General features: G+C 59.7%; 61 protein-coding genes (1 of these 61 running past the window's edge). 34 read left to right on the top strand and 27 right to left on the bottom strand.

What is annotated here, in order from left to right:
• On the bottom strand, window positions 1-108 hold the 5' end (the start) of the coding sequence (locus CYR52_RS15650; RefSeq protein ID WP_072928599.1) for an aspartate:alanine antiporter. 1,575 nt of this gene lie to the left of the window's left edge; only the first 108 of its 1,683 coding nucleotides appear in the window; it begins with the start codon at window positions 106-108; its stop codon lies off the left edge, out of view.
• A 331-nt stretch (window positions 109-439) separates the two neighbouring features.
• Here CYR52_RS15650 and ybjM point away from each other — a divergent pair, with 331 nt between their 5' ends.
• Complete coding sequence (gene ybjM / locus CYR52_RS15645; RefSeq protein WP_072928503.1) at window positions 440-817, top strand: inner membrane protein YbjM; 378 nt, start codon at window positions 440-442, stop codon at window positions 815-817.
• A gap of 61 nt (window positions 818-878) precedes the next feature.
• On the opposite strand, the gene CYR52_RS15640 is transcribed toward ybjM, so the two are convergent.
• Complete coding sequence (locus tag CYR52_RS15640) at window positions 879-1,142, bottom strand: GrxA family glutaredoxin (protein ID WP_072928504.1); 264 nt, start codon at window positions 1,140-1,142, stop codon at window positions 879-881.
• A gap of 249 nt (window positions 1,143-1,391) precedes the next feature.
• Between CYR52_RS15640 and rimK the strand changes: the two genes are divergently transcribed.
• From rimK to CYR52_RS15590, 10 genes are all read left to right on the top strand, one after another.
• Window positions 1,392-2,294 (top strand): 30S ribosomal protein S6--L-glutamate ligase, encoded by a 903-nt coding sequence (gene rimK, locus CYR52_RS15635; RefSeq protein ID WP_101828905.1) that lies wholly within the window; start codon window positions 1,392-1,394, stop codon window positions 2,292-2,294.
• Window positions 2,295-2,400: 106 nt separating this feature from the next.
• Window positions 2,401-2,880, top strand: a complete 480-nt coding sequence (locus CYR52_RS15630; protein ID WP_072928506.1) for a YbjN domain-containing protein — start codon at window positions 2,401-2,403, stop codon at window positions 2,878-2,880.
• Between the two features lie 403 nt (window positions 2,881-3,283).
• Window positions 3,284-4,393, top strand: a complete 1,110-nt coding sequence (gene potF / locus CYR52_RS15625) for a spermidine/putrescine ABC transporter substrate-binding protein PotF (protein WP_072928507.1) — start codon at window positions 3,284-3,286, stop codon at window positions 4,391-4,393.
• A 159-nt stretch (window positions 4,394-4,552) separates the two neighbouring features.
• Entirely contained in the window at window positions 4,553-5,686 is a 1,134-nt protein-coding gene (gene potG, locus CYR52_RS15620) for a putrescine ABC transporter ATP-binding subunit PotG (protein ID WP_072928508.1), read from the top strand.
• Between the two features lie 13 nt (window positions 5,687-5,699).
• Complete coding sequence (gene potH, locus CYR52_RS15615; protein ID WP_072928509.1) at window positions 5,700-6,653, top strand: putrescine ABC transporter permease PotH; 954 nt, start codon at window positions 5,700-5,702, stop codon at window positions 6,651-6,653.
• Entirely contained in the window at window positions 6,650-7,495 is an 846-nt protein-coding gene (gene potI, locus CYR52_RS15610) for a putrescine ABC transporter permease PotI (protein ID WP_072928510.1), read from the top strand. The genes potH and potI overlap by 4 nt, the downstream gene beginning before the upstream one ends.
• Window positions 7,496-7,591: 96 nt before the next feature.
• Window positions 7,592-8,041: a YbjO family protein gene (locus CYR52_RS15605; RefSeq protein ID WP_072928511.1), complete on the top strand. Its 450-nt coding sequence runs from the start codon at window positions 7,592-7,594 to the stop codon at window positions 8,039-8,041.
• Between the two features lie 97 nt (window positions 8,042-8,138).
• A complete protein-coding gene (rlmC, locus tag CYR52_RS15600) occupies window positions 8,139-9,266 on the top strand; it encodes a 23S rRNA (uracil(747)-C(5))-methyltransferase RlmC (RefSeq protein WP_101828904.1) in 1,128 nt (375 codons plus the stop codon).
• Between the two features lie 129 nt (window positions 9,267-9,395).
• Window positions 9,396-10,037: a hypothetical protein gene (locus tag CYR52_RS15595; RefSeq protein ID WP_101828903.1), complete on the top strand. Its 642-nt coding sequence runs from the start codon at window positions 9,396-9,398 to the stop codon at window positions 10,035-10,037.
• Window positions 10,028-10,579 (top strand): hypothetical protein, encoded by a 552-nt coding sequence (locus tag CYR52_RS15590; RefSeq protein WP_101828902.1) that lies wholly within the window; start codon window positions 10,028-10,030, stop codon window positions 10,577-10,579. The genes CYR52_RS15595 and CYR52_RS15590 overlap by 10 nt, the downstream gene beginning before the upstream one ends.
• A gap of 39 nt (window positions 10,580-10,618) precedes the next feature.
• Here CYR52_RS15590 and fliR read toward each other — a convergent pair whose 3' ends face one another.
• From fliR to fliF, 13 genes are all read right to left on the bottom strand, one after another.
• Complete coding sequence (gene fliR / locus CYR52_RS15585; RefSeq protein ID WP_072928515.1) at window positions 10,619-11,404, bottom strand: flagellar biosynthetic protein FliR; 786 nt, start codon at window positions 11,402-11,404, stop codon at window positions 10,619-10,621.
• 1 nt (window position 11,405) lies between these two features.
• Window positions 11,406-11,675, bottom strand: a complete 270-nt coding sequence (gene fliQ / locus CYR52_RS15580; protein ID WP_072928516.1) for a flagellar biosynthesis protein FliQ — start codon at window positions 11,673-11,675, stop codon at window positions 11,406-11,408.
• A 12-nt stretch (window positions 11,676-11,687) separates the two neighbouring features.
• Entirely contained in the window at window positions 11,688-12,446 is a 759-nt protein-coding gene (fliP, locus tag CYR52_RS15575) for a flagellar type III secretion system pore protein FliP (RefSeq protein ID WP_072928517.1), read from the bottom strand.
• Window positions 12,443-12,871 (bottom strand): flagellar biosynthetic protein FliO, encoded by a 429-nt coding sequence (gene fliO / locus CYR52_RS15570; RefSeq protein ID WP_072928600.1) that lies wholly within the window; start codon window positions 12,869-12,871, stop codon window positions 12,443-12,445. Before fliO ends, fliP begins: the two co-directional genes overlap by 4 nt.
• 200 nt (window positions 12,872-13,071) lie before the next feature.
• Entirely contained in the window at window positions 13,072-13,491 is a 420-nt protein-coding gene (gene fliN / locus CYR52_RS15565) for a flagellar motor switch protein FliN (RefSeq protein WP_072928518.1), read from the bottom strand.
• Window positions 13,484-14,488 carry a flagellar motor switch protein FliM gene (gene fliM, locus CYR52_RS15560; RefSeq protein WP_072928519.1) on the bottom strand — a complete coding sequence of 335 codons (1,005 nt, stop codon included), beginning with the start codon at window positions 14,486-14,488 and terminating at the stop codon, window positions 13,484-13,486. The genes fliN and fliM overlap by 8 nt, the downstream gene beginning before the upstream one ends.
• A 6-nt stretch (window positions 14,489-14,494) precedes the next feature.
• On the bottom strand, window positions 14,495-14,974 hold the full coding sequence (fliL, locus tag CYR52_RS15555) for a flagellar basal body-associated protein FliL (RefSeq protein ID WP_072928520.1): 480 nt from the start codon (window positions 14,972-14,974) through the stop codon (window positions 14,495-14,497).
• Between the two features lie 158 nt (window positions 14,975-15,132).
• Window positions 15,133-16,464, bottom strand: coding sequence for a flagellar hook-length control protein FliK (locus CYR52_RS15550; RefSeq protein WP_241522421.1), 1,332 nt, complete (start codon window positions 16,462-16,464; stop codon window positions 15,133-15,135).
• A complete protein-coding gene (fliJ, locus tag CYR52_RS15545; RefSeq protein WP_072928602.1) occupies window positions 16,461-16,907 on the bottom strand; it encodes a flagellar export protein FliJ in 447 nt (148 codons plus the stop codon). Before fliJ ends, CYR52_RS15550 begins: the two co-directional genes overlap by 4 nt.
• A gap of 31 nt (window positions 16,908-16,938) precedes the next feature.
• Window positions 16,939-18,306 (bottom strand): flagellar protein export ATPase FliI, encoded by a 1,368-nt coding sequence (fliI, locus tag CYR52_RS15540; protein WP_072928521.1) that lies wholly within the window; start codon window positions 18,304-18,306, stop codon window positions 16,939-16,941.
• Window positions 18,303-19,001 (bottom strand): flagellar assembly protein FliH, encoded by a 699-nt coding sequence (fliH, locus tag CYR52_RS15535; RefSeq protein ID WP_072928522.1) that lies wholly within the window; start codon window positions 18,999-19,001, stop codon window positions 18,303-18,305. Before fliH ends, fliI begins: the two co-directional genes overlap by 4 nt.
• Window positions 18,994-19,986 (bottom strand): flagellar motor switch protein FliG, encoded by a 993-nt coding sequence (gene fliG, locus CYR52_RS15530; protein WP_072928523.1) that lies wholly within the window; start codon window positions 19,984-19,986, stop codon window positions 18,994-18,996. Before fliG ends, fliH begins: the two co-directional genes overlap by 8 nt.
• The gene (gene fliF / locus CYR52_RS15525) at window positions 19,983-21,701 is read right to left on the bottom strand and encodes a flagellar basal-body MS-ring/collar protein FliF (RefSeq protein WP_101828901.1); all 1,719 of its coding nucleotides are present in this window, start codon (window positions 21,699-21,701) and stop codon (window positions 19,983-19,985) included. Before fliF ends, fliG begins: the two co-directional genes overlap by 4 nt.
• A 294-nt stretch (window positions 21,702-21,995) precedes the next feature.
• On the opposite strand from fliF, the gene fliE reads away from it, so the two are divergent.
• From fliE to CYR52_RS15500, 8 genes are all read left to right on the top strand, one after another.
• A complete protein-coding gene (gene fliE / locus CYR52_RS15520) occupies window positions 21,996-22,310 on the top strand; it encodes a flagellar hook-basal body complex protein FliE (protein WP_072928525.1) in 315 nt (104 codons plus the stop codon).
• A 172-nt stretch (window positions 22,311-22,482) separates the two neighbouring features.
• Window positions 22,483-22,617 (top strand): hypothetical protein, encoded by a 135-nt coding sequence (locus CYR52_RS23020; protein ID WP_277622368.1) that lies wholly within the window; start codon window positions 22,483-22,485, stop codon window positions 22,615-22,617.
• Window positions 22,617-22,769 carry a hypothetical protein gene (locus tag CYR52_RS22700; RefSeq protein ID WP_165698475.1) on the top strand — a complete coding sequence of 51 codons (153 nt, stop codon included), beginning with the start codon at window positions 22,617-22,619 and terminating at the stop codon, window positions 22,767-22,769. Before CYR52_RS23020 ends, CYR52_RS22700 begins: the two co-directional genes overlap by 1 nt.
• Entirely contained in the window at window positions 22,759-22,941 is a 183-nt protein-coding gene (locus CYR52_RS15515; RefSeq protein WP_072928526.1) for a hypothetical protein, read from the top strand. Before CYR52_RS22700 ends, CYR52_RS15515 begins: the two co-directional genes overlap by 11 nt.
• Before the next feature lie 175 nt (window positions 22,942-23,116).
• Window positions 23,117-23,317 (top strand): hypothetical protein, encoded by a 201-nt coding sequence (locus CYR52_RS15510; RefSeq protein WP_072928527.1) that lies wholly within the window; start codon window positions 23,117-23,119, stop codon window positions 23,315-23,317.
• An 82-nt stretch (window positions 23,318-23,399) separates the two neighbouring features.
• Entirely contained in the window at window positions 23,400-23,585 is a 186-nt protein-coding gene (locus tag CYR52_RS15505) for a hypothetical protein (protein WP_072928528.1), read from the top strand.
• 175 nt (window positions 23,586-23,760) lie between these two features.
• Window positions 23,761-23,910, top strand: a complete 150-nt coding sequence (locus CYR52_RS22695) for a hypothetical protein (protein ID WP_165698476.1) — start codon at window positions 23,761-23,763, stop codon at window positions 23,908-23,910.
• 185 nt (window positions 23,911-24,095) lie between these two features.
• A complete protein-coding gene (locus tag CYR52_RS15500) occupies window positions 24,096-24,299 on the top strand; it encodes a hypothetical protein (RefSeq protein ID WP_241506130.1) in 204 nt (67 codons plus the stop codon).
• Between the two features lie 49 nt (window positions 24,300-24,348).
• Here the strand turns inward: CYR52_RS15500 and CYR52_RS15495 are convergent, their stop codons facing one another.
• Together CYR52_RS15495 and CYR52_RS15490 are read right to left on the bottom strand one after the other, a co-directional pair.
• Complete coding sequence (locus CYR52_RS15495; protein WP_072928529.1) at window positions 24,349-24,609, bottom strand: biofilm/acid-resistance regulator YmgB/AriR; 261 nt, start codon at window positions 24,607-24,609, stop codon at window positions 24,349-24,351.
• A gap of 412 nt (window positions 24,610-25,021) precedes the next feature.
• Window positions 25,022-25,288, bottom strand: coding sequence for a sigma-S stabilization anti-adapter protein IraP (locus CYR52_RS15490; RefSeq protein ID WP_072928530.1), 267 nt, complete (start codon window positions 25,286-25,288; stop codon window positions 25,022-25,024).
• A 211-nt stretch (window positions 25,289-25,499) separates the two neighbouring features.
• Between CYR52_RS15490 and CYR52_RS15485 the strand changes: the two genes are divergently transcribed.
• Entirely contained in the window at window positions 25,500-25,724 is a 225-nt protein-coding gene (locus tag CYR52_RS15485) for a YgdI/YgdR family lipoprotein (RefSeq protein ID WP_072928531.1), read from the top strand.
• Between the two features lie 52 nt (window positions 25,725-25,776).
• On the opposite strand, the gene CYR52_RS15480 is transcribed toward CYR52_RS15485, so the two are convergent.
• The 6 genes from CYR52_RS15480 to fliD all read right to left on the bottom strand — a co-directional run bounded on the left by CYR52_RS15480 (window position 25,777) and on the right by fliD (window position 31,993).
• On the bottom strand, window positions 25,777-26,790 hold the full coding sequence (locus CYR52_RS15480; RefSeq protein WP_101828899.1) for an acyltransferase: 1,014 nt from the start codon (window positions 26,788-26,790) through the stop codon (window positions 25,777-25,779).
• Window positions 26,791-27,013: 223 nt separating this feature from the next.
• On the bottom strand, window positions 27,014-28,663 hold the full coding sequence (locus tag CYR52_RS15475) for a glycosyltransferase family protein (RefSeq protein WP_101828898.1): 1,650 nt from the start codon (window positions 28,661-28,663) through the stop codon (window positions 27,014-27,016).
• A gap of 160 nt (window positions 28,664-28,823) precedes the next feature.
• Window positions 28,824-29,666 carry a helix-turn-helix transcriptional regulator gene (locus CYR52_RS15470; RefSeq protein WP_072928534.1) on the bottom strand — a complete coding sequence of 281 codons (843 nt, stop codon included), beginning with the start codon at window positions 29,664-29,666 and terminating at the stop codon, window positions 28,824-28,826.
• Window positions 29,667-29,768: 102 nt separating this feature from the next.
• Window positions 29,769-30,134, bottom strand: a complete 366-nt coding sequence (gene fliT, locus CYR52_RS15465; RefSeq protein ID WP_072928535.1) for a flagella biosynthesis regulatory protein FliT — start codon at window positions 30,132-30,134, stop codon at window positions 29,769-29,771.
• Window positions 30,134-30,544 (bottom strand): flagellar export chaperone FliS, encoded by a 411-nt coding sequence (fliS, locus tag CYR52_RS15460; RefSeq protein ID WP_072928536.1) that lies wholly within the window; start codon window positions 30,542-30,544, stop codon window positions 30,134-30,136. The genes fliT and fliS overlap by 1 nt, the downstream gene beginning before the upstream one ends.
• A gap of 9 nt (window positions 30,545-30,553) precedes the next feature.
• On the bottom strand, window positions 30,554-31,993 hold the full coding sequence (gene fliD, locus CYR52_RS15455; RefSeq protein ID WP_101828897.1) for a flagellar filament capping protein FliD: 1,440 nt from the start codon (window positions 31,991-31,993) through the stop codon (window positions 30,554-30,556).
• Window positions 31,994-32,534: 541 nt separating this feature from the next.
• Between fliD and CYR52_RS15450 the strand changes: the two genes are divergently transcribed.
• From CYR52_RS15450 to tcyN, 7 genes are all read left to right on the top strand, one after another.
• Window positions 32,535-33,359 (top strand): flagellin N-terminal helical domain-containing protein, encoded by an 825-nt coding sequence (locus CYR52_RS15450; RefSeq protein WP_072928538.1) that lies wholly within the window; start codon window positions 32,535-32,537, stop codon window positions 33,357-33,359.
• A 282-nt stretch (window positions 33,360-33,641) separates the two neighbouring features.
• Window positions 33,642-34,364, top strand: a complete 723-nt coding sequence (locus CYR52_RS15445; RefSeq protein WP_072928539.1) for an RNA polymerase sigma factor FliA — start codon at window positions 33,642-33,644, stop codon at window positions 34,362-34,364.
• Between the two features lie 75 nt (window positions 34,365-34,439).
• Window positions 34,440-34,952: a flagella biosynthesis regulatory protein FliZ gene (gene fliZ / locus CYR52_RS15440; RefSeq protein ID WP_072928540.1), complete on the top strand. Its 513-nt coding sequence runs from the start codon at window positions 34,440-34,442 to the stop codon at window positions 34,950-34,952.
• A 217-nt stretch (window positions 34,953-35,169) separates the two neighbouring features.
• Window positions 35,170-36,171 carry a D-cysteine desulfhydrase gene (locus CYR52_RS15435; RefSeq protein WP_241522423.1) on the top strand — a complete coding sequence of 334 codons (1,002 nt, stop codon included), beginning with the start codon at window positions 35,170-35,172 and terminating at the stop codon, window positions 36,169-36,171.
• A 114-nt stretch (window positions 36,172-36,285) separates the two neighbouring features.
• Window positions 36,286-37,083, top strand: a complete 798-nt coding sequence (gene tcyJ / locus CYR52_RS15430) for a cystine ABC transporter substrate-binding protein (RefSeq protein WP_072928541.1) — start codon at window positions 36,286-36,288, stop codon at window positions 37,081-37,083.
• A 69-nt stretch (window positions 37,084-37,152) separates the two neighbouring features.
• Entirely contained in the window at window positions 37,153-37,815 is a 663-nt protein-coding gene (gene tcyL, locus CYR52_RS15425) for a cystine ABC transporter permease (protein ID WP_072928542.1), read from the top strand.
• 2 nt (window positions 37,816-37,817) lie between these two features.
• On the top strand, window positions 37,818-38,573 hold the full coding sequence (tcyN, locus tag CYR52_RS15420; protein WP_072928543.1) for an L-cystine ABC transporter ATP-binding protein TcyN: 756 nt from the start codon (window positions 37,818-37,820) through the stop codon (window positions 38,571-38,573).
• Window positions 38,574-39,414: 841 nt separating this feature from the next.
• Here the strand turns inward: tcyN and putA are convergent.
• Window positions 39,415-43,383 (bottom strand): trifunctional transcriptional regulator/proline dehydrogenase/L-glutamate gamma-semialdehyde dehydrogenase, encoded by a 3,969-nt coding sequence (gene putA, locus CYR52_RS15415; RefSeq protein ID WP_101828896.1) that lies wholly within the window; start codon window positions 43,381-43,383, stop codon window positions 39,415-39,417.
• 747 nt (window positions 43,384-44,130) lie between these two features.
• On the opposite strand from putA, the gene putP reads away from it, so the two are divergent.
• Complete coding sequence (gene putP, locus CYR52_RS15410) at window positions 44,131-45,615, top strand: sodium/proline symporter PutP (protein ID WP_072928545.1); 1,485 nt, start codon at window positions 44,131-44,133, stop codon at window positions 45,613-45,615.
• 87 nt (window positions 45,616-45,702) lie between these two features.
• Here putP and CYR52_RS15405 read toward each other — a convergent pair whose 3' ends face one another.
• Both CYR52_RS15405 and CYR52_RS22940 read right to left on the bottom strand, forming a co-directional pair.
• Window positions 45,703-46,248: a helix-turn-helix transcriptional regulator gene (locus CYR52_RS15405; RefSeq protein WP_101828895.1), complete on the bottom strand. Its 546-nt coding sequence runs from the start codon at window positions 46,246-46,248 to the stop codon at window positions 45,703-45,705.
• Window positions 46,249-46,306: 58 nt separating this feature from the next.
• Window positions 46,307-46,546 (bottom strand): hypothetical protein, encoded by a 240-nt coding sequence (locus CYR52_RS22940; protein WP_101828894.1) that lies wholly within the window; start codon window positions 46,544-46,546, stop codon window positions 46,307-46,309.
• 393 nt (window positions 46,547-46,939) lie between these two features.
• Here CYR52_RS22940 and efeU point away from each other — a divergent pair, with 393 nt between their 5' ends.
• From efeU to phoH, 4 genes are all read left to right on the top strand, one after another.
• On the top strand, window positions 46,940-47,788 hold the full coding sequence (gene efeU, locus CYR52_RS15395) for an iron uptake transporter permease EfeU (protein WP_072928548.1): 849 nt from the start codon (window positions 46,940-46,942) through the stop codon (window positions 47,786-47,788).
• 54 nt (window positions 47,789-47,842) lie between these two features.
• Window positions 47,843-48,976 carry an iron uptake system protein EfeO gene (gene efeO, locus CYR52_RS15390; RefSeq protein WP_101828893.1) on the top strand — a complete coding sequence of 378 codons (1,134 nt, stop codon included), beginning with the start codon at window positions 47,843-47,845 and terminating at the stop codon, window positions 48,974-48,976.
• Window positions 48,977-48,980: 4 nt separating this feature from the next.
• Window positions 48,981-50,288, top strand: coding sequence for an iron uptake transporter deferrochelatase/peroxidase subunit (gene efeB, locus CYR52_RS15385; RefSeq protein WP_277622367.1), 1,308 nt, complete (start codon window positions 48,981-48,983; stop codon window positions 50,286-50,288).
• A gap of 670 nt (window positions 50,289-50,958) precedes the next feature.
• The gene (phoH, locus tag CYR52_RS15380) at window positions 50,959-51,747 is read left to right on the top strand and encodes a phosphate starvation-inducible protein PhoH (RefSeq protein WP_072928550.1); all 789 of its coding nucleotides are present in this window, start codon (window positions 50,959-50,961) and stop codon (window positions 51,745-51,747) included.
• Window positions 51,748-51,822: 75 nt separating this feature from the next.
• Here the strand turns inward: phoH and chaA are convergent, their stop codons facing one another.
• A complete protein-coding gene (gene chaA, locus CYR52_RS15375; protein ID WP_072928551.1) occupies window positions 51,823-52,923 on the bottom strand; it encodes a sodium-potassium/proton antiporter ChaA in 1,101 nt (366 codons plus the stop codon).
• Between the two features lie 446 nt (window positions 52,924-53,369).
• Here chaA and chaB point away from each other — a divergent pair, with 446 nt between their 5' ends.
• Both chaB and CYR52_RS15365 read left to right on the top strand, forming a co-directional pair.
• Window positions 53,370-53,606: a putative cation transport regulator ChaB gene (chaB, locus tag CYR52_RS15370; protein WP_072928552.1), complete on the top strand. Its 237-nt coding sequence runs from the start codon at window positions 53,370-53,372 to the stop codon at window positions 53,604-53,606.
• A gap of 368 nt (window positions 53,607-53,974) precedes the next feature.
• The gene (locus CYR52_RS15365; protein ID WP_101828892.1) at window positions 53,975-54,685 is read left to right on the top strand and encodes a gamma-glutamylcyclotransferase; all 711 of its coding nucleotides are present in this window, start codon (window positions 53,975-53,977) and stop codon (window positions 54,683-54,685) included.
• Window positions 54,686-54,950: the final 265 nt, after the last annotated feature.

The raw sequence follows: 54,950 nt of genomic DNA, 5'->3' as shown, positions 1-54,950 counted from the left end.
CTGGACCGAACCAAGCCGCAGCTTGCCCAGACATAAACCGAGTGCCAGAACCACAAAGAGCAACAGGACATAATTCCCGTTTAACAAATTAGAGACGTTTATGTTCACGTGGGTTAACTTATTGTTTACCAACAAATTCTTGATATGGGTGGGTTATCGATATAAATTCAGCAGCATTATATTTGAAGCGGACAGCAAAAGCGTCAGGGGATCGTTTCCTTCCATGACAACGCGATGATGCGCGACATTTTAGCGTTAAGCCCGCCGTTCAGCCAGATAAAAGCCGGTAAAATCCGGCCCTTCAACGGTTTTATCTTGTGGCCCCGCCACGTCATTCATACAGGGAAAAGTAGTCACGCACTCCATACCGGGAGGATGCCGCCGCGTGCTCAGCACAGGCATCGCCGGAAGGGGTTCAGGGAGTTAATGGAGGATGCGTATGGCGCATGTTCGAGAAAAATATGGCGTGCCGGTCTGCTGCCTGCTGTTTCTGGCCATTTTTATTATGTTGAAAACCGAGCTGATTGTGATGCGCAACTTCACACCCGGCCCGGAGTATGGCCTGTTGCTGTTTATGCTGCCGGGCATGGTGACCACGTCGCTGGTGGGGCGTAACGGCCTGTCGGCCGCCTTTTTCGGGGCGGTGCTGGCCATTCCGTTGTGCTACCTGATCCGGATGCTGTTTTTTGTCAGGGTGCGCGCGTTGTGGCAGGAGATAGCCTACGCGGCCAGCGCGATTTTCTGGTGTGTGCTGGGCGCGTTGCTCTTTATGCTGCTCCAGGCGCTGTGGCAGCACTGGCGCCGCCGGGGGATCTGAAAAAAAACCATGAAAAAAGGCGCTCAGTGAGCGCCTTTTTGCTGCATAAGCCGGTAAAAGATTACTGGAACAGGGCCAGGTTTTCTTTTGCGTACGCTTCGAAATCAGTGCAACCGCCGATGTGTTTCTGATCCAGGAAGATCTGCGGCACGGTTTCAACCGGTTTGCCCACGGTCTTCTCCAGGTCGGCTTTGGTAATGCCTTCCGCGTGGATGTCAACGTAACGGAAGTTGAAATCATCACGTTCTTCGGTGAGTTTTTCAGCCAGCTCTTTAGCACGGACACAGTACGGACAGCCCGGACGCCCAAAAATAACTGCAAACATGGAAACTCCTTAGTTAACGTGCCTGTAAAGGACTTGAGAATAAACCATCACTCATGTGCCGGGCTGCGCAGCCTGAAAATGAAACAGCGTGGCGTTGCATAAAAAGTGTTACCCGGCGCATGACATTTTGTTGTTGGCGCTACTATGCCGGTCATGCGGCCGAAACAAAAGCAGGAATTACCTGTTAATCTGATTAATTCTGCCTATCGGATGCGGCCACGGCGTGCCGGTGCCCACAGGGAGCCTGTTGTGAAAATTGCCATTCTCTCGCGCGATGCCACGCTCTATTCCAGCCGCCGCCTGCATGAGGCGGCTGTCAGCCGCGGCCATGACGCCGAGGTTATCGATCCCCTGGCGTGCTCCATGAACATCAACCCGGCCGCGCCCGCCCTGTATTATCAGAAGCGGGCACTCACCGGCTACCAGGCGGTGATCCCGCGGGTGGGCCCGGCGACCACCCCCTATGGCCTGGCGGTGCTGCGCCAGTTCGAAATGCTGGGCAGTTTTCCGCTCAATCACGCGGCCGCGATTGCCCGTGCGCGGGACAAACTCTGCACGTTGCAGCTCCTGGCCCGGCAGGGCATCGGGCTGCCGGTTACCGGTTTTGCACATTCACCGGACGATACCGATGACTTGATCGCGTTAGTCGGCGGGGCGCCGCTGGTGGTTAAATTGATGGAAGGTTCCCAGGGCATCGGTGTGGTGCTGGCCGATACCCGCCAGGCGGCGCAAAGCGTGATTGAGGCCTTCCGCGGCCTGACTGTGCCTGTGCTGGTGCAGGCGTTCATCCGTGAGGCGCAAGGGTGCGACATCCGCTGCCTGGTGATTGGCCGCGACGTGGTAGCGGCCATGATGCGCCGGGCGCAGCCCGGTGAATTCCGCGCCAACCTGCACCGGGGCGGCATCGCCTGCCCGGTGACCCTCAGTGCCGATGAACGCGCCATCGCGGTAAAAGCCGCCGCCACGCTGGGGCTGGAGGTGGCCGGGGTTGACATCCTGCGTGCTGACAGCGGCCCGTTGGTGATTGAAGTCAACGCCTCGCCGGGGCTGGAGGGCATTGAGGCCACCACCGGCCTCGACATCGCCGGCATGATGATCGCCCGGATTGAGCAGCGCCTCTTAAGCGGCGACCGGCTGAAATCCGGCGGTTAAATCTGAAACCCATCGCCCGCGATGTGATTGTGCATGGCGTTGCGGCGGATTATTCCGTAAGCTATGCCACTTTTCCCATCTCCGTAACCCGTGAGGCAGACTAATTATGGATTCACTCACCATCCCCGATCTGGCGCAACTGCGCCGCTGGCTGGATCAATTGGGGATATCGTTCTTTGAGTGCGATTCCTGTCAGGCTCTCCATCTGCCGCATATGCAGAATTTTGATGGCGTTTTCGATGCCAAGATCGATTTGGTGGATAACGTGATTTTGTTCTCAGCGTTGGCAGAAGTGAAGCCGACCGCACTGATCCCGCTGTTCGCTGACCTGAGCCAGATTAACGCCAGCTCGCTGTCAGCCAAGGCGTTTATCGATATTCAGGATGACAACCTGCCGAAGCTGATTGTCTGCCAGTCACTGAGCGTGATGGTCGGCGTGACGCTTGCGCAATTCAGCAGCTTTATGCAGCAGAGCGAGGAGCAGGTCTCGATGATCATCCTGGAAGCCCGTGCCAATGACCTGCTGTTTTTAGGCGAAGAGGATGACAACGCGCCGCCGGTTGAGATCCTCCACCGCCTGCACTGATCCCGCCTCCCTTTTTTGCCGCTTCCCCGGCGGCAAATCTTCCCGCCCCTTGCTTTTTCACTGTTTTATTCTGCGTTTTCCCCTTTATTGCCGGATATTTCTCGCCGTTTATCGTGTACCCGGCGTATCACATAGACAAAAAGTGCATAAAAATTCGATAAAAGGCGTTTTTTACGCTGGGCTATGGTGTGACGCGGCAACAGGGGTTATGCTTCTGGTTCTGTGTAGGGCCTGCGATACCCCTGAAAAACCAAGCGGTTAATCCCGTGATGGGCAACCCCCTGCCGCATGCATGGCTATGCAACGGTGCGGGCAGCAACGGCGCTAGGTCAGGAAAGGTGTTGTATCTCCGTGAGATACACGTTTATTTCGATGATTTTCCCTGTTCTGGAAGGAGTTACGGATGGTTATCCCGCGTAAAAACTGGTTATCAGGCCTGGTTGCCGGCCTGCTGATGGCGGCCTCCGTTTCCGCTGTGGCGGAAGAAAAAACGCTGCATGTGTACAACTGGTCTGACTATATCGCGCCCGACACCTTAGCCAATTTCCAGAAAGAGACCGGCATCAAGGTGGTGTATGACGTCTTCGACTCCAATGAGGTGCTGGAAGGCAAACTCATGGCCGGCAGCACCGGCTTTGACCTGGTGGTACCGTCCGCCAGCTTCCTGGAGCGCCAGCTGGGCGCAGGCGTGTTCCAGCCGCTCGACAAGAGCAAGTTGCCGAACTACAAAAACCTCGACCCTGAGCTGCTGAAGCTGGTGGCGAAGCACGACCCGGACAACAAATACGCCATCCCGTACCTGTGGGCCACCACCGGCATTGGCTACAACGTGGAGAAAGTCAAAGCCGCGCTGGGCACCGATGCCCCGGTCAACAGCTGGGACCTGGTGCTGAAGCCGGAAAACCTCGAGAAGCTGAAAAGCTGCGGCGTGTCATTCCTGGATGCGCCGGAAGAGATCTTCGCCACGGTGCTGAACTACCTCGGCAAAGATCCGAACAGCAGCACCGCCACGGACTACAGCGGCGCGGCCACCGATCTGCTGCTGAAACTGCGGCCGAACATCCGTTACTTCCACTCGTCGCAATACATCAACGATCTGGCGAACGGCGACATCTGCGTGGCGGTCGGCTGGGCAGGGGATGTGATGCAGGCGGCCAACCGCGCCAAAGAGGCGAAAAACAACGTGAATGTGGCCTACAGCATCCCGAAAGAGGGCGCGCTGGCCTTCTTTGACGTCCTGGCCATGCCGGCAGATGCCAAAAACAAAGAGGAAGCCTACCAGTTCCTCAACTACCTGATGAAGCCGGACGTAATGGCGAACATCAGTAATACCGTGTATTACGCCAGCGGCAACCTGGCGGCTACCCCGCTGGTGAATGCCGACGTGCGTAACAACCCCGGCATCTACCCGCCGGAGGACGTGCGCGCCAAGATGTTTACCCTGAAGGTGCAGGAGCCGAAGATTGACCGCGTGCGTACCCGTGCCTGGACCAGGGTAAAGAGCGGTAAATAAGCCGCCCCCTGTTGCCCCGCACGCCGGGGCATTGACCTCCCTGACCCTGATCCGACAGGCGGTTTCACGACCGCCTGTTATTCTTATAGAAAGTGATAATTGACAGCGCTGCATACACAGCATGCAGCATTGACCCGCTTTTGCCGGAGAACACACTGAGTGAATGACGCGATTCCCCGCCCTCAGCCCAAGACCCAGAAAGTTGTGACGCCACTGCTTGAGATCCGTAACCTGACCAAATCCTTCGACGGCCAGGCTGCGGTAGATGACGTCAGCCTGACCATTTACAAAGGCGAGATTTTTGCCCTGCTGGGCGCTTCCGGCTGCGGCAAATCCACGCTGCTGCGGATGCTGGCCGGTTTTGAAACGCCGACCCACGGCCAGATCGTGCTGGACGGCCAGGACCTGTCACACGTGCCGCCTTACCAGCGGCCGATTAACATGATGTTCCAGTCCTACGCGCTGTTCCCGCACATGACGGTGGAGCAGAACATCGCGTTCGGCCTCAAGCAGGACAAGCTGCCCGGCGCTGACATCAAAGCGCGCGTCGCCGAAATGCTGACGCTGGTGCACATGGAAGAGTACGCCAAACGCAAGCCGCACCAGCTCTCCGGCGGCCAGCGCCAGCGTGTCGCGCTGGCCCGCAGCCTGGCGAAACGGCCGAAACTGCTGCTGCTCGATGAGCCGATGGGCGCGCTCGACAAAAAATTGCGTGACCGGATGCAGCTGGAAGTGGTGGACATCCTGGAGCGCGTCGGCGCCACCTGCGTGATGGTAACCCATGACCAGGAAGAGGCGATGACCATGGCCGGGCGCATTGCCATCATGAACCGCGGCAAATTCGTGCAGATTGGCGAGCCGGAGGAGATCTACGAGCACCCCAACACCCGTTTCAGCGCCGAATTCATCGGCTCCGTCAACGTGTTCGAGGGCGTGTTGCAGGAGCGGCGCGACGATGCGCTGGTGATCGCCAGCCCCGGCCTTATCCACCCGTTGCAGGTGGACCCGGATGCCTCGGTGGTAGACGGCGTGCCGGTGTTTGTGGCGCTGCGCCCGGAGAAAATCGGCCTGTGTGACGAGGTGCCGGCCAACGGCTGCAACTTCGCGGTGGGGGAGGTGGTGAATATCGCTTACCTCGGCGACCTGTCGATTTACCATGTGCGGCTGCACAGCGGCCAGATGATCACCGCCCAGCTGCAAAACGATCACCGCTACCGCAAAGGTATGCCTACCTGGGGCGATGAAGTGCGCCTCTGCTGGGACGCGGACAGCTGTGTTGTGCTGACGGCCTGATCAGGAGAACGCCATGACCCTGTTAACCGAACGCCCCCCGGCCGCCCCGGCGCGGCCGCTGAAAACCTGGTTTGCCCGCCAGAAAATGGCCCACGGCCGCAAGCTGGTGATCGCGCTGCCGTTTATCTGGCTGCTGCTGCTGTTCCTGTTGCCGTTCCTGATTGTGTTCAAAATCAGCCTGGCTGAGATGGCGCGCGCCATCCCGCCTTATACCGATCTGGTGAGCTGGGCGGACGGCACGCTGAATATCGTGCTGAACCTCAACAACTACCTGTCGCTGACGGACGATCCGCTCTACATCGACGCCTATCTCCAGTCGCTGCGCGTGGCGGCAGTCTCAACGCTCTGCTGCCTGGCGATCGGCTACCCGCTCGCCTGGGCGGTGGCGCACAGCAAACCGTCGACGCGCAACATTCTGCTGCTGCTGGTGATCCTGCCGTCGTGGACGTCGTTTTTGATCCGCGTCTACGCCTGGATGGGCATCCTGAAAAATAACGGCGTGCTGAACAACGTGCTGATGTGGGCCGGGGTGATCGACCAGCCGCTGGTGATCCTGCACACCAACCTCGCGGTCTATATCGGCGTGGTGTACTCCTACCTGCCGTTTATGGTGCTGCCTATCTACACTGCGCTGTCACGCATTGACTACTCGCTGGTGGAGGCGTCACTTGATCTTGGGGCACGGCCGCTGAAAACCTTTTTCCAGGTGATCGTGCCGCTGACCAAAGGCGGGATTATCGCCGGCTCCATGCTGGTGTTTATCCCGGCGGTGGGGGAGTACGTGATCCCGGAGCTGCTCGGCGGGCCGGACAGCATCATGATTGGCCGCGTGCTGTGGCAGGAGTTCTTCAATAACCGCGACTGGCCGGTGGCCTCGTCGGTGGCGATTGTGATGCTGCTGCTGCTGATTGTGCCGATCCTCTGGTTCCACAAACATCAGAACAAAAGCCTGGGAGACGGGGAATGAGTAATTTACCGGTAATACGTTCGCCGTGGCGCATCCTGATCCTGGTGCTGGCCTTCACCTTCCTCTACGCGCCGATGCTGATGCTGGTTATCTACTCGTTCAACAGCTCGAAGCTGGTGACGGTGTGGGCCGGCTGGTCAGTGCGCTGGTATGGGCAATTGTTCCACGACAGCGCGATGATGAGCGCCGTGGGCCTGAGCCTGACCATTGCCGCCTGCGCCGCCACCGCGGCGGTTGTCCTCGGCACGCTGGCGGCGGTGGTGATGGTACGTTTCGGCCGCTTCCGCGGTGCGACCGGCTTCGCCTTTATGCTCACCGCCCCACTGGTAATGCCGGATGTGATCACCGGGCTGTCGCTGCTGCTGCTGTTTGTGGCGCTCGGCCACGCCATCGGCTGGCCGCAGGAGCGCGGCATGTTCACCATCTTCCTGGCGCATGTCACCTTCTGTACCGCCTATGTGGCGGTGGTGATCGGCTCCCGGCTGCGTGAGCTGGACCGCTCCATTGAGGAGGCAGCGATGGATCTCGGCGCCGCGCCGCTCAAGGTCTTCTTCGTGATCACCGTGCCGATGATCGCCCCGGCGCTGGTGTCCGGCTGGTTGCTGGCCTTTACCCTGTCGCTGGATGACCTGGTGATCGCCAGCTTCGTTTCAGGGCCGGGGGCGACCACGCTGCCGATGCTGGTGTTCTCCAGTGTGCGTCTGGGGGTGAACCCGGAGATCAACGCGCTGGCGTCACTGATCCTGCTGGTGGTGGGGGTGATTGGCCTTATCGCCTGGTGGTTTATGGCCCGCGCAGAAAAGCAGCGGGTGCGCGATTTACAACGGGCCGCGCGTGGCTGATTTATCCTAAAGCTGTTACGCTTTTCTTGCCGACGCCGCCCCCTGGCGGCGTCTTCTTTTCACAATGATGTGGCAGGCAGGAGAGCATTCAGATCAATGAGTCGTCTGGCATTTATTCCCGTTCCCGTAATGATTGGTGCAAGCGCGATTATCGCGACCCGGCTGCTGGGGTTCCTGCTGCTGTTTGATGAGCTGGGCATGGCCGGTATCGGGGATTTTATTCGCGCAAGCACGGAAAACTGGCTCAATACGCTGCTGCTGCTCTGTAGCCTGATGATCATCCTGGTGGAGGCGCACTGCGCCTATGCGGTGATGCGCGCCCGCAACTGGGGGCGCTGGCTCTATTTCGGCTGCCAGCTGGTGGTGGTGGGCTATATGCTGCTGGCCTCGTTTGACTGGTTCGGGCCGAAGATTTTCCGCCTGGAGAGTGCTGACCCGGCCGAAGCGGCCAACGCGCTGGTGATGCAGAAACTGCCTGATGCGCTGGTGCTGTTGTTGCTGTTCCTCCCGCCTTCCAGCCGCCGCTTTTTCTCACGCCGCCGCTAAGCCCACTGGCATTGACCGGGCGCATACAGTACACTTTGCGCCCTTGATTTTCGCCCCTCTTGCGCCCGCTGCCGGGCGACACCCGACCAGGTAACTTATGCATTGCGCACAGTATGACGCCAACACCTGCCGATCCTGCCAGTGGCTGGCTTTGCCTTACGCCCAACAACTGGAACAGAAACAGCAGCAGTTACAGCAGTTGCTGGCCGCACGGCCGGTGGCGCAGTGGCTGCCGCCGGTGAACGGGCCGCAGCAGGCGTTTCGCAACAAAGCCAAAATGGTGGTCAGCGGCAGCGTGGAGCGGCCCTTGCTCGGGATGCTGCACCGCGACGGCACCCCGGTGGATCTCACCGCGTGCCCGCTGTACCCCGCCTCGTTTGAGCCGGTGTTTGCGGTGCTGAAAACCTTTATCGCCCGCGCAGGGCTGACGCCCTACAACGTCGCGCGCAAACGCGGCGAGCTGAAGTTTATCCTGCTGACACAGAGCACGCTGGACGGCGGGCTGATGCTGCGTTTTGTGCTGCGCTCAGAGAGCAAACTGGCGCAACTGCGTGCGGCGCTGCCGTGGCTGCAACAGCAGGTGCCGCAACTGCGGGTGATCTCGGTGAACCTCCAGCCGGTGCATATGGCGATTCTGGAAGGCGACACCGAAATCATGCTGACGGACGACCAGATGCTGGCGGAGCAGTTCAACCAGGTGCCGCTCTACCTGCGCCCGCGCAGCTTTTTCCAGACCAACCCGCAGGTGGCGGCCACGCTCTACGCCACGGCGCGCGACTGGGTACGGGCGCTGCCGGTCAAGGCGATGTGGGATCTGTTCTGCGGCGTGGGTGGGTTTGGCCTGCACTGCGCCACCCCGGAGATGGCGCTGACCGGCATTGAAATCAGCGCCGAGGCGATCGCCTGCGCCCGCCGTTCTGCCGATACGCTGGGGCTGACACAGGTCAATTTCCAGGCGCTGGACTCCACCGGTTTCGCCACCCACGAGGCGCAGGTACCGGATCTGGTGCTGGTCAACCCGCCGCGGCGCGGCATCGGCAATGCATTGTGCGACTACCTCAGCCGCATGGCGCCGCCCTATATTCTCTACTCCAGCTGTAACGCGGAGAGCATGGCGCGCGACCTGGCCAACCTGCCGGATTACGCCTGCGAAAAAGTGCAGCTGTTCGACATGTTCCCGCATACCGCGCACTACGAAGTGCTGACCCTGCTGGTCCGCCGCTGATCGGCCCCGCCGCTACTAAACCTCTGAAAATCCCCGCACCTTATAAAAAGGTGATCGCTCTCCCTGCAACGCCGGTTGACACCGGCGTATAACACCCACGGTTTTCAGGGTTAACGCAAGGAGAGAAGGATGCCGATTCTGGTATACCCAATAAGAAAAAAGAGTGGCGAAGCCCATTGGCGGCGATGTAGAGGGGGTCAGATGAAATGGGCTGTACTCTTTATTTTCTGCCCGGTGGTGACTTTCTGTCCGGGTAGGTCATGGGGAGCCGTCACGCCGGAAAATATCACCTATGCCGTCAGTGAATTTGGCGCGGATAAGATGATGGAGGTGCTCAGGAAAAATGATGCACAATGGCGAACCGTCACGGCGGGTATTGCCCGCGGCGAGGAGAGGTGGCTCAACCTTATTCCATTGATAGGGGCAGAGGCGGATGAAAAACAGGCCGGCGATGTAATGACAGCGTTAAGTCTTGCGTTGGTCGCTGATCCGCCGGCCACACTGCGGGTAGCCAAAAGCCTCGATATCAGGGCGCAACAGGGTGCCTACGCGCTGGGCCGTTTTGGTACGGATATCGTGTGTGGGGTGCCGATGACGCTGGAATATACCCGCCAGTCCACCCTGAATTATTATTCCAGCGTCAGCCAGTCCCTTGAAAAAACAGGCGATAAGGGGGCGGGCTGTCTGGCATTAATAAACGCCTCTATGGATGAAATCGAGGCAGAAGAGCAGCGCGGGAAGATGACCTGGGGCACCAAAACATGGCCATAAAAACCGCTCTTATAGCGCTCTCCCTGTTTCCCCTTATTTCCCAGGCCTCACTGACACCCGGCTCCCTTCGCCATGCGGTTAAAACAGGAGGCGCAGCCAACGCCTGGGTAACGCTTACACAGCCTGACGCGTGGCAGACGCTGCTCTCAGGTGTTGCCAAAGGGGAACCGGCATGGCTGAATACCCTGCCGCTCTTTGCCTCGACAGCCAATCAGCAGCAACGGGATGCACTACTGACCTCATTAGCTTTTTCCTTAACATCAAACCCGGCCGCTACGCTCGATATTTTGCCGGTCATCGGCAAAACGATCGATAAGTCAGAGAGTAACCTCTATGACTGGCAATATCTTTGCCCTGGTTTCATCAGTCTCAATTACACCAAAGCGTCAGCAGTGCGCTATTACGACAGCGCAACCGAGGCCTTGCGTAAAATTGGCGACAAAGGAAAGGAGTGTATGGCATTAATGTATGAGGGGCGTGAGGAGCTGAAAGAGGACGAATTCCGCGGGAAGATGACCTGGGGAACCAAAACCTGGCCGTAAGTATCGCTCTTGCGTCAGCGGCCCGTGTTCCGGGCCGCCTTAGCCGCCGACCATACCGCCGAGGATAACCACCAGCCGGTCGAAAATTTCCCCGAACAGGCGTTCGCAGAACGGGGCCAGCAGCGGCATCATCATGCTCAGGGTCAACATGCCGACGATCATGGTGATCGGGAAACCGATCACAAACACCGAGAGTTGCGGCGTCATCCGGTTCAGCAGGCCGAGCGCCATGTTCAGCGTCAGTAACAGGGTGATAATCGGCAACGCCAGCATCAGCCCACTGCTGAAAATCAGGCCGCCGGTCTGCGCCAGCGCCATAAACCCGTTGCCCTGTAAAGGATCGCTGCGCACCGGCAGGGTGTGGAAGCTGTCCGCGAGCATGGAAATCAGCCACAGGTGGCCGTCAAAGCTCAAAAACAGCAGCACCGCCAGCAGGTTCATGATGCGTGTCAGCACGGAGGTGTTCGGGCCGCTGGAGGGGTCGAAGAAGGTGGCGAACGACAGGCCCATCTGCAAGCCGATAATCTCACCGGCCATCCGCACCGCGCCGAACGCCATCTGCATCGTCAGCCCCAGCGCTACGCCAATCATGATTTGCTGGATCGCCAGCCAGGCGGCGGCCCCGGAAAAAATCGGCGTGTCGTTGGCCGGAAGGCTGGGGGCAATCAGCACGGTGATAAGCAGCCCCAGCCCCAGTTTCACCCGCGCCGGGATCTGCTTCTCACCAAACAGCGGGGCGCTGCTCAGCAATGCCAGGATGCGCAGCAGCGGCCAGAAATAGAGGCTCAGCCACTGGCCGAGCTGGGAGGTGTCCAGCGTCAGCATATCAGCCGATAATCGTCGGCAGGCTGCTGAACAGCGTGCGCATATAGTCCAGCAACAAATTCAGCATCCACGGCCCGGCCACCACCATAGTGCCGACCACCGCCAGGATCTTCGGGATAAAGGAGAGGGTCATTTCGTTTATCTGGGTGGCGGCCTGCAACAGGCTCACCACCAGGCCGGTCACCAGCGACACCAGCAACAGCGGGGCGGCCAGCAGCAAGGCGACTTTCATCGCCTCGCTGCCCATCGCCATAATCGATTCAGGGGTCATGGTGCCTCCGGGTCAACTGAAGAAACTTTGGGCCAGCGAGCCAAGCAGCAGCTGCCAGCCATCCACCAGCACAAACAGCATCAGCTTGAAGGGCAGGGAGATGGTGGCAGGCGGCACCATCATCATCCCCAGCGCCATCAGCACGCTGGCGACCACCAGGTCAATAATCAGGAACGGGATAAACACCGTAAACCCAATCTGGAACGCGGTTTTCAGCTCGCTGGTCACGTAGGCGGGCAGCAGGATGCGCATCGGTACCGCTTCCGGCCCCGGCAACGGCGGCAGGTTCGCCAGCCGGGCATAGAGCGCCAGGTCAGTTTCCCGCGTCTGGCGCAGCATAAATTCACGCAGCGGCACGGTGCCGCGTTCCATCGCCGTTTCCATACTGATCTTGTTTTCACTGAACGGCTGGTATGCGTCGGTATAGATCTTGTCGAACACCGGCGCCATCACGAAGAAGGTCAAAAACAGTGCCAGCCCCAGCATTACCTGGTTAGGCGGGGCAGACGGCGTACCGAGGGCGTTGCGCAGCAGGCCAAGCACGATGATGATGCGGGTAAAGCTGGTCATCATCAGCAGCCCGGCAGGCAGCAGCGTCAGCGTGGTGATAAACACCAGCGTCTGCACCGGCAGCGACCAGCTCTGGCCGCCATTGGCCAGGGGCTGGCTGACAAAGCCCGGCACCTGGGCAAAAGCCGCAGGGGCGGCGAGCAACAGCAGGGCCGGCAGCCCCAGGGTCAGGGTGCGGCGCAGGAGAGAGGTCGTGGTCATGCCGATTTATCCGGGCGGTGAAGCACATTGTTCAGTAACTGACGGAACTGGGCTGCGGCCGGGGTGGCCGCTGTCGCCGCAGGCGGTTGTGCCGGCGGCGCGCTCAGGGTATGCAGCGGGGTGATTTGGGTCGGCGTCACACCCAGCACCAGCCAGGTATTGTCCACCTCCACAATCACCACCCGCTCACGCTGGCCGACCTGGCAACTGGCCGTCACCTTCAGCAACGCGCTGTTACGGCGTTGCGGGGCGAAGCCCAGACGCTTGACCACCCAGCCCGCCAGCAGGATCAGCAGCAGAATGCCGCCCAGCCCGGAACCCACCTGCGTCACCAGCGACCCGGTAGAAATCGCCGGGGCGGGCGGCACCGCCACCACCGGGGCAGGGGCGGCAACCGGTTGCGAGGCGACCGGCTTTTCTGCCATCGGTTTTTCTGCAACTGGGTTTTCTGCAACCGCTTTTTCTGCAACCGAGGGTGCGGCGGGGTGTTCTGCAACCGGCTGTAGGGCGGCCGGTGGTGCCGGAACAGCCGCCGCAGGGGCGGCAGCGGCCGGTGCAGCCTCTGCCGCCGGCGCAACAGCCGGGGCAGCAGGGTGGTCAGCGTACAGGTTGGTCAGTGTCGTCATTAACGGCTCAGGCGGCGCATACGTTCAGAAGGGGTAATGATGTCAGTGATGCGCACGCCGAACTTGTCAGCGACCACCACCACTTCACCCTGGGCAATCAGGTAACCGTTGATCAGGATGTCCAGCGGCTCACCCGCCAGGCCGTCCAGCGCCACCACGGAACCCTGCGACAGGCGCAGCAGCTCTTTGATGGTCATCTTGGTGCGGCCCAGTTCCACCGTGAGCTTGACCGGGATATCGAGGATCATGTCGATATCCTGCAAATTGCCCAGCCCTTCGTGCGGCTCCAGGGATTTGAACACCCCTTCAGTGGTCGGGACCGGTTTTTCGGCAGCCTGCTGCTGTTCGTTGAACGCATCAGCCCATAAATCGTCCACGGATCCGGTTCCTGCGTCAGTCGGCTGGTTGGCGTCAGTCATTGGGCTGTTCCTCATTCAGCGAATTCAAAATAGGGTTAATCAGGTGTTCCACGCGCAGCGCGTACTGGCCGTTCAGCGTACCGTACTGACTGGTCAGTACCGGCACACCATCAACATGGGCAATCAGGCGGTCGGCTTTCTCAATCGGCAGCACGTCACCCGGTTGTAATTTCATAATTTGTGATAACCGCAGCGGGATTTCGGCGAAGTTCGCCACCAGCTCCAGCTCAGAGTGCTGCACCTGATGCACCAGCGTATCGCGCCAGTTGTTGTCCTCCTGGCGGGAGTTCTCCAGCGGCGGGTTGGTCAGCAGCTCGCGCAGCGGTTCAATCATGGCGAACGGGATACAGATGTTGAAATCCCCGCTCAGCGCACCGATCTCGACGTGGAACGGCGTGGTGACCACGATGTCGTTCGGTGAGGTCGTAATATTGGTGAACTTCACCTGCATCTCGGCACGCACATACTCGATATCAATCTTGTAAATCGCGCTCCAGGCATCACCGTAGGCATCCAGCGCCAGCCGCAGCATCCGCTTGATTACCCGTTGTTCCGTGTGGGTAAACTCACGCCCCTCGACTTTTGTCGGGAAGCGTCCGTCACCGCCGAACAGGTTGTCAACGGCGATAAACACCAGGCTCGGCTCAAACACGAACAGGGCGGTACCGCGCAACGGCTTCAGCTGTACCAGGTTCAGGTTGGTCGGCACCGGCAGGTTACGGGCAAACTCATGGTAAGGCTGGATCTTGATGCCGCCGACCGTGATGTCCGGGCTGCGTCGCAACAGGTTGAACAGCCCCATCCGGAAGTGGCGCGCAAACCGCTCGTTGATAATCTCCAGCGCCTGAAGGCGTTCACGCACCACGCGGCGCTGGGTCGTCGGGTCATAGGGCCGGACATCATTTTCACTGCCGGCGGCGGCAACAGGTTCATCACTGTTGCTGTCACCGTTCAGCAGTGCGTCAATCTCGGCCTGGGAAAGGATGCTATCGCCCATAACCGGTCACCGTAAGATAAAGGCGGTGAACAGGACATCCGTCACCTTTTGTTCCGGCTGGCCGTGGACCATCGACGGGCGGAGCACGTCTTTGATCTGGCCCATAAGTTGTTGCTTGCCCGCTTCACTGGCCAGCTGGGCCGGCGTCTGGCGCGACAGCAGCAACAGCAGGCGGCTGCGCACTTCCGGCAGGTAACCGGTCAGGGTGGCGCGGGTCTCTTCATCCGGCAGGCGCAGGGTCAGACCGATATACAGGACGCGGTCCGGGTCATTGGTTGGCGTCTGGAGATTCACGGTAAAGGTGTCCAGCGGCATAAACACCGGGGGAGCAGGCGGCTGAGGTTTCGCGCTGACTGTACCCTCGGTATGATTATGCATTCTCCACCAACTGTAGCCCGCTGCCGCGCAGGCGGCAATGGCGACCACGATGAGAATGATCATCCAGGGGAAGCGTTTACCTTTGGCTTTGTTGGCTTGTTCAGACATGGATAAGTCAGTTTCCTGTAACGTTAACGCCCGGCACGCGATGCATGCCGGACTAGATGTTGCGATGATTATCGCGGTTATCGGCCCGGACAATAGGTGGAATAGGCATGGAAAACCGGCTTACCTCATCCGTTTGTGGGCAGCCGGGTATAAAAGCGTCAGGCGAAGATGTCCACACCGCTGCTGCCCTGAAGGCGGGAAACCAGGCTGGCCGGGACGGCCAGCGGTTCAGCGGCCGCCAGGGGATCGGCCGCGTCCCAGCTGTTTGGTGCGCTGCGGCCGCCCTGCTGTTGGGCGCTCTGCTGCTGCGCCTGCTGCCAGCCGCCGGCATCACTGCCGACGCTGCTCTGCCCCAGGTTGATGCCGCTCTCCGCCAGCGCAGTGCGCAGGTGCGGCATGGCGGCTTCCACCGCGGCGCGTACCTGCTGGTGGGCGGAGACGAAGTGCAGCTGCGCCTGGTCGTTATCAATCTTCAGGCTTATCTGCAACGCCCCGAGGTCTTCCGGGTGCAGGCGCAGCTCTGCGCTCTGCTGGCCGTGGCGGGTAAACATCAGTACCTGCTGGCCAAGGGCCTGCTGCCACTCCGGGGTTGCCAGCGGGCTGGTGATCTGCGCGGCAGCGGCCGTGACCGGCAGCGCTGTGGCGGCCGGTGCGGCGTTGGCATGGGCAGCCGGCGGCAGCGCGGTGGCCTGCACCACCGGTTGCGGGGCGCTGTCAGCGGTCGCCGCCGGCAGATCTTTCTGCGGCTGGGCGGCGGAGAGCAGCATGGCCGCGCTCTCCAGGCTCTCCGCCGGGGCCACGGCCGGGGCGGCAGCGGCTGCCGTGTTATCCGTGCCCGCATGGGCGGCATGGGCCGCAGCCGGTGAGGCGGACGCCGTGGCCGGGGTGGCCGGCGCGGCCGTCAGGGCAGAGGCACCGCCCAGCACGGCGGCGGCGGTACGTGCGGTCTCAGCCTCAGCGGCAGCCTGGGTGCCGGAGCCGGAGGCGGTGGCCTGAGCCGGTGCCATCAGCGGGGCGGGCAGGCCGAGCATGGCGAACAGCGACTGGATCGCCTGCTGGTCATCCTCTTTATCTTCCGCATTGCCGGTGTCCCCGGAGACGCGCGTCTCTACGCGCGCATCACGGCTGGTGAGCGCCGCCGGCACGGTGCCGGGCTGGGTCAGTTTTTCCACGGCGGCCGCGAGCTGGCTGACCAGATCGGTCGCCTGCGCTTTCCCGGCCGCGGTATTGCCGGCCGCGGCAGCTGCGGCCAGGGCGGCTTTGCCGTCAGCGGCCAGCGCGGTGAAACCTTTGCCTTTTGGCTCACCTGCCGGCGTCAGCGCGTTGCCCGGCACACCGGCAGCCAGTTGCCCCAACTGGGCATCAAGCTGGCCGGCGAAATCCAGGCCGCTCTCTTCCGGGGCCTGCCCGGCGGCCGTGGCGGTGGCGGGGGAGAGCGCGGCGGTGGCGGTCTCGGCCGCAGGGGCGAGGTTCAACAGCGTGAGGTTCATTGTTCTCGGTTCCTGTAGGTGCTTCGTTGCGCAAATTCGTCCATGCGTTTTTGGTCCAGCCGCCCCTCAATGACCTGCTGTTGTAACAGGGCGCGGTCGGCCAGCGTCTGGTAAGCATTCAACCGTTGCTGTTTGTCCTGCCAGTGGCTCACCGCCTGATCGAGGCGCTGGTTCCACTGCGCCAGCTGGCGGCGGTGCTGCTCAATCGCCTTGTCCAGCGTCTGGATAAACTGCTGGTAGTTTTGCCAGCTCAGCGCATCAATGCCGCCGTTCAGCGTGGTGTTCAGCTGCTGGCGGTACTCATCCTGATAATTGAGCAGCATGGTGAGCTGCTGTTCGGCATTAAGGCGCGACTGGCGCACCTGCCCAAGCTGGGTGACCGCCTGATCCAGCGCTTTTTGCGCCAGGTCGCGCAGGGTGCCCATCGGGGAGAGACTGTTCATCATGGCCTCACAGGAAAAAACGGGTTGCCGGTCAGTTCGGCAACAGAGTGTTCAGGTGGTCGCAGGAGGCAGTAAAGTCGCTCTGCTCATGAATGCCTTGCTGCAACAGCGCTTCCATCTGCGGGTAGAGGCGGATGGCGCGGTCAAGCAGCGGATCGCTGCCGGCGGCATACGCCCCGACGCTGACCAGGTCGCGGTTACGCTGGTAACTCGCCAGCATCTGTTTGAACTGGCGCACCCGGCGGTAGTGGGTGTCATCAATCAGTGAGGTCATCGCCCGGCTGATGGAGGCTTCGATATCGATAGCCGGGTAGTGGCCGGACTCCGCCAGGCGGCGGGACAGCACCACGTGGCCGTCAAGGATGGCGCGCGCCGAGTCCGCGATCGGGTCTTGCTGGTCATCGCCTTCGGTCAGGACGGTATAGAACGCGGTGATCGAGCCGCCGCCATCCACGCCGTTACCGGCACGCTCCACCAGCGCGGGCAGCTTGGCAAACACCGACGGCGGATAGCCTTTGGTGGCCGGCGGCTCGCCGATCGCCAGGGCGATTTCACGCTGCGCCATGGCGTAGCGGGTCAGGGAGTCCATGATCAGCAGCACATGCTGGCCCCGGTCACGGAAATCTTCCGCGATGCGGGTGGCGTAGGCAGCACCCTGCATACGCAGCAGCGGCGAGACGTCCGCCGGGGCGGCGATCACCACCGAGCGCGCGCGGCCCTCGGCACCCAGGATATTTTCGATGAAGTCTTTGACTTCGCGGCCACGTTCGCCAATCAGCCCGACCACAATCACATCAGCCTGGGTGTAGCGGGCCATCATGCCGAGCAGCACGCTTTTGCCGACGCCGGAACCGGCGAACAGGCCCATACGCTGGCCGCGCCCCACGGTCAGCAGGGCGTTGATGGCGCGCACGCCGACGTCGAGCACCTGCTCAATCGGGGTACGCAGCAGCGGGTTGACCGGGGCGGTCATCAGCGGGGCGCGGAAGCCGGTTTCCGGCGGCGGCAGGCCGTCCAGCGGTTTGGCGGCGCCGTCCAGCACCCGGCCCAGCAGTTGCGGGCCGAGCGGCAACTGTTTGCCGCTGCTCTGGCCGTCCGGCGTCATGCGGGCATAGACCCTGGCACCGGGCAGAATGCCTTCCACCTCTTCCAGCGGCATCAGGAACAGGCGCTGCCCCTGAAAGCCCACCACTTCACTCTCGACTTCCTGCACCTGATGGTTGGCATCCATCCGCTCAATAATGCAGGTGGCACCGAGCGGCAACTGGAGGCCGGTCGCCTCCAGCACCAGCCCGGTGGCACGGGTCAGGCGGCCATACCGGCGCAGGGCCGGGGTGCGGGTGATGCGTTGTTCGGCATCATCCAGCGCATGCAATAACCGGCCTAAACGGGCTGTCATACTTCCCCCGGTGCCGCCAGGCGGCAGAGTTCCTGCCAGCGCGTGGCGAGCGAGGCATCAAGGTCGCCGTCTTCTGCGCTGACTTTGCAGCCGCCGCGGTGGATCTGCGGGTCAGAGACCAGCCGCCAGCCGTTGAGGCTTAACGTCACGCCGAGCTGCTGCTCCACGCGGTCATAATCCTGCGGGCTGACGCGCAGTTGCGGTTTGCCGCTGAACATCGGCTCCTGCTGAATCAGCTGCTGGATCTGGGCCAGCAGCGCCGCGCCGTCACACTGCGGGGTCTGGCCGAGGATCTGTTTGGCGGCGGTCAGCGCCAGTTGCATCAGGCGGGAGGCGATCACGCTGTCGAGCGAGTCCAGCGTCTGCTGGAAATCGGTGACCATCGCCTGCCACTGTTCGGTCAGCGGCTGCTGCTGCGCGTGCGCGGCGTCCAGCCCCTGCTGCTGCCCGGCCTGGTAACCGGCCTGGAAGCCGGCGTCATAGCCCTGTTGTTTGCCCTGCTGGAAGCCCAACTGGTGGCCCTCCTGCTGGGCCTGCTGGCGCAACCCGGCCAGCTCGTGCTGGCGGGAATGTTCTTCGTGCTCCACCAGCACATCGTAGGCGGCCTGGAAGGCCGGCTCCATGCGCTTCGGGGCAGGGGAGAGATCGTTAAGTTTCCACGGTTGCCACGGCAGCCGGTTGAGCGCATCAGACATAGGTATCCTCGCCACCACCAATCATCATTTCGCCGGTTTCCGCCAGACGGCGGACAATCAGCAGGATCGCTTTCTGTTCTGCCTCGACCTGCGACATACGCATCGGGCCGCGGTTGGCCAGGTCGTCGCGCAGGATATCGGCCGCACGTTGCGACATGTTGTTGAGGAACTTGTCGCGCAGCGGCTGTTCGGCACCTTTCAGGGCGACCAGCAGCGACTCGTTGTCCACTTCCTGCAACAGGCGCTGGATGCTGCGGTCGTCGACCTGCACCAGGTTTTCGAACAGGAACATCTCGTCGACAATCTTCTGTGCCAGCTCGCCGTCGTAGCCGCGCATTGCGTCCATGACCGCTTCTTCCTGCTGGGTTTTCATCAGGTTGATGATCTCGGCGGCAGTACGTACCCCGCCCAGCTTGCTGCGCTTGAGGTTCTGGCCGTCGAGCAGGTTGTTCAGCACTTCGGTCAGTTCCGCCAGTGCCGCCGGCTGCACGCCGCCAAAGGTGGCGATACGCAGCATCACGTCGTTGCGCAGGCGTTCGTCGAACTGCGCCAGGATGTCGGCCGCCTGGCCGCGTTTCAGGTGCACCATAATGGTGGCGATGATCTGCGGGTGTTCGTCGCGGATCAGGTCGGCCGCCATCAGCGGTTCCATATAGTTGAGCGTTTCCATGCCGGTGGTGGTTTCACGCGACTCGAGGATGTCCTCGAGCAGGCTGGAGGCGCGCTCCTCGCCCAGGGCTTTGACCAGCACCGAGCGCAGGTAGTCATTGGTGTTGATGCTCAGGGCCGCGTACTGCTCGGCATCTACCTCGAATTCATTGAGCACTTCCGCCAGCACTTTGGTGGAGATGTGATGGGTGTTCGCCATCGCGCTGCTCAGCTGCTGTACCTCGCGCGAGGAGAGGTGTTTGAACACCTCCGCCGCGCGGTCTTCACCGAGCGTCATCAGCAGGACGGCGCTCTTTTCGGTTCCGGTCAAACTCATAACTCGGTACTCATCCATTGGCGGATCACCAGGGCGACCACGCGAGGTTCTTTATCGGCCAGCTCCTGGATACGCTGGGTCTGGACTTCAACGCTGACACGTTGCTGGGAGCGCTTGCGCTGGGCCAGCTCATCGCTGCTCGGCTTGGCGGCCGGGGCAGCCTCAGTGGCAGAGACAGCCTGGGCAGCGGCGGCGGCAGCCACAGCGGCTTCCTGCGCCTGTTGCTGTTTACGCAGTTGCGGGCGAACCAGCTTGCGCCACAGGATCCAGGCCACAATCAGGATCAGCAGGTAACGGCCGGCCTCGATAAGCTGCTCGAAGAACGACTGCTGTTTCCAGAACGGCAGCTCAACCGGCACGTCCTGCGTATCGTTAAACGGCGTGTTGACCACGTTCAGGCTGTCGCCGCGCTCGGCGGAGTAGCCCATCGCCTCGCGCACCAGATCGTTAATCTGCTTAAGCTGGGCCTCGGTCAGCGCTTTCTGCTTGCCGTCTGCACCGGTGGCGTAGTTCACCACCACGGCGACGGAGAGGCGCTTCACGCCACCGGCACTTTCCGTGGTGTGGCGGATGGTGCGGTCCAGCTCGTAGTTGGTGGTTTCATCATGGCGGCTGCTGCCGGACGTGGTGCCGCGCGCTGTGGTGGCGCTGCTGCGGGTGGCCGCGTCGGCGGTTTTGTTGGCCGCTGCATTCTTGGCATTTGCCGCGTTCTTCGCCGGCGGTGTATCAATCGGCGCGGTGGTGGCCGGGGCCGGCTGGTTGGAGAGCGCGCCCGGCACGCCGCCGACAGCGGAACCCACTTGTTCATTGGTGCTCAGCTGGCGTGAACGGATTGCGGCGTTGTCCGCATTGCCGTTCGGCTGGTACTGCTCATCCGTCTGCTCGCGGGAGGCGAAATCAAGCTGCGCGGTGACCTGGGCGTGGACGTTGCCTGCACCCACCATCGGCGCGAGGATGGTCTCGATACGGCGCTGGAAACGGCTCTCCAGCTCATTGGTGAATTTCAGCTGGGTCGCGTTCAGGAGGCGATCGCCGCCTTCATTCTGGGTCAGCAGGTGGCCGCTCTGGTCAACCACGGTGACGCTGGCCGGCGGCAGGCCGGAAACGCTGCTGGACACCATATGGACGATGGCGTTGATCTGGCCGTCATCCAGCGCGCGGCCGGGTTGCAGGGCCAGCGTGACTGACGCCGACGGGGATTTCTGCTCGCGCACAAACAGCGACGGCTTAGGCATCGCCAGGTGTACGCGCGCGCTCAGCACCGGGCCGAGGGTTTCAATGGTGCGCGACAGCTCACCTTCCAGGCCACGCTGGTAGTTGATCTGCTCGCTGAACTGGCTGATGCCGAACTTCTCCTGATCCATCAGTTCGAAGCCCACCGCACCGCCTTTCGGCAGCCCGGCCTGCGCCAGGCGCAGGCGTGTCTCATGGACACTCTCCGCCGGCACCAGCAGCGCGCCGCCGTTATCCGCAAAGCGGTAAGGGACGTTCATCTGCGTCAGCTGGGCGACGATGGCACCGCCATCCTTATCGTTCAGGTTACTGAACAGGACGCGATAGTCCGGGCTGCGGGCCCAGAGCATCATGGCAACGACAATGGCCACCGCCGCCGCTGCGGCAATCAGCAACGGAATTTTTGGGTTAGCGCGCAAGCGGGTAAACAGCGCGTTCATGCCGTTTTCACGGTTATCGCCGGTGGCGGTCGCGGCATTCATGAGGCCACCTCGCTACACTGCAAACGGATGTGAGTAATGGTATAGAGTTGCAAAACGGACTCCCTGGCGGTTTGCGTTGACGCGTCAAAAGGCACTGGACCTGGTAATAGGAAATGTCCCAATTTTCAGGTGGGCCATTATTTGCTGTTGACAGAAAATTCGATGGGTGAATAAGCCGTGTTTTTTGCCGCTATTTAGATGCTTTAGCCGGAAAACCCTGTGGTAGGGTGTCTGCCATCAAATCTATATCGTCCGCCGGTGCGTCCGGCACGGGCTGACACCAGAGAGAAAAGTATGTCAATTCAGGGTATTCAAAGCGTCCTCCAGCAGATGCAGGCCACCGCGCTCCAGGCCGCCGGCCCGGCACCCGCCCAGCCGTTGGCGCACGCGGGCTTTGCCAGCGAGCTGAAAGCGGCCGTCGGCAAGATAAGCGACATCCAGAACAGCGCCCGCACCCAGGCCGAGAAATTTGAGCTGGGCGTGCCGGGCGTTGGGCTGAATGACGTGATGGTGGATCTGCAAAAATCCTCCGTCTCCCTGCAACTGGGCGTGCAGGTGCGTAACAAGCTGGTGTCCGCCTACCAGGAAATCATGAACATGCAGGTGTAGGGGGGCGGCCTGCCCGCTTCCGGCAGGTTTCCTGCGCCACACCCGGTGGCCGCGATGCTGTGCTCTTTCACCGCCTGTTGCCTGAATTTTTGTCATTATCAGTAGATTTATTACGGTTATCCCCCCGGCTGCCGATACTGTGTTCAGGCAAAAAGCGGGGAAGAGGATCCTGATGCAAACCAACCTGTTCAAGACAGACGCCGCGATCCGGGCGGCGTGTGATATGTGGTATGGCGGCGGTGGGGCAGAGCCTGACGCGATAAGGCGCACAGGCAAACGCTGCCGGCTGCGCCCGGAGCGTGAGTGATGCATTACTTTCTGGCGGCACTCGGCGCGCTGATAACCGGCACGGCGATGGTGTCTGACAATGGCATCGCATTAATTTGCGGCACAATCTGGTTGAGCACCGCCTGTGTCTGCATGGCAATTCAAAAGTTAGGAGAGAAATATGGCCGCTGAAATCATCCCGTTTAAAAAGCCCTTGCATCAGCTGACCCAGGCCCAGCAACACCTTTGCGAGGCATTGAAGCTGGTGCGTGACGGCGGTCACCAGCCGATGGCGGTTGACCTGCTGCTCAGCCGCGCTCATGAACTGGTATATGACTACGTGGAAATCGCCGGAAAACGCTGAACGGGCGCGCACTGCCTGCCGCGTGCAGAGGGACATTGCCCCTTCTTTGCCTTATCTGTTGAACTGACGGCAAAAAAAGCGGTCTGTTACAAGCCCGGCGGCCGGGCGTATGCCATAATGCGGGGCCTGCAGCGTAAAGAGGCGGGGCAATGTTGACAGAGTGAGGAGTAACAGAGTGGCAAACATGCGCGTTAAACAGGGAGTAAGCTGGTGGTTTTTCCCCTACATCCGGCTGGTGTGCTGGGTTTATGCAGTGCGGGGGCGCGAGCTGAGTGACCAGCAACTGGAACAGCGGGTCATGCGCCATCTGAACCCCTCACCGTACAAACGGCGCAGGCATCAGGTCATCCTGAGCAAGCTGCGCCTGAAGGGCTGAAAGGAAGGCAGGCGGCGGCAGGCTGAAAGTGTTGTTATCTTCTATACTTAATGGACAAACCCGTGAGTCAATGGAGAGAACCATGTCTGAACATCCTGATCATAACGCGCCTTTCCCCAATAAACATCACGGCCTGCCTGAAGATGCGCCCAATTCGCCGAACCCTTATGAAGAGGATGACCTGGCGAATAAAGAGGGAGAAATCCCGAGAAAGCGCGATGACAGCTCCGATGATAAAGAAGATCCTTACGAATCAGACTCGAAATAGCGTCTGTTCCCGTTATCCAGAAACCGCCTCCGGGCGGTTTTTTGTTGCCGCCACACCGCCGGGCAGACAGATTAGCCTGATTGGACATTTGTTCATCAGGATGTGATGTCCGGCAGGTCTGCCCGCTGGCGGCTTGCCTATACTTCCTATGCCCATGTCGGGCCTGGAGGTAGTTATGTCCGAACGTCCTGATGAAATTGATCCGCTGCCGGATGATGATATGGTTCCTGAAACCCCGGAAGAGTTTCCGGAAGAGGATGATCCTTTAGGGGATGATCCGTTGGGGGATGATGACGATGTGCCGCAAACCCCGGATGACGTGTAAGCCTTATCTACTCTAAAACCGCCTGCGGGCGGTTTTTTGTTGCCTGCTGTTCGTCAGTTAATGCCTGTAGTTCGTTAGTTGGTTAATCCCTGTAGTCCATCAGTTAATGCCGGTAAGGCACCGGGCGTTTTTGCCGGCGTGCAGCGTGTATCTGCTATCTTTAAGATAACGCAACAGGGAGAACCATGATGTCATTAGAGATTGAGAAAAAGTCAGAAGGGCCGGACCACTATCTGTATGCCGCCACCTGCCGCGAGGCGGATTACCAGTTTGAGGTGACAGGCCGGGGCAAGACGGCCACTGAGGCGGATGCGGACCTGAGGAAAAATATCCGGGAGATGGGGCAACGGCTGGATGAACTGATGCAGATGAGTAAGGTGTCGGCCTGACACCGGCGTGGTGCTGTCACGGGCGGCCATCGCGGCCGCCCGCGTCCTATCAGGCAAATGTCTCGTCAGGGGCTTTCAGGATCATCGCTTCCAGCGCATGGCGGTAAACATCCAGTTTCACCACATCATGTTCGGTTTCCAGCTTTTCAATCAGCCGCGCAATGATCGCTTTATTGGTAACAAACTCATGGGTGCTGAGCAATTCTGCCGCAATCTGAGTAATCACTTCTGACTCCGCCGCTGACGTCGCGGCCGGGCTGTTAAAATAACGCGCAATTTCGTGTTCCGCAGAGACGGGTTGTTTATTCATTTTTTGTTCCCTTATAGAGCGTATTCCGCGTACCGCCCAATCCGGAACGCCGGACAGGCGTAAGTCGCGTCATGGGGGTGGCGTAAACTGGTGTGTAAATAAAAAAGACCTCTGAACGTGGAACCAAACACCCTCAGAGGCAACATAATGCATCCGTTATCGTTATGACAGGCGAGCGTTCCCTGCTCCCCGATAAACTTATACAAAGATGGAAATTTTGCGTAACTTTGGCCTGAGCTTTTTGTGTGGTATGAGGTGTATATAAAAAGCAGCTTATCAGGCGGGCAGTGGAGAGGGCGGCGGCAAGGGCAAAAGGGCATGATAAGTTGCCGGGCCGCCGGGGGGCAAAGTGTAAGGGGGGCGGTGGAGAGTGGCGTGCGTTCGTGACAGAAGCCTTACGCAAGCCAGGGGATCAGGGGTCGATTCGCGGCTGGTCAATCAAGGCGTAAAGGCAACCGCGCAGCTTGATCAGATCCTCCGGATGGGTCGCAGAATCTTCTGAAGCCTGGTCCAGCGCTTTGTTCACCTGTTTTGAAATGGTCATCCTGGTCTGTGCATCCAGCGCATTCATCAGCGCTGTCACCGCAATTTGCAGGGCTTCTACCTGAATCAGGGTCTCTTTGGAGGCCACATCATTTTCTGCCAGTTTCACCAACAGCTCTGCGATTAACGCTTTCATAAAGTCTCCACACAAGAAGGGATCGTTAGCGCGCTTATAATAATGCGGGAGTTCATGAATCTGATAGCAAAATTTTAATCATTCGCGGTAATGACCTGCACAACGCGCGAAAGGAAAAGAAAAAATGCGCGTGTTGCTAAAAATGCGGTGCACTTGCTGACGGTAGGGTTTGCACTATTCTTGAAATGTTCTTAACAAAAAGGAGTGAGTTATGAAAAAAGTCATTGTGGCTTCTGCGGTTATTCTCTCTGCCCTGCTGGCCGGCTGTGCCGACAGCAACTATGCTATCCACACCATTGATGGCCGGACGATTGTCAGTGACGGCAAACCAAAAACAGATAATGAGACCGGCATGATCAGTTATAAAGATGCCTGGGGCAACAAACAGCAAATTAACCAGAATACCGTGAAGCAAATGCAGGAAATTAAAAACTGACGTTTATTTTCCCCTAAAAAACCCCGCTGCGGCGGGGTTTTTATTGCCGGTTTCAGAACAGTGCCCGGATGTAAGGCAACTTACGCAAATAGCGAACGGCCAGATAGGTGATGCCAAACATCACGCCGGAGAACAGCAGGGAGGCAAAAGGCCAGATTAACTTTTCGTTGATGTTAATCAGCCGCGTCACGGCCAGGTAGACCACCATATGCGCTAAGAAAATACCAAACGAGCACTCTGCTACCGAGGTAAGCCGTTGTTTTATCAGCGGGCTAAAGGTAAAGCGGGCATTCAGCATCAGGTAGAACAGGGCGGCGGAGGCCACCACCGTCGGCGGATAGAAATAGGTGTAGTAGGTTTCCCGCGCGGCATGGGCCGCCAGCGACACAGACCGGGTGCCGGTAAACATCACGATGACCGCCAGAATAAACAGGCCCAGCGCCAGCCAGCCACGCTGCCGGGTAAAGCCTATATCTTTTATCAACAGCGGCAGGAACAGGAAAATCACATAGGCATTAAAGTTATTCAGCGCCATATTGCCGACAAACGAAATCGTGATCTTGAAAGCATCACTGAGAAACGGGAAGGTACAGGAGAACAGAAAGGTCAGTACGGTATAAAACAGGCAGAATGTCCGGCCCCCTTTATAGTAGATCAGCGAGACCAGCGGCATCAGCAGGTAAAGGCCAATCAACGCATATAAAAACCATAACTGAGCCATCGCATTATGATTAATCACCACATCCACCAGCCAGTGCCGGCTAAAAATATCCTCTCCGTTCAGTATCCCGTAAATAAGTGACCAGGCCAGAAACGGCAGGGCAATCCTTGTCAGCCGGCGGCGTACAAAGGCGCGGACATCCATATCCTCTTTAATCAGTAAAAAGGCGGAAATCATAAAAAACAGCGGGACACAAAAGCGTGACAGCGAATAACAGAGGTTAGTGATGTTCCAGGCGACACTGTCAATCGGTGCCATATAAAACGTATTCATCGAGCCATGAATCAGCACCACCGCGCCAATCGCGATGGCGCGCATCACATCAAGGTTGAGGTTTTTTTCCATACTTCCCTGAACGGTACATGAATAAAGATAAGTCGTTTATCTTTATAAGAGAGCCAAATAATTAGCAATAAATTTAGGTTAGGTTGGCGTAAAAATCCGATCGCCATTAAAAAACGGCCAGAAGGAGGCGACATCTGGCCTGGGTGAATCATTCAAATATTGAAAGAAATCTTTAGCCTTGGTAAAGGAACAAAATAAATCTTTCTTTAGAAGGTCTGCCGCACTATTCCGGCAAATGGCCCGGGGGTTTCATGATGAAAAGCGACGGCCGCAGCCGTTTGCGCATCCACAGGCAAGCCATCATCAGCAGGGTGGAGAGGGAAACCAGCGCCGGGATGATCACAATCAGCGTCTGGTAACTCAGCGTGACCGTATGTTCACCCGGCGGCAGGCGTACCCCCATAAAGCCATCATCCAGCGGGACCGGGGCCACGCGTTGCCCATCCACCATCAGCGTATACCCGGCGTACATCACGTACGGCAGGGTATAGAGCGCCGGCTCCGGGGCGGAAACATGGAACGTCGGGTAACCGTTGATGTAGCCGCCCGGCAGGTTCAGCAGGTGATCGCGCGCGGTCGGCGGCAGTGTCTGCGCGGCCAGCAGGTCATAGGTCGTGCCCTGCATGGTGCGGGTGTTGAGGTAATCCGCGTACAGGCGGGTGGTCTGGAACGCCGGCAGCGGCTGGTCAAGCGCACTTTTTACCGGCAACCAGGCGGCGGCCAGCAGGGCGGTGAGCATCAGGGCCGCCGTTTTGCGCTGGTGCGTCAGCAGCCATTGCAACGGCACCACGGCATACAGGGCCAGCAGCGCGCAGGCGCACATCAGCAGCCGCCACGAAAACTGCATGATATTGAGCACCGGCGTATGCGCGGGCAGCCAGTTCCAGTTCACCAGGTTGGTGGTCAGCAGCACCATCACCAGCCCGGCCGCCAGCAGGGTTTTGCCGCGGCGCGCGATTGGCATCAGCAGCGCGGCCAGGCTGAGCAGCAGCAACGGCAGGCCGGGAGAGGAGTAAGTCCCGTTTTGCGTCAGCCCATAGTGGCTGGGCAGGCCGAGCAGCGTTTGCAGCAGGTCGCTTTTATAGCGGTCCATATGGCGGTAGCTGAACAGCATCCCTTTGAAGGCATACACATCGGAATAGACCATATGGTAGAGCAGCGGCCCCCAGTAGAGGCAGGTCAGCGCCAGGATAAGCAACACCGAACGCCCCAGGAACAGCAGGTTCCGGCGGGTGAACAGGGCGCGGGCGTTCAATACGGCAAACAGCAGGAAGAAGATCAGGCTGACCACCACACTGGGAATATTGGACAGCAGGATCAGGGAAGCCGAGAGCGGGATCAACCGGCTGTCGCGCCGGTCGCTGATCAGTGAGCTGCACCCGCGGACAAACAGCGGCATTACCGCCATTGCCAGGCATTCACCGACCGCAAAGCGGACAAACAGGTTATTCAGGAAATAGACGGAGGTGACAAACAGCAGGCCGCACAGGAGACCGGCCGTCAGGCTGTGGTGTTCACGTTTACCGGCATAACAGGCAGAGCTGAACCCGAGAGCCAGGATAAAGGCGAACACCAGCTTCATCTGCATCACATCAGAGGCCAGGCCAAACGTCAGCCCGCGTGCCAGCAGGAACAGCAGCGAGCTGAGCGGCGGGTAGAACATCTGCCAGGAGTAGCCATACTGGTTGGCGTTCCAGTAATCAAACAGCGGCGGGAACTGGCCGTGGGCCAGTGCCTGGTTGAGTGAGGTCATGCGCAGCAGGTGCGCTTCCCAGTCATGCCCGTACCAGATGCCCGCACTCAGCAACGGCAACATCACCATAACGACCATAACGGCGAGTGCCGCCCGGCGCAGACCCTTTTCTGTACCCATGATGTTGCCCTTTCTTACGCCTGATGCCGCTGCCTGCGGAGCCTGCCCGCTGACGCTGTCAGGCCGGGCGGATAAACGATAAGGGCTTTTACCGCATCACGCTATGGGAGGCGATGCACTTATTCTCATTTTGTGCAGTGCATTCCAACCTGCAGGGGTGTCAGTTGCTGCCGAGGCTGCAATCGGGGCAGGCAGCCTGCCGGTGATGGCCGCGGATGGCAGTGGGCAGGAAACCAAAACGTTTGCGGAAACGTTCTGCGAAGCGCGAGCCGCTCTCATAACCCACGCTCTGAGCGATGGCGGCAATCGCCGCATCGGTGTTTTGTAACAGGTGCAGGGCGTGGGTCATGCGGGTGTCGGCGATGATGTTGCGCAGCACCTCTGCCTCGGCCGCCAGCCGGCGGCGCAGCATCACTTCGTTCATCTCCAGCCGTTCTGCCACCACCGCGGCCGGCCAGGGGTGGGCGATGTCCGTCAGCAGCAGCTCACGCACCTGCTGGCTGAGGGTGGCCGGCGGCGTGGTATGCAGGCGCACGCCGTGCTGCGCCAGCCACAGGATCTGCTCCTGCATACGGTGGCGGGCAATCGGGGCCGGCAGCGCGGGCGACGTCATCAGCGCGTCGAAGAAGCAGTCAAACGAGTGGGCAAACTGGTTGGCCGGGTCGGGGATAATGGCGGCGGAGGCCACCGGTGACAGCAGAGGGGTGTGCTCGCGGCTGAAATCCGCCAGCAGCGCCGGATCGCAGGCGATGGCTTTGCTGGCGTAGAGGCCTTTCTCATCCAGGCCGTTGTAAACGTCCAGCGTCTGGCCGCCGTTCAGCGCCAGCATCTCACCCTGCTCGATGCGCAGCTCACCCTCACGGGTACGCAGGATGTTATAGCCTTGTGACACATAGATCAGGCAGGGGCGGCTGACGTAAATTGACGGCACGCACAGCGCGCTGTGTTGGATCAGGTGCCCGGCAATGCCGACACCGGGGTAAGAGCGAATTGTCCGTTCCATAAATGTTCAAGATGGCTCATGGCTGCCCGCATCCGGCGGAGGGAGCCGGCCTCCGGGCCGGCACGCGAAAAAACACCGGCCTGCCGGAAGCGGCAGACCCGTTTACTGCGGGTCGCCCTGGAGCATGGTGTACTGCCCGTCGAACTTACCGTAAGCATGGTGCAAATCTTTTTTACGGCCGGTGTTGCCGATAAGCTCAGCCAGTTTATCCATCCGGGCGTTAAGCAGCTGTTTCACCTGGCTTTCGTTATCAAGAATACGCGCCAGCATACGGCGGATCGTCTCCTGCACCTGATCAGGCACGCCGTCATTGACGGGCAGGGCGGCGGTCTGTTCCACCGCCTTGGCGTAGCTGACCTCGAGCTCAACCAGTTCCGGCCACTGCTCCTGGCGCGCCAGGCCGAGCATCTGCTCACTGAGGGTCAGAATCTGTTGATATGCGGTAATAAGGTGCGGGTGACGATCCATTATTTCACGTCCTGAGAAGGTTGATAGTGTGGTCCAATCTGGCGCCAGGCATCTGCGATGTTATCCAACAGCGCGGAAACCTCTTCGAGAGCCGTTAAGTCATTGTGCAAATTGGCCTGTAACAGGCGGCGGCTCATATACTCATAGAGGTTATCCAGATTATCGACCAGCTCGCCGTCCTGTTCACGGTCGAGCCCGGCGCGCAGGCCGCTGTCGATAATATTGATCGCTTTGGAGATAGCATGGCCTTTGTTGGCAATGTCCCCCTGCTCCATGAAAATCTTTGCCCTTACCAGGGCGCTTTGCGCCCCGTCAAACAGCATCACAATTAACTGGTGTGGGCTGGCACTCATTACGCCGCTTTCCAGGCTGACCTGCTGGTAAGAGTGAGCCCCCGAACGATGGTACATAGGTCGTCCTTATGAACTTGACGTGCTGAACTGCTGCGTCAGGTAGCTGGCAGTGTTGTTCAGCTTGGATATCAGGGTATCCAATTGGGTGAACTGGGCCTTATAGCGCGCCATGGTGGCGTCAATGCTGTCGCTCATGTCGTCATAGCGCTGGCTCAGGGTCTTCAGCGTGCTGTTGATGCCGTCGGTAGCATTTTTAATCACGCCCTCTTTACCGGTGGCGGTGCTCAGCATATCCGTCAGGGTATTGTTCATCACGGTAGCGAAACCGGTGGTTTTGCCGTCGCCGACAAAGTACTCCGTGACGCCCTGCGGGTTGCTGGCCAGCGCGGCGGAGAGTTTGGTGTCATCCACCAGCAGGTTGCCGCTGGAGCCGTCAGCCCCGATGGACGGGTCCTGGGTGATGCCGAGCTGCGCCATGATCGCCAGGCTGCCGCTCTGGACGGTGGTCAGCTGGCTGCGCAACTGGGACTGGATGCTGCGCACGTTGCTGTCGCCGAGCAGGGCGCCGTTGCTGCTGGACTGGTCTTCCCCGGTCTCGACTTTGGTGTATTTGGTGACGGTGGCAATGGTGCTCTGCAGCGCGTTATAGGCTTTGACCCACGCATTGATGGCCGTTTTGGTGCTGTCGGTAGCGCGCGTGACTTCCAGCTGCTCTGAGGCACCGGAGGCGCTGGCGGCTTTCAGTTGCAGCGTCACGCCTGACGGCGCATCGGTAATGGTGTTGCTGCTGCGCTCAATCGCCACGCCGTTCACCGTCAGCTTGGCATTCTGTGACTGCACCTGCTCACTCATGCCGTTGCCGGTGCCGCCGGCGGTATAGCCAATCACCGCCTGCAAGGCGTCATCACCGCTGACGCTGACGGTCATGTCATAGTCGGTACCGGTGGATTTGGAGCTGAGCATCAGGCGGTAATCGCCGTCATTCGCTTTGATAATGCTGGCCGAGACATCGCCGCCGCTTTTGTTGATGGCGTTCGCGATGCCGGTCAGGCTGGTCTGGTCGTCGGTCAGGCTGATGCTCAGCGGCGTGTCGTTGCCGGGCTGGGTAATGGTCAGGGTGCGGGTCGCGCCGGTGGTGCCGAGCTGCGCGGTGTTGCTGCTGACTGAGCCGGAGAGCAGGGTCTGCGCCTTGGCTATTTGCGTCACGGAGACGGAATAGCTGCCGGTGTTGGCGGTGCTGTCCGTGGTGGCGGTAAAGGCGGTGTTGGTGCTGCTGACAGTGGTGCTGTTAAACGCGGTGGTTTTGGTCAGTGCCGCGGTAGCGGTTTGCAGGCTGGTCAGGGAGCTTTGCAGTTTACCATAGGCACTCAGCTGGCTGTTATAGCTGCTCTGCTGGGTGGTGATGGTAGTCAGCTTGGATTGCTCAGCGGTTTCGAGGGACGTATATAATGTGCTGAGATCGAGGCCCGATCCTACCCCCAGGTTACTGATCGTCGTAGACGCCATATATGCTTCCTTAATGTTGAGTATGTACCTGAAAGCAGGTATCGGCCCGGAAGCGTAAAAGTTTACGTAAAGTCAAAAAAAATGATGCGCGGAATAGCGCGGAAGAATAGAGGGTATTGTGGCGATAGTGGCCGCGGGCAACGCAGCCGGCGGGCGGGGCGGTTCGCCCGTGGGTGGCGGCCATCATAAAACAGGCCGTGGCGAATAAGAAGAAGGGAAAGCAGAAGAAAGGAAAATAAGAGAGAAGAAAAGCCCCTGCACGTTAACCGCGGCCGGGAAGCGCACCGGGGTATCATTATTACCGCGTAAAACACCGTCATTTTTCACGCCGGGCGCAGGCCATTTTGCCCCGTTTCCCACCTTTTTACCGCCACCAGGTGAGTTATTTGAATTAATTTCCGTTTAATATCATCATCTTACTCTATTTTTAAAATTTCTTTTAAAGTTCCCCCATAACGCGCCGATAAATTTTAGGACGGTGAGAGACGCCGTGAGCAACAAGCTCAAACCTAAACCTAATTTGCGATTAAGGAATACCACTATGTCAGTTATCAATACTAACCTGATGTCCCTGACTACTCAGAACAACCTGAACAAATCTCAGTCTGCTCTGGGCACCGCTATCGAGCGTCTGTCATCTGGTCTGCGTATCAACAGTGCAAAAGACGATGCGGCTGGTCAAGCGATCTCCAACCGTTTCACTTCTAACATCAAAGGCCTGACTCAGGCAGCACGTAACGCCAACGACGGTATCTCCATGGCGCAGACCGCTGAAGGCGCGCTGAACGAGATCAACACCAACTTGCAGCGTGTTCGTGAACTGACCGTACAGGCAGCGAACGGCACCAACAGCGACAGCGACCTGGCTTCTCTGCAGGACGAAGTGACCGCACGTCTGGCTGAAATCAACCGTGTTGCCAGCCAGACCTCTTTCAACGGCACCAACCTGCTGGACGGCACTGCCGGTACTGCTGGTGTGGTTAAAATCCAGGTTGGCGCTGACGACGGCCAGACCATCGACCTGGACCTGACCGGTGCTAAAGCTGACACCACCACCCTGGGTGTGGCTTCCATCGACCTGAAAGCGCTGGCAGGTACCGAGCTGGCAACCATCGACACCGCGATCAGCACCGTCGACAAAGCACGTAGCGGCCTGGGTGCGGTTCAGAACCGTTTCGAGTCCACTGTTAACAACATCAACAACACCGTAACCAACCTGAGCGCCGCTCAGTCCCGTATTCAGGATGCTGACTACGCGACCGAAGTGTCCAACATGAGCCGCGCGCAGATCCTGCAGCAGGCTGGTACTTCTGTACTGTCTCAGGCGAACCAGGTTCCTCAGGGCGTTCTGTCCCTGCTGCGTTAATCCCGCACGCTGGTTTCGTTCCCAACCCCGCTTCGGCGGGGTTTATTTTAACCAGTGGTAATACTTAAGTTAAATTTTTCGTTGCTTCAGGTTGTTTGGCAGTACAACAGCGTGAATGTCGTGTAAAGTATCGGCCGCGATTCAGATTTATCTTAGGGAAAAAAAGAAAAAGCCGCGACGACATAAAACAAATAGCCACCCTTTTTACGGTTTGTTCTGCCGATTACTTCGCCTGGGGACAGGGATAATACGTCTAACCCCACCCCATGCCAGGTTTTAACAGTGAGCGATTTGTATAACGCCGAAGGCGTCATCGACAAGAATACTCTGTGGCAGCGTTATGTTCCGCTTGTCCGCCATGAAGCCCTGCGCCTCCAGGTGCGGTTGCCCGCCAGCGTTGAGCTGGATGACCTGCTTCAGGCAGGGGGCATTGGGCTGCTGAATGCGGTTGATCGTTACGATGCGCTACAGGGCACGGCTTTTACTACCTACGCGGTGCAACGCATCCGTGGGGCCATGCTGGATGAACTGCGCAGCCGCGACTGGGCACCCCGCAGCGTGCGCCGCAATGCGCGCGAAGTGTCGGTGGCCATGCAGCAGGCTGAACAGCTGCTCGGGCGCCCGCCCACTGAAAGTGAAGTGGCACAGACGTTGGCCATCCCGTTGGAGGAGTACCGTCAGATCCTGATGGATACCAACAACAGCCAGCTGTTCTCCTACGATGAGTGGCGGGAAGAACATGGCGACAGTGCCGAGACACTGACGGAAGGCCATGAAGAGAGCAACCCATTGCACCATTTGCTGGAGGGCAGTCTCCGCCAGCGGGTGATGGACGCTATCGAGGCGTTGCCCGAACGCGAAAAAATGGTGTTAACACTGTATTACCAGGAAGAGCTGAACCTGAAGGAGATCGGGGCTGTGCTTGAAGTGGGGGAATCCCGCGTCAGCCAGCTGCACAGTCAGGCTATCAAGCGCTTGCGAGCCCGACTCAATGCCGATCACTAATCGTGTGCCTGCCCGGCAGGCACCCTCTTCAGAGTTCCGCCCCTTAATAAAAAATCACATTAGCGGAATTTTTATATGCCAGGCACATCTGTAAAAAAACGGCCGCTGAGCCGCTATCTTAAAGACTACAAACACAGCCAGACTCACTGTTCGCAATGCACCAAGCAGCTTGACCGCATGGCGCTGGTTTTCCGCGGACAGATCATTAATAAAGAAGCCATTGCGGGCATGGATCAGCTGATCGACGATCAGGTCTGGCTGAAGCTGCAAAATGAGCTGATGGCGCTGTGCCGTTTTTGCAGTGAGATCTCCTGCAACAGCAACCCTGAGTATTTTGATATTAAAGCGTTCAAGCAATACCTGTTTGAGCAGACCGAAATGAGCCACAGCACGGTACGTGAATACGTTGTGCGCCTGCGCCGCCTGGATGAGATGCTGAGTGCCTGCAACTATCCGCGTGACCGCATCAAAGGCAACAGCATTCACCAGCGGATCATTGAGGATTTGCCGGACGCCGGCCACAACAATTACCGTATCGCCCTGCGTAAATATGATCAGTACCTGGCCTGGCAAAGCCAGCCGCGCTGAGCCGGCCTGTGTTACCCGATAACCGGATGCGCCCCCGTCATGCTGTGACCGGGGCGCATTTTTGTTTTTATGCGCCTTAATTGCCCCTCTGCACGCGATCCTGCACCGCAATGGATGAATCCCGAAGAAACATCTGCTAGATCTATAGGTTGAATCTCTGCACCGTCCTGAGGGGAAACAGGTGAGCCAACAACCGAACACACCATCCTACCGTTACCTGGCTGAGCAACTGGCCGCCGTGCCGCGCCTTGACCTGGTCGGCCCGGCCACGCCGCTTGAGCGCCTTGACCGTCTCTCCGATTATCTCGGCCATGATATTTACATGAAGCGGGATGACCTCACGCCGCTGGCGCTGGGCGGCAACAAGCTGCGCAAGCTGGAGTTTCTGGCCGCCGAGGCGTTGCGGCAGGGGGCCGACACGCTGGTCACCGCCGGGGCAATCCAGTCCAACCATGTGCGCCAGACGGCGGCCGTGGCCGCCCGGCTCGGCCTGCATTGTGTGGCCTTGCTGGAAAGCCCGTTTGCGGCCCCGGCAGCCGATCATTACCACCCCGGCGACAACTACCAGCACAACGGCAACCGGCTGCTGCTGGATCTGTTCAATACTGAGGTGGTGATGTGTGACGCGCTGCATGACCCGCAGGCGCAGTTGCGCGAGCAGGCGGATCGGCTGGAAGCGCAGGGCTTCCGCCCGTATGTGATCCCGGTGGGCGGCTCCAATGGCCTGGGCGCGCTGGGGTATATCCAGTGCGCGCTGGAGATTGCCCAGCAGGCGCAACAGGTGGCGTTCGGCAGTGTGGTGGTGGCGTCCGGCAGTGCCGGCACCCATGCCGGGCTGGCGGTGGGGTTGCAATCACTGATGCCGGACACCACGTTGGTTGGCGTCACGGTTTCACGCAAGGCACAGGAGCAGCAGCCGAAAGTGGTGGCGCTGCAACACGAGGTGTCGGCGTTGCTGTCGCTCACCGATGCCCCCGCGCCGGTCACGCTGTGGGATGAGTACGTCGGCCCGCGTTACGGCGTGCCGAGCGAGGAGGGCATGGCTGCGGTGAAACTGCTGGCGGCGCAGGAGGGCATTCTGCTGGACCCGGTCTACACCGGCAAAGCGATGGCCGGATTGCTCGACGGCCTTGAGCGCAAGCGCTTTGCCGCCGGGCCAATTCTGTTTGTGCATACCGGCGGTGCACCGGCGCTGTTTGCCTATCCACCGTCACACTGACCACATTATCTATAACTTTCCGGTATAACCATAGGATGATCTATTCCTGTTAACCGGTAAACTAAATGATAACATGCTGAAATCAAAATAATTAACATGTCATAAGGGGTAACTATGGGTGTTTCCGTATTTCGTCGTCATTTACTGATGGGCATGATGGCCGTCACCCTGACCAGCGGGATGGTCAGCACAACCTACGCGGCTGACCAGTTGGATCAGGTGAAACAGCGCGGCACGCTGGTGGTCGGGCTGGAAGGCACCTATCCGCCGTTCAGCTTCCAGGGGGAAGACGGCAAACTCACGGGGTTTGAAGTGGAATTTGCTGAGGCCCTGGCCCAGCACCTCGGCGTGAAAGCCAAACTGTCGCCGACCAAATGGGACGGGATGCTCGCCTCGCTGGATTCCAAACGCATCGATGTGGTGATAAACCAGGTCACGATTTCCGATGAGCGTAAGAAAAAGTATGACTTCTCCACCCCGTACACGGTGTCCGGCATCCAGGCCCTGACCAAGAAAGGCAACGAGGGCGGCATCACCAAACCGGAAGATCTCTCTGGGAAGAAAGTGGGCGTCGGCCTCGGCACCAACTATGAGCAGTGGGTGCGTGAGAACGTGAAAGGCGTGGACATCCGCACCTATGATGATGACCCGACCAAATACCAGGACCTGCGCTTCGGCCGTGTCGATGCCATTCTGGTAGACCGCCTGGCGGCGCTGGACCTGGTGAAGAAAACCGGCAATGTGATGGCGGTGGCCGGCCCGGCCTTCTCCCGCCAGGAGTCCGGTGTGGCGTTGCGCAAAGGCAACCCGCAGATGCTGGCAGCCGTGGATAAAGCGATTGCCGACATGCAGCAGGACGGCTCGCTGAAAAAAATCTCTGAAAAATGGTTCGGTGCTGACGTCACCAAATAACCCCCGCGCCGGTGAGTCATCACCGGCCCATTTTCACCTCCGGCGTTGTGCGCCGACAGGGTTCGACAGATGCAAGAAAGTATTCAACTGGTGCTGGATTCAGCACCCTTTTTATTGAAGGGGACACTGTTTACCCTTCAGCTCAGTATCGGTGGTATGGCCTTTGGCCTGTTCCTGGGGTTTGTGCTGGCGCTGATGCGCCTTTCGCGTTTCTGGCCACTGGCCTGGTTATCGCGGATTTATGTGTCAATTTTTCGCGGCACACCGCTGATTGCCCAGCTGTTTATGATTTATTACGGCCTGCCGCAGTTCGGCATCGAGCTGGACCCGATGCCGGCGGCGATGATTGGGCTGTCGCTGAATACCGCGGCCTATACGTCGGAAACGTTGCGCGCGGCGATTTCGTCGATTGAGAGAGGGCAGTGGGAAGCGGCCGCCAGTATCGGCATGACGCCGTGGCAGACGCTGCGCCGGGTGATTCTGCCGCAGGCGGCCCGCACCGCGCTGCCGCCGCTGGGCAACAGTTTTATCAGCCTGGTGAAAGACACCTCGCTGGCCGCGACCATCCAGGTGCCGGAGCTGTTCCGTCAGGCGCAGCTGATTACCTCGCGCACGTTTGAGGTGTTCACCATGTATCTGGCTGCCTCACTGGTGTACTGGGTGCTGGCGACGCTGCTTTCGGCGTTGCAAAACCGGCTTGAAGCCCGTGTTAACCGACAGGATCAGGAGTAACCATGAGTGCCATTGACGTAAAGAACCTGACCAAAGCCTTTAAAGGCAATACGGTGCTGCATGGGATTGATCTGGCGGTGGATGCCGGGGAAGTGGTGGCCATTATCGGCCCCAGCGGTTCCGGCAAGACCACGCTGTTGCGCAGTATTAATCTGCTGGAAGTGCCGGACGGCGGCACCATCAGCGTCGGCAAGATAACGATTGACGGCAGCCAGCCGCTGAGCCGGCAGAAGCAGAAGGTGCGCGCCCTGCGCCAGCAGGTTGGGTTTGTGTTCCAGAATTTTAATCTGTTCCCGCACCGTTCGGTGCTGGAGAATATCATTGAGGGGCCGGTGATCGTGAAGGGCGAGCCGCGCGCCGAGGCGGAGCAGCGCGCCCGCGAGTTGCTGGCGAAGGTCGGGCTGAGCGGTAAGGAGAGCGCCTACCCGCGCCGTCTTTCCGGCGGCCAGCAGCAGCGAGTGGCGATTGCCCGCGCGCTGGCGATGCGCCCCGAGGTGATTTTATTCGACGAACCGACCTCCGCCCTCGACCCGGAGCTGGTGGGCGAAGTGTTGAGCACCATCCGCGCCCTGGCGCAGGAGCGCCGCACCATGGTGATCGTCACCCACGAGATGAGTTTCGCCCGTGACGTCGCCGATCGCGCCATTTTCATGGACAACGGCCGTATTGTCGAACAAGGCCCGGCCAAAGCGCTGTTCACCCACCCGCAACACGCCCGCACCCGCCAGTTCCTGGACAAATTCCTGAACCAGGCCTGACCCAAAAGGTGCCGGACACCCCGGCACCTTTATTCTGCTTTCCCAAATACCTTATTTCTCCCTCTGCGAAAAACATTTACGTTAGCGAAAACATTCACCCCCTACTTTTTCCTTACATAGCCAGGAATTTGCAGTCTGGTGGGGGCGTAAAAAGCATTGCCGAATGGAGCCGCAGGGCCGGGCGAGCGGGCAGAACGTATAAACATCACCACCTACTTTTTCCTTACATAGCCAGGAATTTGCAGTTAGGTGGGGCATTAAAATTATTGCCGACGAGGACGCAGGGCCGGGCGAGCGGGCAGGACGTGTAAACATCATCACCTACCATTTCCTTACATAGCTAAGAATTTGTAGTCTGGTGGGGGCGTAAAAATCATTGCCGAATGGAGACGAAGGGCCGGGCGAGCACACAGGGATGTGTGCGAGAGTCGCAGCCACGCTGGGAGCGTGTCTGCGGCGGCCCAATTAGCCCGGAGACGGAGTGAGGGGAGCCGCGAGAGCGGCCAATGATTCAGCCAAACCACCGAAAGTGCGCGGGTGCAGGGCGAGCGCACTGGCGCGCCCTGCTCGGTTGAGGCGCGAAAAGCCGGGTAGATAACCGTACATAAACAACCGAAACATGCCACTTCACGACCAGTGGCGGCAGCGGGGCTACAGAAAGGGTTCTGGTCGTATGCCAACGCAACATACCTCAATCCCAGTGAGTATATCCTCCCGAAGCTACTTCAATCTTCCTCCCAAAAAACAAAAAAAGGGCACGGTTTCCCGCACCCCCCTTTTTCAATATCAAGTCCCCGTTGCCCGCCGGTTAACTCACCGGCCAGGCTACCGGTCAGCCTAACTAGCCGATGGTCATCAAACTCGCATTCCCCCCCGCTGCCGCGGTATTAATACTCAGCGAACGCTCCAGCAGCAGGCGCTCCAGCAGCAGATGCGTTTCGCCGCGGGCAAAGCCCTGCACCGACACAATCGCCCCGGCGCGCTGGGCCACATGCTCACACAGCGCACGCAGCTGATCGGAATCCCCGTGGTGGATCACCGCGTCATATTCGGCATTGCCTGCCTGCCAGTCCGGCGTGAAGTCAATGCGCGCCTGCACTTCCTGCGGCAAGCGCTTGAACAGCGCCCGTTGCATGTCACCTTCCGGCCACAGCACCCGGCTGCCCACCGACAACACCCCGGCCAGTTGCGTCCAGGCGTCGTTTTCATCATCGGCCAGGCAGAGCACCTGCTCACGCGGCATCAGCGCATAGGTGTTCCGTTCGCCTGTCGGCCCCGGCAGGCTGCGCACCGTGCCGCCCTGTGCCCAGTCGGCGTAGTGGCTGCACAGGGCGGACAGCGGGGCCATCTGCTGGGCGTCCGCCCAGTTTTTCAGCGCCTGCAATGGTGCCTGCAATGGTTGGCGCGCGCTGGAGTCCAGCGCCAGTTGCTGATCCTGACGGGTCAGGGTGCGGTGCACCGCATCATCCGGGCGGCTGGCCAGCAGGCGGTAGAGGTAGAGCGGGCCACCGGCTTTCGGGCCGGTACCGGACAACCCCTCGCCGCCGAACGGCTGCACGCCGACCACGGCACCCACCATATTACGGTTAACGTAGAGGTTACCGACCCGCGCCTTGCTGGTGACGCGGGCGATGGTTTCGTCGATGCGGGTATGTACGCCCAGCGTCAGGCCGTACCCCGCGGCGTTGATCTGGTCGATCAGGCCGTCGAGGTTCTGGCGGGAGTAACGCACCACGTGCAGCACCGGGCCGAAGATCTCGCGTTTCAGTTCGTCAAAGCTCTCCAGCTCAATCAGCGTCGGTTTGACAAAGGTGCCTGCCGGCCACTCTTTCTCATCCTGCGCATTGGCTTTCGCCGCCTGATAGACCTTGCGGCCTTTGGCGCGCATCGCGTTGATGTGCTTCTCAATATTGGCTTTGGCTTCTGCATCAATCACCGGGCCAACGTCGGTGGAGAGGCGTTCCGGGTTACCCATCCGGCATTCAGCCATTGCCCCGCGCAGCATCTGCAGAGTGTGTTCTGCCACCTCATCCTGTACGCACAGCACGCGCAGGGCAGAGCAGCGCTGGCCGGCGCTGTCGAAGGCGGAGGCGACCACGTCGGTGACCACTTGTTCGGTCAGGGCGGAGGAGTCAACAATCATCGCATTCAGCCCGCCGGTTTCGGCAATCAGCGGCGTCGGGCGGCCCTGCGGATCCAGGCGACCGGCGATGTTGCGTTGCAGCAGCGACGCCACCTCCGTGGAGCCGGTAAACATCACGCCGCGTACGCGGGCATCGTTCACCAGTTTCGCCCCGACGGTCGCACCGTCACCCGGCAGCAGTTGCAGCACCCCGGCCGGGACACCGGCTTCATGCAGCAGCTTCACCGCCAGCGAGGCGATAAGCGGCGTCTGTTCGGCCGGTTTGGCCAGCACGCTGTTGCCTGCCGCCAGTGCGGCGGCAATCTGGCCGGTAAAGATCGCCAGCGGGAAGTTCCACGGGCTGATACACACCACCGGCCCCAGCGGGCGGTGGCTGTCGTTGGCGAAGTCCTGACGGATCAGGCCCGCGTAATAGTGCAGGAAATCCACGGCTTCGCGCACTTCAGCAATGGCGTTGCTGAAGGTTTTGCCCGCCTCGCGCACCAGCACGCCCAGCAGGTTTTGCAGTTGCGCTTCCATCAGTTCCGCCGCGCGGGACAGGATGGCCGCACGCTCTTCCGGCGGGGTGGCGAACCAGATCGGCCCGGCCGCCGCGGAGGCGTCCAGCGCGCGGCTGATCTCCGCCTCGGTGGTGTCACGCACATAGCCCACCACATCACGCGGCTCAGCCGGGTTTATCACCGGCTGGGCTTCGCCAGTCTCTTTTTCGGCATCGATCAGCGGTTCCGCATTCAGTGGGTGCGCGGCGGTGCTGAGCAGGGCGCTGGACAGGGACGCCAGGCGCTGCTCGTTGGAAAGATCCAGGCCGGCGGAGTTCACACGCTCATCACCATACAGCTCACGCGGCAGCGGGATGCGCGGGTGCGGCAGGCCAATCTGCCCCTCCTGGGCGGCCAGGGTTTCCACGGCACTGACCGGATCGGCCACCAGCTCTTCCAGCGGCAGGGTGGCATCAGCGATGCGGTTCACAAAGGAGGTGTTCGCCCCGTTCTCCAGCAGGCGGCGCACCAGATAGGCCAGCAGCGTTTCGTGGGTGCCCACCGGCGCATAGATGCGGCACGGGCGGTTCAGTTTGCCGTCGGCAATTTTGCCCACCACCTGCTCATACAGCGGTTCACCCATGCCGTGCAGGCACTGGAACTCATACTGGCCCGGATAGTAGTTATTCCCGGCCAGATGGTAGATAGCCGCCAGCGTGTGGGCGTTATGGGTGGCGAACTGCGGGTAAATCAGGTTCGGCACGGCCAGCAGTTTGCGGGCGCAGGCCAGGTAGGAGACGTCGGTATACACCTTGCGGGTATAGACCGGGTAGCCCTCGAGGCCGTCCATCTGGGCGCGTTTGATTTCGCTGTCCCAGTAGGCGCCTTTCACCAGGCGGATCATCAGGCGGCGGCGGCTGCGGCCGGCCAGGTCGATCAGGCTGTCAATCACAAACGGGCAGCGTTTCTGGTAAGCCTGGATAACAAAGCCGATGCCGTTCCAGCCTGCCAGTTGCGGTTCGAAGCAGAGTTTTTCCAGCAAATCGAGCGAGATCTCCAGCCGGTCGGCTTCTTCGGCATCGATGTTGATGCCGATGTCATATTTGCGTGCCTGCAACGTCAGGGCCAGCAGGCGCGGATAGAGTTCATCCATCACGCGTTCATACTGGGCGCGGCTGTAACGCGGGTGCAGCGCCGACAGCTTGATGGAAATGCCCGGCCCCTCATAGATGCCGCGGCCATTGGAGGCTTTGCCGATGGCATGGATCGCCTGCTGGTAGGAGGTCAGGTAAGCCTGCGCATCCGCTTCCGTCAGCGCCGCTTCACCCAGCATGTCATAGGAGTAGCGGAACCCTTTCTCTTCAAGTTTGCGGGCGTTGGCCAGCGCTTCGGCGATGGTTTCACCGGTCACAAACTGTTCGCCCATCAGGCGCATCGCCATGTCCACGCCTTTGCGGATCAGCGGTTCGCCGCTTTTGCCGATGATGCGGTTCAGTGAACGGGAGAGGTTGGCTTCATTGTGGGTCGAGACCAGGCGGCCGGTAAACAGCAGCCCCCAGGTGGCCGCGTTAACGAACAGGGAAGAACTGCGGCCAAGGTGGGAGTGCCAGTTGCCGTTGCTGATCTTATCCCGGATCAACGCATCGCGCGTGGCCTTGTCAGGAATACGCAGCAAGGCTTCGGCCAGGCACATCAGCGCCACGCCCTCTTGTGAGGAGAGGGAGAACTCCTGAAGCAGGCCTTGCACCATCCCGGCACGTCCGCTTGCCCCTTTTTGGTGCCGGAGCTTCTCCGCGATGCGGTAAGCGAGCTGGTGGGTTGACTCGGCCAGCGGGGCAGGCAGGCGCGCCTGCTCCAGCAGCATCGGCACCGCTTCGGTTTCCGGGCGGCGGTAAGCCGCGGTGATGGCGGCACGGTTAACGGACTGCGGCAGGATCTGCTCAGCAAACTCCAGGAAGGGCTGGGGGGCATCACCGGCCGACAGGGCAGGTGCCTCATCGGCCTCTGCCGCTGTGGCACCGGCTGCGGCAAACTCCGGCAACGCTTCGCCACTCTCCAGCCGTTCCAGATAGGTAAAAATGGCCTGCTTGATTAGCCAATGCGGCGTGCGGTCGATCTGCTGCGCGGCAGTTTTGATGCGATCACGTGTGGCTTCGTCCAGCTTCACGCCCATTGTGGTAGTGCCCATGCCAACTGACTCCTGTAGTCGAGACTGCTTTATAAAGAGATGCACCGGGTTTCAGAAAATCTTTCCGGTTTCTGACAAGACAAGGGTTTCTGTTAAAACACGCAAAAGAAACTGCGCAGAGAATAGCGCCAGTGACCTCCATGTTGCAACTTTGTGCAACCCTGTTTTTATCATGTTCTGTCATGTTTTTGTCATGTTTAATTTTGTTAATTCATGCAGGATTCATGCCGTTTTTTACAGCAAATCCTGTAAACAAAATAAACAGGCACAGTTATTGCTTTGAAACTGGCACGTCCCGGCCCTGTACCGGCCTGATAGTGTCCGGCGCAGGCCAGGCGTGGCCTGAAAAAGGTGTGCCCACTCTTCTGAGTGGGCCAAGGGTAGGGTGATACCCCGGAAGTGCTACCCAGTACAACCGCTGGTGATTATTTGTGTGATGCGGCGTCAGGTTTATGTTTCCTGATTGTTAAATACGTTGGCACAGCCCAGTCACCTCATCTAGGATGTGCCGCGCGGCAGTCAGGGCCGACATAAAACATGAACAGGGTATTACTCCCCGACAATCAGCAGGGTTTTTTCAGAAAGCCGGGACAGATAACAGGCCGCCGTTAAAACCGTGCAACATAACACGATACCCCGTTCCGGTATCTTCTTACGCCTGACGGCAGTGCCGGCCGCCAGGAGAGACAGGGCGTTTCACAGGGACCTCCCGCGTGAATCCGATTAAAAAGTACGTGGAGAACATACATGACAGTTAATACGCCAATGGTGGTGACATTCCTGGTCTACATTCTGGGAATGGTGGTCATCGGCTTGCTGGCATACCGCCGCACCAATAACTTTGATGATTACATTCTGGGCGGCCGCAGCCTGGGCAGCGTCGTGACCGCACTCTCTGCCGGTGCGTCTGACATGAGCGGCTGGTTGCTGATGGGCCTGCCGGGCGCCATCTTTCTCTCCGGCATCTCTGAAAGCTGGATTGCCATTGGCCTGACACTGGGCGCTTACCTCAACTGGAAACTGGTGGCCGGGCGGCTGCGGGTGCATACCGAAGCCAACAACAATGCCCTGACGCTGCCGGACTACTTCACCAGCCGCTTTGAGGACAAAAGCAAGCTGCTGCGTATCATCTCCGCGATCGTTATCCTGGTGTTCTTCACCATTTACTGTGCCTCCGGCATTGTGGCCGGTGCCCGCCTGTTCGAAAGCACCTTCGGCATGAGCTATGGCACGGCCCTGTGGGCCGGTGCCGCAGCGACTATCGTCTACACCTTCATCGGTGGCTTCCTGGCCGTAAGCTGGACAGACACCGTGCAAGCCTCCCTGATGATCTTTGCGCTGATCCTGACGCCGGTCATCGTGATCATGGCGGTCGGCGGCATTGATACCTCAATGCTGGTGATTGAAGCCAAAAACCCGGCCTATGTGGACATGTTCAAAGGGCTGAACCTGGTGGCGATCCTCTCCCTGCTGGGCTGGGGCTTAGGCTACTTCGGCCAGCCGCATATCCTGGCGCGTTTCATGGCCGCGGACTCCCACCACACCATCCGTAATGCCCGCCGCATCAGCATGACCTGGATGATCCTCTGCCTGGCCGGCACCATCGCCGTGGGCTTCTTCGGCATCGCCTACTTCACCAACAACCCGACGCTTGCCGGCAATGTGTCGGAGAACGGCGAGCGCGTCTTTATTGAGCTGGCAAAAATCCTGTTCAACCCGTGGATCGCCGGTATCCTGCTTTCTGCCATTCTGGCAGCGGTCATGAGTACCCTGAGCTGCCAGCTGCTGGTCTGCTCCAGCGCCATTACCGAAGACCTCTATAAAGCCTTCCTGCGCAAAGGCGCAAGCCAGCGTGAACTGGTCTGGGTCGGGCGCCTGATGGTGCTGGTGGTGGCACTGATCGCCATTGCGCTGGCGGCTAACCCGGAAAACCGTGTGCTGGGGCTGGTCAGCTATGCCTGGGCCGGTTTTGGTGCCGCCTTTGGCCCGGTGATCCTGATCTCCGTGATGTGGTCCCGCATGACCCGTAACGGTGCGCTGGCCGGGATGCTGGTCGGGGCCATTACGGTGATTGTCTGGAAACAGTATGCCTGGCTGAACCTGTATGAAATCATTCCCGGCTTCCTGTTTGCCGCTATCGCCATCGTGGTGGTGAGCCTGATGGGCCGCCAGCCGTCTGCGGTAGTGACGGAGCGCTTCCGCCTCGCGGAAGAGGAGTTCAATACCCGTTAAGGGATGGGCCGGGCAATGCCTGCGCCGGTCATCTCCGGCAGCGGTTGGCCCGGTTTCCTCTGCCTGCACCGGCTGCTTAAGGCGCAGTCAGGCGGTGCGCGGCAGGGCAGCCAGCTTGCGTGCCCAGTGTTGGGCGCAGGCGCGCTGCTCTTCGGCGCGCAGTTGTAACGCCAGGTTCAGGGCAGCCAGCTGGCGCGCGTTGTCGGCCATTTCCGGCGGCAGGCGTTGCTGGTCAGCCAGCCAGGCGGCAACGTCCGCCCAGCGCCAGAGCGGGGACGTTCCTTTTACGCGTTGCACCGGGGACGGAAAGTTACCGGTGCCGCGTTTTCCCTCTTTCAACAGGGCAATCGCCTGCCGTGTCATCCCGGTCAGTTCTGCAATATCACTCAGCCCCACCAGATCGGCATCCGCCGCCACCACGCGGGCCTGTAACGGTGCGGCTTCACAGTCACGCACGGCGCTCAGCAGCGCGCTGCTGAAATCCTTGGCTTCGCGATCAAACTCCAGGTACACCGTCTGGTTATAGGCGCATACCAGGGCATCGTCACACCCTTGCTCAAATAAGTGCTGCTCCAGGTTGGGCGTGGCGGAGGTAACACCCGCCAGCGTCAGCGAGAAGTGGTAAACGGGCATTCATGCTCCTTAACAGGCGGTCTCCCGCCCGGTGGTAAAAGGCGGTTTCCCGCCTTGATTAACGATTTGCTGACGTGCCGTCTGCAGGCAGACAGCGTTCAACCTTGCGCCGGATCTGGCGCGCATGGCGCTCCGGAACCGCAGGAGTAGACCAGATGCTCATCATGTGTTCCTTATGATGTGGCGTGCCGCAATACAGCCTGCCAAAGGCATGACCCCTGCCTTCAAGGAATGTCCAGCCCTGTGATAACGCATAGTCAATGGCTGCCTGAATCTGCTTATTAGGATGCGTTCTCATCGCCCTCCGGTTTGTGTGGATAAGATAAATTGCCTGTTGACGATTGTCAACACCCTTGCGCGGTGGCGTGTCTGTTCAGGGCGCCCCGGCCGCACCCCGCTGCCGCAGCAGAGGGGGCGCGGCTATTGTGCGCGCACCTGTTTCGGGAGTGAATGATTAAGGTATTGAAATTTAAAAGGTTAAGAAATACTTCCAGGAGATGATGTCAATATGTGGGGGGCTTGCAGAAACGGTGAGAACTGCTTTCCAAAGAGGCAGGCGGCCCTGTGCATTTTTATTCATAGCCGCCTCTTGCTTTTCTTTTTTTTGGAATGATAATCACTCTCGTTTCTATTTTACTTTTCTTTACAGAACGCACCGGCCGTGTCCGGCCATTTATCTGGGGTAGCAGGTATGTTCGTACCATTTCTGATTATGTTCCGCGAAGGGCTGGAAGCGGCGCTGATAGTGAGCCTGATTGCCGGTTACCTGAAACGTACCCGGCGCGGCCATTGGCTGGGTGCCGTGTGGGCCGGGGTGGTGGCTGCGGCGGCACTCTGCCTGGCGCTGGGTATCGTGATTAACGAAACCACCGGTGAATTCCCGCAGAAGCAACAGGAGCTGTTCGAAGGGCTGGTGGCCGTGGTGGCGGTCTGCATCCTGACTTACATGGTGTTCTGGATGCGTAAGGTGTCACGCTCCGTCAAAGTGCAGCTGGAGCAGGCTGTCGACCAGGCGCTGAACCGGCATCAGAGCGGGCAGGCATGGGCGCTGGTGGCGATGGTGTTCTTCGCCGTGGCGCGTGAGGGGCTGGAATCGGTGTTTTTCCTGCTGGCAGCGTTCCAGCAGGATGTCGGCATCGCGGCGCCTATCGGTGCGCTGCTGGGGCTGGGGTGCGCCATCGTGCTGGGCGGCCTGATTTATTGGGGCGGCGTCAGGCTGAATCTGGCGCGCTTTTTTATGTGGAGCAGCCTGTTCATCCTGCTGGTGGCCGCCGGCCTGGCAGCCGGGGCGATCCGGGCTTTCCATGAGGCCGGGCTGTGGAACAGTTTCCAGCGTGTGGCCTTTGATTTCAGCGCGGTGCTTTCCACGCACTCGCTGACCGGCACATTGCTGGAAGGGGTGTTCGGCTATCAGGAAGCGCCGACCGTCAGCGAGGTCACGGTTTATTTCGCCTATCTGATCCCGGCGCTGATCCTGTTTTTCCTGCCTACCCATCACGTCCCGGCGGCCCCGTCTGCCGGGCAAAAAAGCGTCCGTTAATTAAAACATCCGTTAATTTTCTATTCTGGTCAGGGAGTATTCACCGTTATGCCTATGTTATCCCGTTTTATGCGCCGCCGTGCGCTGCACCTTACCCTGCTGGCAATCCCGGCCTGTTTCCTGGGCGCGTCCGCACAGGCGGACGAGGTGCGCCAGGTCAATGTGACGGTCAATGACACCCAGTGTGAGCCGATGCAGCTCACCGTACCGGCGGGTAAAACCCGTTTTGTGGTGCGCAACGACAGCCAGAAAGGGCTGGAGTGGGAGATCCTGAAAGGGGTGATGGTGGTGGAGGAGCGCGAAAACATCGCGCCGGGCTTCACCCAGAAGATGACGGCGACCCTGGAGCCGGGCGAGTATGACATGACCTGCGGCCTGCTGAGCAACCCGAAAGGCAAACTTATCGTCACGGCTGCCGGGGCGCAGGCAGCGGCCAAACCAGACGCGCTGGCGCTGGTCGGGCCGATTGCGGAGTATAAAGTCTATGTGATGAGCGAGGTGAGCCAGCTGGTCATCCAGACCCAGGCCTTCACCGACGCCGTAAAACGCGGCGACCTGGCCGCCGCACGGGCGCTGTATGCCCCGGCACGCAGCCACTATGAGCGCATCGAGCCGATTGCCGAGCTGTTTTCTGACCTGGACGGCAGCATCGACGCGCGCGAAGACGATTTCGAGCAGAAAGCCGCCGACCCGGCCTTTACCGGTTTCCACCGTCTGGAGAAGATCTTGTTTGGTGACAGCACCACCGAAGGCGGCGCACCCTTTGCCGATCGTCTGCTGAAAGATACCCTGGCGCTGCAATCACGCATCAACGATCTCACCTTCCCGCCAAATAAAGTCGTCGGCGGCGCGGCCGGGTTAATCGAGGAAGTGGCAGCCAGCAAAATCAGCGGCGAAGAAGATCGCTACAGCCGCACGGATTTGTGGGATTTCCAGGCCAACGTTGACGGCGCACAGAAAATTGTGACCCTGCTGCGGCCGCTGTTGCAGAAAACCGACCCAGCCCGGCTGGCGCAGATTGACGGCAACTTCAGCAAGGTGGACGGCCTGCTGGCGAAATACCGCACCACCCAGGGCTTTGAATCCTATGACAAACTCACCACCGCTGACCGTAACGCCATGAAGGGGCCGATCACCGCGCTGGCGGAAGATCTCGCCACGCTGCGTGGTGTGCTGGGGCTGGACTAAGATCGTGAGCAAACCGACTTCTTCCGGCGGCTGCCCGTTCGGTGCACAGGGCGCGGCATCACTCTCCCGCCGCCGTTTGCTGCTGGGCATGGGCGCAGCGGGCGGGGCGCTGGCGCTGGGCCGTACAGCGCAGGCTGATGCCGTACCGGCCCAAAAGCCGGTGTCGGCACCCGGTACCCTGTCACCGGATGACCGCTGGACGCGCCAGCCATTCCACGGCCCGCACCAGGCCGGTATCCTGACGCCGCAACAGGCGTCAATGATGCTGGTGGCGTTCGACGTGCTGGCCGCCGATAAGGCGGGGCTACGGCGGTTGTTTGCGCTGCTGACGGCGCGCATCGCATTCCTGACCCAGGGCGGGGAGGCCCCCGCGGTGGACCCGCGGTTGCCGCCGCTGGATTCCGGCGTGATGGGCGCGCAGATCTACCCGGACAACCTGACAATCACCGTGTCGCTCGGCAATGCGCTGTTTGATGAACGTTTCGGGCTGGCGGCGCAGAAGCCGCTGCGCCTGCAACGCATGACGCGCTTCCCGAATGACTCGCTGGACGCAGCCCAGTGCCACGGCGATCTGCTGTTGCAGATTTGCGCCAACAATAATGACACGGTGATCCACGCGTTGCGTGACATCATTAAGCACACGCCGGATCTGCTCAGCGTGCGCTGGCGGCGCGAAGGGTTTATCTCGTCCCATGCGGCGCGCAGCCGCGGCAAAGAGACGCCGATCAACCTGCTGGGCTTTAAGGACGGCACCGCCAACCCGGACACCCAAAACAGCACGCTGATGGATCAGACTGTCTGGGTGACGGCTGACCAGGGGGAGCCGGCCTGGGCGGTGGGCGGCAGCTACCAGGCGGTGCGTATTATCCGTTTCCATGTGGAGTTCTGGGATCGCACCCCGTTGCAGGAGCAGCAGACCATTTTCGGCCGCGAGAAACTGAGCGGTGCGCCGCTCGGGATGCAGCATGAACAGGATGTGCCGGATTACGCGGCTGACCCGGAAGGCAAGGTGATCCCGCTGGATGCGCATATCCGGCTGGCGAACCCGCGCACCCCGGAGACGGCCGCCAACCTGATGTTGCGCCGCGGTTACAGCTATTCACAGGGGGTCTCCAATTCCGGCCAGCTGGAGATGGGCCTGCTGTTTGTCTGTTACCAGCATGACCTGGAAAAGGGCTTCCTGACGGTGCAAAAGCGCCTGAATGGGGAGGCGCTTGAAGAATACATCCGCCCGGTTGGCGGGGGGTACTTCTTTGCGTTGCCCGGTGTGGCACCGGGGCAGATGCTGGCGCAGGCGCTGCTGGAGGCCTGATCCTGCCTGCTGTGCTTCTTATCTATCCATAAGCAAAGCAGGCCCCTTTGGGTGGCCTGCTTTATGCATTCTTCTTATCGGCAACGTGACGGGTAAATCCTGCGCCGACGCAGCCGGCTGATTCGAAAGGTCAAAAAAGCACCACTTAATCGGCCTTATCATAAATATTTACACAACTGTAACACTAATGAATAAAGAGTCATTATACTCAGAGTAACTGCCGGCCCGATTGCGGCAGTGAACCGAAACCGGTGTACGGCAGCGATGCCGACATTCACTGCGAGGAGCGCTGATGCGAGAGTCCATGATTGGGCTGTTAGGTAACCGTTCAGGCATTCACTCTTTCACTCGTCGTCACGAGGGCAGCCCCCTCGCCACCGCAATTTTCGGCACCCTTCATCTCCTATCAACCCGTTTAACCCCTTTGTCATATCAGTGCATGAAAACGTTGTCTGCCGGGGATCTCCGTCAGGGCAACCTCTCTTCATGGTGCAATGCCACGCCTTCAGGGCCTTCATGCCCGGCAGGCGGACGTCGGACGCACCATTTCATTGACCAATGCGGTCTTAAAGGGGACCAACCTCATCTGTATGTGAAACCTGTTATCTGAGTCGTCGTCTGCGGTACTACCGGCCGCGACGCTAGGTGAAACAAACTGTAAGGTGCCACTATGGGAAGACAGAAAGCAGTGATTAAAGCGCGTCGTGAAGCAAAACGCGTTATCCGCCGTGATGCACGCAGCCACCGGCAGCGTGAGGAAGAATCGGTGACCTCCCTGGTCCAGATGGGCGGGGTGGAATCCATCGGCATGGCGCGAGACAGCCGCGACACCTCTGCTATAGAAGCCCGCTCGGAAGCGCAGGGACAGTACTTATCCGCCATTGAGACCAAGCAATTGATCTTCGCCACCGGCGAGGCGGGCTGTGGGAAAACCTTTATCAGCGCGGCCAAGGCCGCCGAAGCACTGATTCATAAAGAAGTCGATCGGATCATCGTCACCCGCCCGGTATTGCAGGCCGACGAAGATCTCGGTTTCCTGCCCGGTGATATCTCAGAGAAATTCGCCCCTTATTTCCGGCCGGTGTATGACATCCTGCTGCGCCGCCTCGGCTCGTCGTTTATGCAGTATTGCCTGCGGCCGGAGATTGGCAAGGTGGAGATCGCCCCGTTTGCCTACATGCGCGGGCGCACCTTTGAGAATGCGGTGGTGATTCTGGATGAAGCGCAGAACGTCACCGCCAGCCAGATGAAGATGTTCCTGACGCGTCTGGGTGAAAACGTCACCGTGATTGTCAACGGCGACGTGACCCAGTGTGACTTGCCCCGCGGTGTGAAATCGGGGCTGAGTGATGCGCTGGAGCGCTTCGAAGAGGATGAGATGATTGGGATTATCCGCTTCACCAAAGAGGACTGCGTCCGCTCGGCACTCTGCCAGCGCACGCTGAACGCCTACTATTGACCCCTGTCGGCCGGGCCGCCCGGCCGTAACCTGAACAGATCCTGCAAAAGGCCGCATCCTGCGGCCTTTTTTGCGTCACTGCATAATGATCATCAGGTAGGCGAAGAACAGCGCCAGGTGGGCGGTGCCGTTCAGCACATTGGTGCGGCCGGTGGAAAACGAGATCTGGCAGAGCATCAGCACCGCCAGCATCACCACGATGTGCGGCGGCTCCAGCCCGAAAATCAGTTGCTGGCCGGTGAGGGTGGCGATAATCGTCACCGCCGGCACCGTCAGGGAGATGGTCGCCAGCACCGAGCCGAAGAAGAGGTTCATCGCCCGCTGTACCTGGTTATTGAGCACCGCCCGCAGCGCGCCCAACCCTTCCGGCGAGAGGATCAGCAGCGCCACCAGGAAGCCGGTAAACTGTGCCGGGGCATCCAAAATATCCAGCAGGCTCTCCAGCGGCGTGGCGTTGAACTTGGTGACGGCAATCACCGCCACCAGGTGCACCACCAGCCACATGCCGTGCCACAGGCTGCTGTGGGCAGAGGGTTTGCCGTGGTGCGGGTCATCGCCCTCATCCTCATGCTCATACACAAACAGGCTCTGGTGGGTTTTGGTCTGGATCAACAGAAACACGCCATACATCGCCGCCGAAATTGCGGCCACCAGCAGCGCCTGCGGGGTAGAGAAGTTGCCGCCGGGCAGGGCCGCGGGCAGCACCAGCACAATCACCGCCAGCGGGAAAATCGCCATCAGGTACTGTTTGATGCCGGCGAGGTTAACGTACTGGGTGGCAAATTTACGGCCGCCCAGCAACAGTGACACCCCCACCAGCCCGCTTGAGACGATCATCAGGATGGAAAACAGCGTATCGCGCATCAGCGCCGGGGCGGCATCACCGGTGGCCATCAGGGCGGAGATCAAACTCACTTCCAGGATCACCACCGAAAGGCTGAGGATCAGCGAGCCGTAAGGTTCACCCAGCCGGTGCGCCAGCACGTCCGCATGGCGTACCACGCTGAAGGCGCTGGCCAGGATGCCGACCAGTGCCAGCAGGTTAATGCCCGCCAGCGCGGGCAGGCTGGAGACGTTGCCCCACAACGTCAGCACGGCCAGGGCGAGGATCGGTAACAACAGGGAATATTCACTGTGGCGGGTTTTGGCCCGAACCGGGGCAGCAGGCGAAGTCATGGTTCTGAGGCTCCTTATTCAGCGTGGCATAAAGGCAGAAAGGCGCACCAGGTCAACACCCCCCGGTGGCGCTAAGTATAGTCGCGGCAGGCAAAAACGCAGGCACCGTAACAAATTAGCGGGCGCGGCGGGCGAAATTTACGTACTTTTACCGCCCTGGGGAGGTTTACCACCTCTGACTGACCCAAAGCTAAACAAACATTAAATAAAAGCGAAATAACCGCCTTCTATTGTAAAGTAGGGTTGAGGTAATCCTTTTATAAATCAATCTGTAAAAAAGATGAGGCTGCTTTTGGTGAGGAAGTGAGGGCAGTTGTTTTCAGTGTACTGAAAGGCGCGTAAACCGCGGCGGCAAAGGGCAGGGGGCGCCTGATGTTCTACACTTACAGAAAACCGCGGCCCTGAACGGGGCCGCCATGTGCTGACCGTGACTTCAGGAGGAAAACATGCCGTATAAATCCCGCACTGACCTGCCAGACAACGTACGCAATGTGCTGCCGCCCCACGCGCAGGATATCTATAAAGAAGCGTTCAACAGCGCCTGGGACGAGTATAAAGACAAAGAAGATCGCCGCGGTGATGACAGCCGCGAAGAGACGGCGCACAAAGTAGCGTGGTCAGCCGTGAAACATGATTACCAGAAAGGCGATGATGACCACTGGCACCCGAAGAAAAAGCATTAATTGCTCTGCTGTTCCCGCCGTTGCTGAACAGGGCCACCGTTAAGGTGGCCCTGCTGCATTTCCCGGCTGACTTAGACTTTCTCCGCCTATGCTTATGCACTGGGAGCGGTTCCAGCGCGGTTTCAGGCTAAAAATTCACAGAATGACACGCAAATTGTCATGGAATGGCATTTTGTGATCCGGCGCAATCTTGATCACCTGAGAAGAAACGAATAAGGTTTATCCTAATCGGGCCGATGTTATAAACAGAATGAGCAGGTTAGGGTGAGGCACCACGTTGCTTTCCCTTTCCGGCCTGATAAATGCATCAGGTTATGTAATGCAAGACGTTCCAGAGCGGGTCAGTTTCAACAGGAGGGCAGCCACAGGTGTTAACGCGAGATTTTCTGCTTAAGGCAGATTGCAAAACCGCTTTCGGAACCATAGAGGAGACCTTGCTGCTCTCCCCGGAACAGCGCCGGGCCTCGCTGCAATGTACGCTCTCCCGCCGTCCGGACAACAGCCCGGTCTGGATTTTCGGTTATGGTTCGCTGATGTGGAACCCGATTTTTGACGCGGAAGAGGTGCGCCCGGCGACGTTGCACGGCTGGCACCGTGCGTTCTGCCTGCGGCTGACGGCCGGTCGCGGCACGGCGGCGCAGCCGGGGCGGATGCTGGCGCTGAAAGAGGGCGGCAGCACCACCGGCCTGGCGTTCCGCCTGCCGGAAGAGAAGCTCGAAGAGGAGCTGGAGCTGTTGTGGAAGCGTGAGATGATCACCGGTTGCTACGTGCCGACCTGGTGTGAGCTGACCTTATGTGACGGCAGCACCGTGACGGCGCTGGTGTTTGTGATGGACGCCGCGCACCCGCTGTTTGAAGCTGATACGCGGTATCAGGTGATCGCCCCGCTTATCGCCCGCGCCCGCGGCCCGCTCGGTACCAATGCCCAGTATCTGTTCGCGCTGGAGCAGGAGTTACAGAAGCACAACATGCAGGATGAGTGCCTGCGGGGGCTGGTGGAGCATGTTCGTCGCCTGCAGCAAGAGGCGGCGAATAACGAGGAGTCGCCGCTGGCGGCGGCAATGCCTTATAGGAAGTAGGGGGCGTTCGCCCGGCACCCGCGGTAGGGCTTTTAATCGGTGTAGTGGCATGTTTCGGTTGTTTATGTCTCGTTGTCTACCTGAGCTCCCAAGCCTCAACCGAGCAGGGCCTGCCGGCGCGCCGGCCCTGCACCCGCGCGCTTTTGGTGCCCCGGCTGAATCATTGCACGCTCCCGCGTGTCCCCTCGCTCCGCCTCCGGGCTTCCGGGCCGCCGCTAATGACAGTCCCTGTCATGGGCGGCTCTCGCGGGCATCCATGCCCGCT

Source organism: Chimaeribacter arupi (assembly GCF_002858805.1).
Lineage (GTDB): Bacteria > Pseudomonadota > Gammaproteobacteria > Enterobacterales > Enterobacteriaceae > Chimaeribacter > Chimaeribacter arupi.
Note: the sequence above shows the minus strand (reverse complement) of the source record. Positions and strands in the feature narration are given on the sequence as shown.

What these genes read in the sequence shown, in the direction of transcription:
- fliL (WP_072928520.1), bottom strand. Translation starts at nt 14,974, where the DNA reads ATGTCTGAACAAGCCAACAAAGCCAAAGGTAAACGCTTCCCCTGGATG.
- CYR52_RS15500 (WP_241506130.1), top strand. Translation starts at nt 24,096, where the DNA reads ATGATGTCATTAGAGATTGAGAAAAAGTCAGAAGGGCCGGACCACTAT.
- potI (WP_072928510.1), top strand. Translation starts at nt 6,650, where the DNA reads ATGAGTAATTTACCGGTAATACGTTCGCCGTGGCGCATCCTGATCCTG.
- CYR52_RS15505 (WP_072928528.1), top strand. Translation starts at nt 23,400, where the DNA reads ATGTCTGAACATCCTGATCATAACGCGCCTTTCCCCAATAAACATCAC.
- CYR52_RS15485 (WP_072928531.1), top strand. Translation starts at nt 25,500, where the DNA reads ATGAAAAAAGTCATTGTGGCTTCTGCGGTTATTCTCTCTGCCCTGCTG.
- CYR52_RS15405 (WP_101828895.1), bottom strand. Translation starts at nt 46,248, where the DNA reads ATGCCCGTTTACCACTTCTCGCTGACGCTGGCGGGTGTTACCTCCGCC.
- ybjM (WP_072928503.1), top strand. Translation starts at nt 440, where the DNA reads ATGGCGCATGTTCGAGAAAAATATGGCGTGCCGGTCTGCTGCCTGCTG.
- CYR52_RS15590 (WP_101828902.1), top strand. Translation starts at nt 10,028, where the DNA reads ATGGCCATAAAAACCGCTCTTATAGCGCTCTCCCTGTTTCCCCTTATT.
- CYR52_RS15595 (WP_101828903.1), top strand. Translation starts at nt 9,396, where the DNA reads ATGCCGATTCTGGTATACCCAATAAGAAAAAAGAGTGGCGAAGCCCAT.
- CYR52_RS15470 (WP_072928534.1), bottom strand. Translation starts at nt 29,666, where the DNA reads ATGGAACGGACAATTCGCTCTTACCCCGGTGTCGGCATTGCCGGGCAC.
- CYR52_RS15495 (WP_072928529.1), bottom strand. Translation starts at nt 24,609, where the DNA reads ATGAATAAACAACCCGTCTCTGCGGAACACGAAATTGCGCGTTATTTT.
- potF (WP_072928507.1), top strand. Translation starts at nt 3,284, where the DNA reads ATGGTTATCCCGCGTAAAAACTGGTTATCAGGCCTGGTTGCCGGCCTG.
- tcyN (WP_072928543.1), top strand. Translation starts at nt 37,818, where the DNA reads ATGAGTGCCATTGACGTAAAGAACCTGACCAAAGCCTTTAAAGGCAAT.
- fliF (WP_101828901.1), bottom strand. Translation starts at nt 21,701, where the DNA reads ATGAATGCCGCGACCGCCACCGGCGATAACCGTGAAAACGGCATGAAC.
- CYR52_RS15550 (WP_241522421.1), bottom strand. Translation starts at nt 16,464, where the DNA reads ATGAACCTCACGCTGTTGAACCTCGCCCCTGCGGCCGAGACCGCCACC.
- CYR52_RS15630 (WP_072928506.1), top strand. Translation starts at nt 2,401, where the DNA reads ATGGATTCACTCACCATCCCCGATCTGGCGCAACTGCGCCGCTGGCTG.
- fliH (WP_072928522.1), bottom strand. Translation starts at nt 19,001, where the DNA reads ATGTCTGATGCGCTCAACCGGCTGCCGTGGCAACCGTGGAAACTTAAC.
- fliD (WP_101828897.1), bottom strand. Translation starts at nt 31,993, where the DNA reads ATGGCGTCTACGACGATCAGTAACCTGGGGGTAGGATCGGGCCTCGAT.
- efeO (WP_101828893.1), top strand. Translation starts at nt 47,843, where the DNA reads ATGTTATCCCGTTTTATGCGCCGCCGTGCGCTGCACCTTACCCTGCTG.
- CYR52_RS22700 (WP_165698475.1), top strand. Translation starts at nt 22,617, where the DNA reads ATGCATTACTTTCTGGCGGCACTCGGCGCGCTGATAACCGGCACGGCG.
- CYR52_RS23020 (WP_277622368.1), top strand. Translation starts at nt 22,483, where the DNA reads ATGCAAACCAACCTGTTCAAGACAGACGCCGCGATCCGGGCGGCGTGT.
- fliJ (WP_072928602.1), bottom strand. Translation starts at nt 16,907, where the DNA reads ATGAACAGTCTCTCCCCGATGGGCACCCTGCGCGACCTGGCGCAAAAA.
- fliM (WP_072928519.1), bottom strand. Translation starts at nt 14,488, where the DNA reads ATGGGCGATAGCATCCTTTCCCAGGCCGAGATTGACGCACTGCTGAAC.
- fliN (WP_072928518.1), bottom strand. Translation starts at nt 13,491, where the DNA reads ATGACTGACGCCAACCAGCCGACTGACGCAGGAACCGGATCCGTGGAC.
- CYR52_RS22940 (WP_101828894.1), bottom strand. Translation starts at nt 46,546, where the DNA reads ATGAGAACGCATCCTAATAAGCAGATTCAGGCAGCCATTGACTATGCG.
- fliZ (WP_072928540.1), top strand. Translation starts at nt 34,440, where the DNA reads ATGCCAGGCACATCTGTAAAAAAACGGCCGCTGAGCCGCTATCTTAAA.
- potH (WP_072928509.1), top strand. Translation starts at nt 5,700, where the DNA reads ATGACCCTGTTAACCGAACGCCCCCCGGCCGCCCCGGCGCGGCCGCTG.
- CYR52_RS15490 (WP_072928530.1), bottom strand. Translation starts at nt 25,288, where the DNA reads ATGAAAGCGTTAATCGCAGAGCTGTTGGTGAAACTGGCAGAAAATGAT.
- fliO (WP_072928600.1), bottom strand. Translation starts at nt 12,871, where the DNA reads ATGGCAGAAAAGCCGGTCGCCTCGCAACCGGTTGCCGCCCCTGCCCCG.
- fliG (WP_072928523.1), bottom strand. Translation starts at nt 19,986, where the DNA reads ATGAGTTTGACCGGAACCGAAAAGAGCGCCGTCCTGCTGATGACGCTC.
- tcyJ (WP_072928541.1), top strand. Translation starts at nt 36,286, where the DNA reads ATGGGTGTTTCCGTATTTCGTCGTCATTTACTGATGGGCATGATGGCC.
- fliS (WP_072928536.1), bottom strand. Translation starts at nt 30,544, where the DNA reads ATGTACCATCGTTCGGGGGCTCACTCTTACCAGCAGGTCAGCCTGGAA.
- chaA (WP_072928551.1), bottom strand. Translation starts at nt 52,923, where the DNA reads ATGACTTCGCCTGCTGCCCCGGTTCGGGCCAAAACCCGCCACAGTGAA.
- fliT (WP_072928535.1), bottom strand. Translation starts at nt 30,134, where the DNA reads ATGGATCGTCACCCGCACCTTATTACCGCATATCAACAGATTCTGACC.
- CYR52_RS15640 (WP_072928504.1), bottom strand. Translation starts at nt 1,142, where the DNA reads ATGTTTGCAGTTATTTTTGGGCGTCCGGGCTGTCCGTACTGTGTCCGT.
- fliR (WP_072928515.1), bottom strand. Translation starts at nt 11,404, where the DNA reads ATGCTGACGCTGGACACCTCCCAGCTCGGCCAGTGGCTGAGCCTCTAT.
- CYR52_RS15605 (WP_072928511.1), top strand. Translation starts at nt 7,592, where the DNA reads ATGAGTCGTCTGGCATTTATTCCCGTTCCCGTAATGATTGGTGCAAGC.
- CYR52_RS15450 (WP_072928538.1), top strand. Translation starts at nt 32,535, where the DNA reads ATGTCAGTTATCAATACTAACCTGATGTCCCTGACTACTCAGAACAAC.
- CYR52_RS22695 (WP_165698476.1), top strand. Translation starts at nt 23,761, where the DNA reads ATGTCCGAACGTCCTGATGAAATTGATCCGCTGCCGGATGATGATATG.
- CYR52_RS15480 (WP_101828899.1), bottom strand. Translation starts at nt 26,790, where the DNA reads ATGGAAAAAAACCTCAACCTTGATGTGATGCGCGCCATCGCGATTGGC.
- chaB (WP_072928552.1), top strand. Translation starts at nt 53,370, where the DNA reads ATGCCGTATAAATCCCGCACTGACCTGCCAGACAACGTACGCAATGTG.
- fliE (WP_072928525.1), top strand. Translation starts at nt 21,996, where the DNA reads ATGTCAATTCAGGGTATTCAAAGCGTCCTCCAGCAGATGCAGGCCACC.
- phoH (WP_072928550.1), top strand. Translation starts at nt 50,959, where the DNA reads ATGGGAAGACAGAAAGCAGTGATTAAAGCGCGTCGTGAAGCAAAACGC.
- fliI (WP_072928521.1), bottom strand. Translation starts at nt 18,306, where the DNA reads ATGACAGCCCGTTTAGGCCGGTTATTGCATGCGCTGGATGATGCCGAA.
- tcyL (WP_072928542.1), top strand. Translation starts at nt 37,153, where the DNA reads ATGCAAGAAAGTATTCAACTGGTGCTGGATTCAGCACCCTTTTTATTG.
- efeU (WP_072928548.1), top strand. Translation starts at nt 46,940, where the DNA reads ATGTTCGTACCATTTCTGATTATGTTCCGCGAAGGGCTGGAAGCGGCG.
- fliQ (WP_072928516.1), bottom strand. Translation starts at nt 11,675, where the DNA reads ATGACCCCTGAATCGATTATGGCGATGGGCAGCGAGGCGATGAAAGTC.
- CYR52_RS15475 (WP_101828898.1), bottom strand. Translation starts at nt 28,663, where the DNA reads ATGGGTACAGAAAAGGGTCTGCGCCGGGCGGCACTCGCCGTTATGGTC.
- fliP (WP_072928517.1), bottom strand. Translation starts at nt 12,446, where the DNA reads ATGACCACGACCTCTCTCCTGCGCCGCACCCTGACCCTGGGGCTGCCG.
- putP (WP_072928545.1), top strand. Translation starts at nt 44,131, where the DNA reads ATGACAGTTAATACGCCAATGGTGGTGACATTCCTGGTCTACATTCTG.
- rlmC (WP_101828904.1), top strand. Translation starts at nt 8,139, where the DNA reads ATGCATTGCGCACAGTATGACGCCAACACCTGCCGATCCTGCCAGTGG.
- putA (WP_101828896.1), bottom strand. Translation starts at nt 43,383, where the DNA reads ATGGGCACTACCACAATGGGCGTGAAGCTGGACGAAGCCACACGTGAT.
- CYR52_RS15515 (WP_072928526.1), top strand. Translation starts at nt 22,759, where the DNA reads ATGGCCGCTGAAATCATCCCGTTTAAAAAGCCCTTGCATCAGCTGACC.